General features: G+C 72.7%; 47 protein-coding genes and 4 pseudogenes (1 of these 51 cut by a window edge). 27 read left to right on the top strand and 24 right to left on the bottom strand.

The window, feature by feature from the left end:
• From ACIQ8B_RS29715 to ACIQ8B_RS29695, 5 genes are all read right to left on the bottom strand, one after another.
• Positions 1 to 312 carry the 5' portion of an ABC transporter ATP-binding protein gene (locus ACIQ8B_RS29715; RefSeq protein ID WP_403551042.1) on the bottom strand. Its footprint begins 444 nt before the window's first position, so the window shows 312 of its 756 coding nt (coding positions 1–312); it begins with the start codon at positions 310 to 312; its stop codon lies beyond the left edge, outside the window.
• Positions 309 to 1,358 (bottom strand): iron chelate uptake ABC transporter family permease subunit, encoded by a 1,050-nt coding sequence (locus tag ACIQ8B_RS29710; protein WP_403551040.1) that lies wholly within the window; start codon positions 1,356 to 1,358, stop codon positions 309 to 311. The genes ACIQ8B_RS29715 and ACIQ8B_RS29710 overlap by 4 nt, the downstream gene beginning before the upstream one ends.
• Position 1,359: 1 nt before the next feature.
• Positions 1,360 to 2,391 carry an ABC transporter permease gene (locus tag ACIQ8B_RS29705; RefSeq protein ID WP_403551038.1) on the bottom strand — a complete coding sequence of 344 codons (1,032 nt, stop codon included), beginning with the start codon at positions 2,389 to 2,391 and terminating at the stop codon, positions 1,360 to 1,362.
• Between the two features lie 131 nt (positions 2,392 to 2,522).
• Positions 2,523 to 3,533 (bottom strand): siderophore ABC transporter substrate-binding protein, encoded by a 1,011-nt coding sequence (locus ACIQ8B_RS29700; RefSeq protein ID WP_403551036.1) that lies wholly within the window; start codon positions 3,531 to 3,533, stop codon positions 2,523 to 2,525.
• A 579-nt stretch (positions 3,534 to 4,112) separates the two neighbouring features.
• Entirely contained in the window at positions 4,113 to 4,982 is an 870-nt protein-coding gene (locus ACIQ8B_RS29695) for an alpha/beta fold hydrolase (RefSeq protein WP_403551034.1), read from the bottom strand.
• Positions 4,983 to 5,901: 919 nt separating this feature from the next.
• On the opposite strand from ACIQ8B_RS29695, the gene ACIQ8B_RS29690 reads away from it, so the two are divergent.
• From ACIQ8B_RS29690 to ACIQ8B_RS29675, 4 genes are all read left to right on the top strand, one after another.
• On the top strand, positions 5,902 to 6,657 hold the full coding sequence (locus tag ACIQ8B_RS29690) for a (5-formylfuran-3-yl)methyl phosphate synthase (protein WP_106410893.1): 756 nt from the start codon (positions 5,902 to 5,904) through the stop codon (positions 6,655 to 6,657).
• An 8-nt stretch (positions 6,658 to 6,665) separates the two neighbouring features.
• The gene (locus ACIQ8B_RS29685) at positions 6,666 to 8,069 is read left to right on the top strand and encodes an aldehyde dehydrogenase family protein (protein ID WP_403551032.1); all 1,404 of its coding nucleotides are present in this window, start codon (positions 6,666 to 6,668) and stop codon (positions 8,067 to 8,069) included.
• A gap of 3 nt (positions 8,070 to 8,072) precedes the next feature.
• Positions 8,073 to 9,179, top strand: a complete 1,107-nt coding sequence (locus ACIQ8B_RS29680) for an NAD(P)-dependent alcohol dehydrogenase (RefSeq protein WP_403551030.1) — start codon at positions 8,073 to 8,075, stop codon at positions 9,177 to 9,179.
• A 79-nt stretch (positions 9,180 to 9,258) separates the two neighbouring features.
• Positions 9,259 to 10,164, top strand: coding sequence for a class I SAM-dependent methyltransferase (locus ACIQ8B_RS29675; RefSeq protein WP_403551028.1), 906 nt, complete (start codon positions 9,259 to 9,261; stop codon positions 10,162 to 10,164).
• A gap of 78 nt (positions 10,165 to 10,242) precedes the next feature.
• Here ACIQ8B_RS29675 and ACIQ8B_RS29670 read toward each other — a convergent pair whose 3' ends face one another.
• Positions 10,243 to 10,776: an EF-hand domain-containing protein gene (locus ACIQ8B_RS29670; RefSeq protein WP_403551026.1), complete on the bottom strand. Its 534-nt coding sequence runs from the start codon at positions 10,774 to 10,776 to the stop codon at positions 10,243 to 10,245.
• A gap of 854 nt (positions 10,777 to 11,630) precedes the next feature.
• Entirely contained in the window at positions 11,631 to 11,966 is a 336-nt protein-coding gene (locus ACIQ8B_RS29665; RefSeq protein WP_403551024.1) for an ArsR/SmtB family transcription factor, read from the bottom strand.
• Between the two features lie 172 nt (positions 11,967 to 12,138).
• Between ACIQ8B_RS29665 and ACIQ8B_RS29660 the strand changes: the two genes are divergently transcribed.
• Complete coding sequence (locus ACIQ8B_RS29660) at positions 12,139 to 13,281, top strand: FAD-dependent monooxygenase (RefSeq protein ID WP_403551022.1); 1,143 nt, start codon at positions 12,139 to 12,141, stop codon at positions 13,279 to 13,281.
• Between the two features lie 558 nt (positions 13,282 to 13,839).
• Here ACIQ8B_RS29660 and ACIQ8B_RS29655 read toward each other — a convergent pair.
• The 4 genes from ACIQ8B_RS29655 to ACIQ8B_RS29640 form a co-directional block, all read right to left on the bottom strand.
• Positions 13,840 to 15,429 (bottom strand): alpha/beta hydrolase, encoded by a 1,590-nt coding sequence (locus ACIQ8B_RS29655; protein ID WP_403551020.1) that lies wholly within the window; start codon positions 15,427 to 15,429, stop codon positions 13,840 to 13,842.
• Between the two features lie 52 nt (positions 15,430 to 15,481).
• Entirely contained in the window at positions 15,482 to 15,793 is a 312-nt protein-coding gene (locus tag ACIQ8B_RS29650) for a hypothetical protein (protein ID WP_403551019.1), read from the bottom strand.
• Positions 15,794 to 16,165: 372 nt separating this feature from the next.
• Positions 16,166 to 16,513: a VOC family protein gene (locus ACIQ8B_RS29645; protein ID WP_403551016.1), complete on the bottom strand. Its 348-nt coding sequence runs from the start codon at positions 16,511 to 16,513 to the stop codon at positions 16,166 to 16,168.
• A 90-nt stretch (positions 16,514 to 16,603) separates the two neighbouring features.
• Positions 16,604 to 18,010 (bottom strand): NAD(P)-binding domain-containing protein, encoded by a 1,407-nt coding sequence (locus ACIQ8B_RS29640; protein ID WP_403551014.1) that lies wholly within the window; start codon positions 18,008 to 18,010, stop codon positions 16,604 to 16,606.
• Between the two features lie 293 nt (positions 18,011 to 18,303).
• Here ACIQ8B_RS29640 and ACIQ8B_RS29635 point away from each other — a divergent pair, with 293 nt between their 5' ends.
• Complete coding sequence (locus ACIQ8B_RS29635) at positions 18,304 to 18,678, top strand: ArsR/SmtB family transcription factor (RefSeq protein WP_403551012.1); 375 nt, start codon at positions 18,304 to 18,306, stop codon at positions 18,676 to 18,678.
• 304 nt (positions 18,679 to 18,982) lie between these two features.
• On the opposite strand, the gene ACIQ8B_RS29630 is transcribed toward ACIQ8B_RS29635, so the two are convergent.
• From ACIQ8B_RS29630 to ACIQ8B_RS29620, 3 genes are read right to left on the bottom strand one after another with little or no spacing between them, the layout of a single operon-like run.
• Positions 18,983 to 20,044, bottom strand: coding sequence for an ArsO family NAD(P)H-dependent flavin-containing monooxygenase (locus ACIQ8B_RS29630; protein ID WP_403551010.1), 1,062 nt, complete (start codon positions 20,042 to 20,044; stop codon positions 18,983 to 18,985).
• Entirely contained in the window at positions 20,041 to 21,159 is a 1,119-nt protein-coding gene (arsB, locus tag ACIQ8B_RS29625; protein ID WP_403551008.1) for an ACR3 family arsenite efflux transporter, read from the bottom strand. The genes ACIQ8B_RS29630 and arsB overlap by 4 nt, the downstream gene beginning before the upstream one ends.
• Entirely contained in the window at positions 21,156 to 21,464 is a 309-nt protein-coding gene (locus ACIQ8B_RS29620) for an ArsR/SmtB family transcription factor (protein ID WP_403551006.1), read from the bottom strand. The genes arsB and ACIQ8B_RS29620 overlap by 4 nt, the downstream gene beginning before the upstream one ends.
• Before the next feature lie 101 nt (positions 21,465 to 21,565).
• On the opposite strand from ACIQ8B_RS29620, the gene ACIQ8B_RS29615 reads away from it, so the two are divergent.
• Positions 21,566 to 21,988: an arsenate reductase ArsC gene (locus ACIQ8B_RS29615; RefSeq protein ID WP_403551004.1), complete on the top strand. Its 423-nt coding sequence runs from the start codon at positions 21,566 to 21,568 to the stop codon at positions 21,986 to 21,988.
• A gap of 539 nt (positions 21,989 to 22,527) precedes the next feature.
• Here ACIQ8B_RS29615 and ACIQ8B_RS29610 read toward each other — a convergent pair.
• Positions 22,528 to 23,259 carry a hypothetical protein gene (locus tag ACIQ8B_RS29610; RefSeq protein ID WP_403551002.1) on the bottom strand — a complete coding sequence of 244 codons (732 nt, stop codon included), beginning with the start codon at positions 23,257 to 23,259 and terminating at the stop codon, positions 22,528 to 22,530.
• 163 nt (positions 23,260 to 23,422) lie between these two features.
• Between ACIQ8B_RS29610 and ACIQ8B_RS29605 the strand changes: the two genes are divergently transcribed.
• From ACIQ8B_RS29605 to vph, 3 genes and pseudogenes are all read left to right on the top strand, one after another.
• A complete protein-coding gene (locus ACIQ8B_RS29605; RefSeq protein ID WP_403551000.1) occupies positions 23,423 to 24,139 on the top strand; it encodes a hypothetical protein in 717 nt (238 codons plus the stop codon).
• 152 nt (positions 24,140 to 24,291) lie between these two features.
• Positions 24,292 to 25,005: pseudogene (locus tag ACIQ8B_RS29600) on the top strand (helix-turn-helix domain-containing protein).
• 52 nt (positions 25,006 to 25,057) lie between these two features.
• Positions 25,058 to 25,922 (top strand): annotated as a pseudogene (gene vph, locus ACIQ8B_RS29595) (viomycin phosphotransferase).
• A 422-nt stretch (positions 25,923 to 26,344) separates the two neighbouring features.
• Here the strand turns inward: vph and ACIQ8B_RS29590 are convergent.
• From ACIQ8B_RS29590 to ACIQ8B_RS29580, 3 genes are all read right to left on the bottom strand, one after another.
• Positions 26,345 to 26,641 (bottom strand): hypothetical protein, encoded by a 297-nt coding sequence (locus tag ACIQ8B_RS29590; protein ID WP_290003762.1) that lies wholly within the window; start codon positions 26,639 to 26,641, stop codon positions 26,345 to 26,347.
• A gap of 491 nt (positions 26,642 to 27,132) precedes the next feature.
• The gene (locus tag ACIQ8B_RS29585; protein WP_403550997.1) at positions 27,133 to 28,458 is read right to left on the bottom strand and encodes a hypothetical protein; all 1,326 of its coding nucleotides are present in this window, start codon (positions 28,456 to 28,458) and stop codon (positions 27,133 to 27,135) included.
• Complete coding sequence (locus tag ACIQ8B_RS29580; RefSeq protein ID WP_403550995.1) at positions 28,455 to 31,328, bottom strand: DEAD/DEAH box helicase; 2,874 nt, start codon at positions 31,326 to 31,328, stop codon at positions 28,455 to 28,457. Before ACIQ8B_RS29580 ends, ACIQ8B_RS29585 begins: the two co-directional genes overlap by 4 nt.
• A 396-nt stretch (positions 31,329 to 31,724) precedes the next feature.
• On the opposite strand from ACIQ8B_RS29580, the gene ACIQ8B_RS29575 reads away from it, so the two are divergent.
• The 4 genes from ACIQ8B_RS29575 to ACIQ8B_RS29560 all read left to right on the top strand — a co-directional run bounded on the left by ACIQ8B_RS29575 (position 31,725) and on the right by ACIQ8B_RS29560 (position 36,057).
• Complete coding sequence (locus tag ACIQ8B_RS29575) at positions 31,725 to 32,684, top strand: ankyrin repeat domain-containing protein (protein ID WP_403550993.1); 960 nt, start codon at positions 31,725 to 31,727, stop codon at positions 32,682 to 32,684.
• A gap of 103 nt (positions 32,685 to 32,787) precedes the next feature.
• Positions 32,788 to 33,075, top strand: a complete 288-nt coding sequence (locus ACIQ8B_RS29570; protein WP_403550991.1) for a hypothetical protein — start codon at positions 32,788 to 32,790, stop codon at positions 33,073 to 33,075.
• A gap of 478 nt (positions 33,076 to 33,553) precedes the next feature.
• The gene (locus ACIQ8B_RS29565; protein WP_403550989.1) at positions 33,554 to 35,011 is read left to right on the top strand and encodes a Gfo/Idh/MocA family protein; all 1,458 of its coding nucleotides are present in this window, start codon (positions 33,554 to 33,556) and stop codon (positions 35,009 to 35,011) included.
• Between the two features lie 38 nt (positions 35,012 to 35,049).
• On the top strand, positions 35,050 to 36,057 hold the full coding sequence (locus tag ACIQ8B_RS29560) for an NEW3 domain-containing protein (protein WP_403550987.1): 1,008 nt from the start codon (positions 35,050 to 35,052) through the stop codon (positions 36,055 to 36,057).
• 9 nt (positions 36,058 to 36,066) lie between these two features.
• Here the strand turns inward: ACIQ8B_RS29560 and ACIQ8B_RS29555 are convergent, their stop codons facing one another.
• The gene (locus ACIQ8B_RS29555) at positions 36,067 to 36,879 is read right to left on the bottom strand and encodes a DeoR/GlpR family DNA-binding transcription regulator (protein ID WP_403550985.1); all 813 of its coding nucleotides are present in this window, start codon (positions 36,877 to 36,879) and stop codon (positions 36,067 to 36,069) included.
• Between the two features lie 290 nt (positions 36,880 to 37,169).
• Between ACIQ8B_RS29555 and ACIQ8B_RS29550 the strand changes: the two genes are divergently transcribed.
• The 7 genes and pseudogenes from ACIQ8B_RS29550 to ACIQ8B_RS29520 all read left to right on the top strand — a co-directional run bounded on the left by ACIQ8B_RS29550 (position 37,170) and on the right by ACIQ8B_RS29520 (position 42,992).
• A complete protein-coding gene (locus tag ACIQ8B_RS29550) occupies positions 37,170 to 37,571 on the top strand; it encodes a hypothetical protein (RefSeq protein WP_403550983.1) in 402 nt (133 codons plus the stop codon).
• Positions 37,517 to 37,781 (top strand): annotated as a pseudogene (locus tag ACIQ8B_RS29545) (carbohydrate ABC transporter permease); the annotation flags it as partial. The gene ACIQ8B_RS29550 and the pseudogene ACIQ8B_RS29545, both read left to right, overlap by 55 nt.
• On the top strand, positions 37,781 to 38,689 hold the full coding sequence (locus ACIQ8B_RS29540) for a carbohydrate ABC transporter permease (protein ID WP_403550981.1): 909 nt from the start codon (positions 37,781 to 37,783) through the stop codon (positions 38,687 to 38,689). The pseudogene ACIQ8B_RS29545 and the gene ACIQ8B_RS29540, both read left to right, overlap by 1 nt.
• A 53-nt stretch (positions 38,690 to 38,742) precedes the next feature.
• Positions 38,743 to 39,693: an SIS domain-containing protein gene (locus tag ACIQ8B_RS29535; protein ID WP_403550979.1), complete on the top strand. Its 951-nt coding sequence runs from the start codon at positions 38,743 to 38,745 to the stop codon at positions 39,691 to 39,693.
• A 39-nt stretch (positions 39,694 to 39,732) separates the two neighbouring features.
• The gene (locus ACIQ8B_RS29530; RefSeq protein ID WP_403550977.1) at positions 39,733 to 40,668 is read left to right on the top strand and encodes a 1-phosphofructokinase family hexose kinase; all 936 of its coding nucleotides are present in this window, start codon (positions 39,733 to 39,735) and stop codon (positions 40,666 to 40,668) included.
• Complete coding sequence (locus ACIQ8B_RS29525; RefSeq protein WP_403550975.1) at positions 40,649 to 41,491, top strand: ketose-bisphosphate aldolase; 843 nt, start codon at positions 40,649 to 40,651, stop codon at positions 41,489 to 41,491. Before ACIQ8B_RS29530 ends, ACIQ8B_RS29525 begins: the two co-directional genes overlap by 20 nt.
• A 256-nt stretch (positions 41,492 to 41,747) precedes the next feature.
• Positions 41,748 to 42,992, top strand: coding sequence for an MFS transporter (locus ACIQ8B_RS29520; protein WP_106410923.1), 1,245 nt, complete (start codon positions 41,748 to 41,750; stop codon positions 42,990 to 42,992).
• Between the two features lie 301 nt (positions 42,993 to 43,293).
• Here ACIQ8B_RS29520 and ACIQ8B_RS29515 read toward each other — a convergent pair whose 3' ends face one another.
• A complete protein-coding gene (locus ACIQ8B_RS29515) occupies positions 43,294 to 45,411 on the bottom strand; it encodes an MMPL family transporter (protein WP_403550973.1) in 2,118 nt (705 codons plus the stop codon).
• 75 nt (positions 45,412 to 45,486) lie between these two features.
• Here ACIQ8B_RS29515 and ACIQ8B_RS29510 point away from each other — a divergent pair, with 75 nt between their 5' ends.
• Positions 45,487 to 45,984, top strand: a complete 498-nt coding sequence (locus tag ACIQ8B_RS29510) for a MarR family winged helix-turn-helix transcriptional regulator (protein ID WP_290003792.1) — start codon at positions 45,487 to 45,489, stop codon at positions 45,982 to 45,984.
• 320 nt (positions 45,985 to 46,304) lie between these two features.
• Here the strand turns inward: ACIQ8B_RS29510 and ACIQ8B_RS29505 are convergent, their stop codons facing one another.
• A complete protein-coding gene (locus ACIQ8B_RS29505; RefSeq protein ID WP_403550970.1) occupies positions 46,305 to 47,114 on the bottom strand; it encodes an SGNH/GDSL hydrolase family protein in 810 nt (269 codons plus the stop codon).
• On the bottom strand, positions 47,101 to 47,670 hold the full coding sequence (locus ACIQ8B_RS29500; RefSeq protein WP_403550968.1) for a PadR family transcriptional regulator: 570 nt from the start codon (positions 47,668 to 47,670) through the stop codon (positions 47,101 to 47,103). The genes ACIQ8B_RS29505 and ACIQ8B_RS29500 overlap by 14 nt, the downstream gene beginning before the upstream one ends.
• 107 nt (positions 47,671 to 47,777) lie before the next feature.
• Here ACIQ8B_RS29500 and ACIQ8B_RS29495 point away from each other — a divergent pair, with 107 nt between their 5' ends.
• Together ACIQ8B_RS29495 and ACIQ8B_RS29490 are read left to right on the top strand one after the other, a co-directional pair.
• Complete coding sequence (locus ACIQ8B_RS29495) at positions 47,778 to 48,266, top strand: nuclear transport factor 2 family protein (RefSeq protein ID WP_403550966.1); 489 nt, start codon at positions 47,778 to 47,780, stop codon at positions 48,264 to 48,266.
• Between the two features lie 24 nt (positions 48,267 to 48,290).
• Complete coding sequence (locus tag ACIQ8B_RS29490) at positions 48,291 to 49,028, top strand: helix-turn-helix domain-containing protein (protein ID WP_403550964.1); 738 nt, start codon at positions 48,291 to 48,293, stop codon at positions 49,026 to 49,028.
• Here the strand turns inward: ACIQ8B_RS29490 and ACIQ8B_RS29485 are convergent.
• Positions 48,983 to 49,561: a dihydrofolate reductase family protein gene (locus tag ACIQ8B_RS29485; protein ID WP_403550962.1), complete on the bottom strand. Its 579-nt coding sequence runs from the start codon at positions 49,559 to 49,561 to the stop codon at positions 48,983 to 48,985. The two genes, ACIQ8B_RS29490 and ACIQ8B_RS29485, sit on opposite strands and share 46 nt — an antisense overlap.
• A 92-nt stretch (positions 49,562 to 49,653) precedes the next feature.
• Positions 49,654 to 51,201: a fused MFS/spermidine synthase gene (locus ACIQ8B_RS29480; protein ID WP_403550960.1), complete on the bottom strand. Its 1,548-nt coding sequence runs from the start codon at positions 51,199 to 51,201 to the stop codon at positions 49,654 to 49,656.
• Positions 51,202 to 51,330: 129 nt separating this feature from the next.
• Here ACIQ8B_RS29480 and ACIQ8B_RS29475 point away from each other — a divergent pair, with 129 nt between their 5' ends.
• The 3 genes and pseudogenes from ACIQ8B_RS29475 to ACIQ8B_RS29465 form a co-directional block, all read left to right on the top strand.
• Positions 51,331 to 52,023, top strand: coding sequence for a 2-phosphosulfolactate phosphatase (locus ACIQ8B_RS29475; RefSeq protein WP_403550958.1), 693 nt, complete (start codon positions 51,331 to 51,333; stop codon positions 52,021 to 52,023).
• A 143-nt stretch (positions 52,024 to 52,166) separates the two neighbouring features.
• Positions 52,167 to 55,454, top strand: coding sequence for a GH92 family glycosyl hydrolase (locus ACIQ8B_RS29470; protein ID WP_403550956.1), 3,288 nt, complete (start codon positions 52,167 to 52,169; stop codon positions 55,452 to 55,454).
• 501 nt (positions 55,455 to 55,955) lie between these two features.
• Positions 55,956 to 56,245: pseudogene (locus ACIQ8B_RS29465) on the top strand (hypothetical protein); the annotation flags it as partial.

The following is a 56,245-nucleotide window of genomic DNA, read 5'->3' as shown; positions in this document are numbered from 1 at the left end:
GGAGTGGGGGAAGCGTCCGAATCCGACGAGCTGGCGCACGGTGAGACGGGTGACGAAGTGGTTCTCCTGGCGCAGGATCGAGACGATCCTGGCGAGGTCCTTCGAGTCCGTGGCGGCGATGTCGTAGCCGGCGATCTCGATCGACCCCGAGTCGATGCCCAGGAGCCGGCCGATCATGGTCAGCAGTGTCGACTTGCCGGCGCCGTTGGGGCCGACGAGGGCGGTGAGCCCGCCGGCGGGGAGGGTGAGGTCGACGGGCCCGATCGCGACGTCGCCGGTGTAGCGCTTGACGACCTGCGTGAGGGTGATCACAACCGTCCCTTTCTCAGGAGGTGGACGAGGAAGAACGTGCCGCCGACGATCTCGATGACGACGCCGACCGAGCCGGCCGCGTAGAAGACGTTCTTCAGGACGAAGTAGGCGCCGCCCAGGACGACGATGCCGGTGAGCCAGGCGACGGGGAACACGCAGCGGTGGTCGTGGGTGTCGGCGAGCTGGTAGGCGAGCATCGCGACGAGGAACCCGAAGAACGTCATCGGGCCGGTGAGCGAGGTGGAGACGGCCATCAGCACCGAGATGAGCAGCAGCACGGCGATCGTCTCGCGCCGGTGGTTCACGCCGAGGTTGAGGGAGGCCTCGCGGCCCAGTGCGAGGACGTTCAGGCGGCGGCTCCCGGCCCACAGCGTCCCGCCGGCGACCGCGGCGAGCGGGACCGAGACGGCGAGGTGACTCGCGTCGGCGTTGGCGACGCTGCCGATCAGACGGGCGGTGAGCACGTCGAACTCGGTGGGGGTCAGCATCCGCTGCATGAAGGCCGACAGCGCCCCGAGACCGCCGCCGAGGACGATCCCGACCAGGAGCATGAGCTGGAGGTTGCCGTACCTGCCCGACAGCAGCCATCCGTAGAGCAGGGCGGCGAAGCCGACCATGAGGACGACCTGCAGGACGAACTGCCACACGCCCTGCACGAGGGTGACGCCGGCGACGCCGAGGAAGAACACCGCGCCGGTCTGGATCACCCGGTAGAGGGACTCGAACCCCATGATCGAGGGGGTGATGATGCGGTTGTTCGTGACGGTCTGGAACGCGACCGTGGCCAGCGCCTGGCAGAACGCGACGAGGATGACGACGACGACGTTCGTCGCCCTCAGCTCGGCGATGCGCCAGAAGCCGGCACTGCCGAAGGGCATCGGGTTGTCCCAGGCGAGGTTGCCGAGGACGACGAGCACGCTGAGGACGGCCAGTGCGGTCAGGACGACCAGGTAGCGGCGGCGTGCCCGCGCGGTGGGCAGGGCGCCGGAGCGGCGGACCGGGCGGGGGGAGGCCGGGGCGGCTGGGGCGGCTGGGGCGGAAGTCATCTCAGGCACGGCGGTGCCGCCTCAGCAGGAGGGAGATGAACACGACCGAGCCGAAGACCGCCAGGATCAGGGCGACCGGCACCTCGAAGGGCATGACGACGACGCGGCCGATGATGTCGCAGACGGTGACCGTCGCGATGCCCGTCAGGCACACCCAGGGCAGGTTCGACCGGAGGTCGTCGCCGCGGAACAGGGAGACGATGTTAGGCACGATGAGTCCGAGGAAGGGCAGGTTGCCGACGACGACGGTGACGATGCCGGTGGCGGCGGCGATGAGTCCGGTGCCCAGCAGCACGATCCTGTTGTAGTTCAGGCCGACGTTGGTGGCGATGTCCTGGCCGAGACCCGCCAGGGTGAAGCGGTCGGCGGCGACGAAGACCGCCACGACGACGATCGCGACCGCCCACAGCGGTTCGTACTGGCCGCGCAGCACCGAGGTGAACGAGCCGAGGAACCACACGCCCATGCTCTGCAGCATGTCCGTGGAGAGCGCGATGTAGGAGGAGACGGCGCCGACGACGGCGCCGAGCATCATGCCCACGACGGGGACGATGACCGAGGAGCGCAGCGTCACCCGGCGCAGGAACAGGAAGAAGATCATCGTTCCGGTGAAGGCGGCGGCCACCGCGGCGCACATCTTCACCAGCAGGGGCGCCTCGGGCGCCAGGATCATGACCAGGAGCAGTCCGAGTCCGGCCCACTCCGTCGTGCCGGTGGTGGTCGGCTCCACGAAGCGGTTCTGCGTGAGCTGCTGCATCACCAGGCCCGACATCGCCATCGCGGCTCCCGCGAGCACGAGCGCGATGGTCCTGGGAATGCGGGTGAGGGTGAACATCTCGGCTCCGTCCCGCGCCCCGAAGATGTCGTAGACACCGACGAAGAGGGACAGGACGACGAGCCCCGTGGTGACGGCGAGGCCGATCAGCAGCGGCCAGGTGAACAGGCGGGCCCGGGGGGTGCGCGCGGGGGCGGGCCCGGCGGCGCCGTGGGACGGACGCCCGACTGTCGGGGCGCCGGTGGGTGGGTGGGACATTGCCGGTGTGCTCTCGGTCGAGGACGGGTGGTCCGCGCGGCGCCGGTGGTGTCACCCCGCCGCGACGGGCCCGCGGGCCGGGCCGGTGCTCCCGGCCCGGCCCGCGGGCTCGACAGGTCGTGCCCGAACGGTCAGGCGCTCGCCTCGAGCTTGTCGGCGAGGTCGTCGAAGAAGGCGGTGTAGGTCTGGATGCCCTCGTTCACGTAGGTGAGCTGCGGGAAGTACACGATGTTGTCGTTCTTGACGGCGGGAACGTTCCGCAGCGCCTCGGAGTCCTTCAGCAGTTCGTTCGACGGGACGTAGGTCCCGGACGTGTCGGCGCTGACGGCCGCGTCGCGGTCGAGCACGATCATCAGGTCGGGCTTCGCCGCGGCGATCGCCTCGACGGAGATGTCGTCACCCTGGTGGTCGGTGGAGCCCTCGGCCTCGATCGCGGGCGTCAGCCCGAGGATGTCGAAGACCGGGCCCACCGTACGGCCGGTGCCCGGCGCCGCGTAGTTGATCTCGCCGCCCGACGTGACCACGCCGATCACGCCGTCCTCCGGGTCGTAGGCCTTCTTGGCCCGCGCGATCGCGGCGTCGAATTCCTCGACCAGCTTCTGCGCCTCCTTCTCGTGCCCGAAGATCTTCCCCAGGCCCTTCACCTGCCGCTTCAGCTCCTCGTCGAAGGGCTTCCCCTCCCGCGGGTCCAGCTCGACGACCGTCGCGTCGGGGGCGAGCTTCTCGATGTCCTCGCGGTACGAGGCGAAGCGCTGCCCGTTGATGACCAGGTCGGGCTCGACCGCGACGATCGCCTCGAGGTCGGGTTCGTTGTGCGTCCCGAGGTTCACGATCGACTCGTCGGTCTTGTAGGGGTTGTCCTTCGCGATCAGGTCGACCGGCGCGGCGGCCAGCTTCACGCCCCACTCGGACAGGGTCTGGAACGTGCGGTTGTCGGTCGCCACGACGCTCTTCGCCGGCAGCCGGACCTTCTGCGTCCCGTGGTTGTCCTCGATCTCGACCGACGTCGCGGCGTCCTTCTTCGCGACGGCGTCGGCCGAGCCCTTCCCGCCGGATTCACCGCCCGCGCATCCGGCGAGACCGAAGGTCAGAGCGGTCGATGCCGCGGTGGCGGCGAGGAGGTGGCGGCGGCGCGTAAGCATGCTCTGTCGGCTCCATTGCAACGGGCGGCGTCGGTGCACGGCACCGACGGGCAGGATCGACGTGGGCATTCCCGCACGGAAGAGCCGCACGCCGAGGTTAACTTAGGCTTACCTTACCTACATCGTGATCCAAGCGGTACCCGAGGTTCCGTTTATGGCCGGCACGGGGCGAGCGCGGTGGATCCGGAGGTGGAGTCACCCGAAACGCCGGTGACCGGCGAGGGGCCGTGCGGTGCGGGACGATCGGCGGCCGGCGCCTCCAGGGCGCCCGGCGGAACGGCGGCACGACGACGAGCGCGCCGACGAACACGGCCGTGAGGACCGTGCCGCCCCCGGCCCTGGCCGCCGGCCTGCCGTGCGGTGCCGCAAAGGGCCCTGCTCGCTCCGCCGGAGCCCGCACGGTTCGGACGCGGCGGCTCGAGCAGAAGCCGGTGATGTGCCCGTCGCTGTGGTGTTCGGCCGCTCCCCGTCGGTGTGTCAGGAAGAACGAGAGGGCGGGTCAGGGCCTGTTCGGACATCGGCTCCCTCTCGCCGCGGGGCCGAGTTCACCCGGGCGGGGCCTCCCCCGCTCCGGGTGTCCTACGCGGCGCCGTCGAGGACTTGGCGCAGGCGCAGCGCGAACTCGTCCGGCATCCCCGGATGCCCGAACTCCCCGCCGCAGAAGCCGCCGTGATGGCTCGGGAACACGACCGCCTTCTGCCCGAGGAGTTCGGCGGCCGCGACGGAGGTGCGTGCCGTCAGCAGGTTCTCGGACTCCTCACCCACCGCGATCACCACGCGGGTCGGCGCGGCGGTGATCGCGTCGGCGTCCGGCCGGTAGCCGCTGACCGCCCACGACCGGTCGGACAGCAGCGGGTCGTCGCGTGAGCCGTCGTCCTCCGTGGGCATCCCGAACGCGGCGGGATCGGCCGCGGGCTGTGCGAAGTACGCGTCGGTGAACTCGCCCACCCACGAGGTCATGGCCACGAACGCGGCCATCCCGGCCCCCCACCCCCGCTTCTCGTACGCCTCCCGGACCCCGGCCCGCGCCCGCACGGCTGCGGGACCGTCCGGTGTCAGGGTGATGAGCGGCGGCTCGTGCGCCACCAGCGTGGTTATGTCCGAGGGGTACTTCTCGACCACCGCGAGCGCGGTGACCGCTCCGCCGCTGCTGGCGAACATCTCGACGGGCCCGGCCCCGAGCGCCCCGATGACGGCGTGCACGTCGTCGGCCTGGGTCCGCGGTGTGTGGTCGGTTCGTCCGTCCTTGCGGACACTGCGACCGAGGCCGCGCGGGTCATAGGTGACCACGGTCCGCTCGGGGAAGCGCGCGGCGAGCGCGGCGAAGCCGGAAGCGTCCATGGGCTGCCCGATCATCATCAAGGGCGGTCGTCCGTCACTGGTCGGCAACGGCCCCCGCACGTCGTAGACGAGGTCCGCGCCGGCTGTCTCAAGCGTGTGAGTTCTCATACCCCTTCAGACCGGTCCCGCCGCGGAAACTCATCGGTGCGGCCCGCGTCAGGCGGCGTCACCGGCGGTGTGGCGCCCGGCTCCTCCGCGCCTTCGCCCAGGCCGTCGCCGGCGCCGCAGTCGTGGATCACCTCGGGCAGGGCGTTCGCGGGGACGAGGACCGGCAGCGGCGGAGCGACGCCGTGCCAGGGACCGCGGACGGGCCGGCGGGTCGCGGTGCCGTCCCGGATCCCGCTGTGACCGACGGGTCCCGCGCCCGTTGCCCGTCTCCTCCTCCGCCGTCGCCGGCGGTCCTGGCGGCGCCGGCCTCGTGTCCTGCGCCACCGACGACACCGAAACCGGCCTCGGCGACGTCTGCGGCCGGGACGACGGTGACGTCGCCGACGGTGGCGGGCTGACCGTGGACGGCGGTCACCGGAGCACGGCCCCCGAACGGCCAGGCGTTCCAGCAGCCTCACGCGGATGCGCGCGGACGGCAGGTCGAAGTCCGGCGCGGGACCGGGTGCGCCGTCGCGCTCGCCGTCGGTCATGACGTGGCTCCGGGTGGAGCAGTTCGGCGGTGCCGAGCGTGTGGGCGGCGAGGGCGGCGAGGGCGGCAGGGCGTCGGCATCGCCGTCTTCCGGGGTGAGGGACGCACCTGACGACATTTCATGCGCCCGCCCCGCGGGGCACCACGGACGGTCCCGGTGAGCGACGGTCGGGCCGGCGAGGTGGAGGCGCCCGCGGAACCGGACCACGCCGCACGCCCGTTCGCTCCGGTGTGCACGGCGCGCTGAGCCTGCCCCCGCTCACTCAGTAAATACTCCGTGCGCCCTTTCTGGTGCGAAGGGCGACGGAAATGATGAGCGCACCACACAGGAACCAGACGATCCGCGGCCCCCGGGCATCCACCGGGCGGGCCCGCGGCGAAGGAGGCCAGGTGTTGCTTCTCATCTCCCCGGACGGTGTCGAGGAAGCACTCGACTGCGCCAAGGCGGCGGAGCACCTCGACATCGTCGACGTCAAGAAGCCCGACGAGGGCTCTCTCGGCGCGAACTTCCCCTGGGTCATCAGGGAGATACGCGAAGCGGTCCCGGCGGACAAGCCGGTGTCCGCGACCGTGGGAGATGTCCCCTACAAGCCCGGCACGGTGGCCCAGGCCGCGCTCGGCGCGGTCGTCTCCGGAGCCACGTACATCAAGGTCGGTCTCTACGGATGCACAACCCCTGACCAGGGCATCGACGTCATGCGCGCCGTCGTCCGGGCGGTGAAGGAGCACAACCCGGACGCACTCGTCGTCGCCTCGGGCTATGCCGACGCCCACCGGATCGGCTGCGTCAATCCGCTCGCGGTGCCCGACATCGCGGCCCGCTCCGGCGCCGACGCGGCCATGCTGGACACCGCGGTGAAGGACGGGACGCGGTTGTTCGACCATGTTCCGCCGGACGTCTGCGCCGAGTTCGTCCGGCTGGCCCACGCGTCCGGCCGGCTCGCGGCCCTCGCGGGCAGTGTCCGTCAGGACGACCTCGGCGAGCTGACCCGCATCGGTACGGACATCGTGGGCGTGCGGGGCGCGGTCTGCGAGGGCGGTGACCGCAACGCCGGGAGGATCCAGCCGCACCTGGTGGCCGCCTTCCGGGCGGAGATGGACCGGTACGACCGGGAGCGCACCGCCGGCCTTCCCGCAGCGCGCTGAACGCCGCCATGCCGACCACCGAGCCCGAACGCGTGCCCGATACCGGGGCGGCCCGCTTCGCGGTCGTCGACCCGGCCACCGGGGAAGCGTTCGACGAGGCCCCCGATCAGCAGCCGGACGAGCTGGACGCCGTGATCGACCGGGCGCACCGGGCCTGGAGCGTCTGGCGGGCCGACCCCGCCGCGCGCACCACCGCGTTGCGCGCGGCGGCCGACGCGGTGGAGGCGGCCGGCGAGGACCTCGCCCGGTCGCTCACCCGGGAACAGGGCAAGCCCCTGGCCGAGTCGTACGCGGAGGTCGCCCGCACGGCGGCCCGCCTGCGCTACTTCGCGGACCTCGCCCCCCGGACCCGGCCGATCGACGACGGCCGGCCGGTGCGCAGCGAGATCCGGTGGCGGTCGCTCGGGCCCATCGCCGCGATCGTGCCGTGGAACTTCCCTCTGCAGCTCGCGGCGGCGAAGTTCGCGCCCGCTCTGGCGGCCGGCAACACCGTCGTCCTCAAACCCTCTCCGTTCACCCCGCTGGCCACCCGGATGCTGGGGTCCGTCCTCGCCGCCGTCCTGCCCGAGGACGTCCTGACCGTCGTCACCGGCCGCGAACCCCTCGGTGCCCGCCTCGTGTCCCATCCGGGCATCCGCCACGTCACCTTCACCGGATCGGTGTCCACCGGACGGGCGGTCGCCCGGGCGGCGGCGGCCTCGCTCGCCCGGGTGACGCTGGAGCTGGGCGGCAACGACGCGGCCGTCCTGCTCGACGACGTCGACGTGGAGCGGATCGCCGACCGGCTCTTCTGGGCGGCGTTCCGCAACTGCGGACAGGTCTGCATGGCGGTCAAACGCCTCTACGTCCCCGCCCGGCTGCACGCCGACGTCGTCGAGGCCCTCGCCCAGCGGGCGAAGACCGTCGCCGTCGGCCCCGGCCTGGACCCCGCGACCGAGCTGGGCCCGGTCAACAACGCCCCGCAGCTGGCCCGCGTCGAGCAGCTCACACGGCGGGCCCTGGCGGACGGCGCGCGAGCCGCGGCGGGCGGCCGCCGGCAGGACGGACCGGGCTACTTCTTCGCTCCCACCGTCCTCGTCGACGTGCCGCCCGACAGCCCGGTGGTGACCGGGGAACAGTTCGGACCGGTGCTGCCGGTGCTGCCGTACCGGAGCCTGGACGAAGCCGTCGACGCGGCCAACGGCACCGGCTTCGGACTGGGCGGCTCCGTGTGGGGCACCGACCCCGACCGCGCCGAGGCGGTGGCCGAGCGGCTCGACTGCGGCACCGCCTGGGTCAACCACCACGCGGAACTGTCCCTGGCCCAGCCTTTCGCAGGCGTCAAGGACAGCGGCGTCGGTGTCGCGGGCGGGCCGTGGGGGCTGTACGGCAACCTCCAGCCGTTCGTCGTCCACCGCCCGCTGGAGGCGTGACCCATGAGGTTCCAGGCAGCCGTGCTCCGCTCGTACGACGCCCCGTTCACGGTGGAGGAGGTGGTTCTGCGGACGGAGCCGGCCGCCGGCGAGGTCCTGGTCGAGATCGCGGGCACCGGGATGTGCCGGACCGATCTCGCGGTCCGGCGATCGGCCGGCCGGAGCCCGGTGCCCGCCGTCCTCGGCCACGAGGGCGCCGGGGTCGTGGTCCGCACGGGCGGCGGCCCGGACACCGGGATCGGCGTCGGTGACCACGTCGTGCTCAGCTTCGACTCCTGCGGACACTGCCCGACCTGCCGCGGTGCGGCCCCCGCCTACTGCGACTCCTTCGCCTCCCTCAACCTCTTCGGGGGACGCGAGGAGGAGCCGCCCCGGCTCACCGACGCGTCCGGCAACGCGTTGGCACCCCGGTGGTTCGGGCAGTCCTCGTTCGCCGGGTACGCCCTCGTCTCCGCTCGCAACGCCGTACGGGTCGACCCCGCACTGCCGCTCGAACTGCTCGGCCCCCTCGGCTGCGGCTCCCTCACCGGCGCCGGAGCCGTGTTGAACACCTTCGGCGCGGGACCCGGCGACACCCTCGTCGTCCTCGGCGCGGGTGCCGTCGGCCTGACCGCGGTGATGGCGGCGACCGCCGCGGGCGCACCGACCGTGGCCGTCGACCGGCTTCCCGAGAGGCTCGCCGCGGCCGAGCGGTTCGGCGCGATGCCGCTGCCCGCCGCCTCACCCGACCTGTCCGAGCGGATCCGGCGGCTGACCGACGGCGGCGCCCGCTACGCGCTGGACACCACCGCCTCGCCCCCGCTCATCAACCAGGCGCTCCACGCACTGCGTCCCACCGGCACCCTCGGCCTGGTGGCGCGCCTCCACAGCCCGCTCACCCTCGAACCGGGCACCCTCGACCGCGGCCGCAGCGTGCGCCACATCTGCGAAGGGGACGCCGTGCCCGCGGTGTTGATCCCCCGGCTGATCGGACTGTGGCGGGCCGGACGCTTCCCTTTCGACCAGTTGATCCGCACCTATCCCCTGTCCGACATCAACGAGGCCGAACGCGACTGCGACGCGGGCCGTACGGTCAAACCCGTCCTGCTCCCGGACAGGGCGAGCCGATGACCGCGGCCCGCGGCGCCGGGCGCCCACTCACCCCGTCCCTTGACATCCGGCAGTTCCCACTCCCGCCGACGGAGGCAGCATGGCAGGCACGACACCCCGGCACACGGACGCGGAAGGCGTGGACGGAGGAGTGGGCCTGACCGCCCTCCTGGTCGCCGCGTCCCGGGCCATCGAAACCCACCGCCACGACAGTCTGGCCCAGGACGCCTACGCCGAGCACTTCGTGCGCGCGGCCCCTGCCTGCACCCACTGGCCGCTGCGCATCGAGGAGGTTCCGGACGGGGACGACAACCCGCTGTGGGGGAGGTTCGCCCGCTACTTCGGCCTGCGGACGAGGGTGCTCGACGACTTCGTCCTCCGGTCGGCCGGTGCGGGCGCCCGCCAAGTGGTCCTGCTAGGAGCGGGGTTGGACACCCGCGCCTTCCGTCTGGACCTGCCGTCCGACTGCGTCGTCTTCGAGATCGACAGGGCGGGCGTGCTGGCGTTCAAGGAACGGGTGCTCACGGGGCTGCCGGCCGCTCCCGAGGTGAAGCGCGTCCCCGTGCCGGTCGACCTGCGGGAGGACTGGGCCGGCGCGCTCACCGCCGTCGGCTTCGACCCGGCCGCACCCAGCGTCTGGCTGGCCGAGGGGCTCCTCTTCTACCTGCCGGGCCCCGCCGAGACGTACCTCGTCGACACGGTGGACCGGCTGACCGCCGCAGGCAGTGCTCTGGCCTTCGAGGCCAAGCTGGAGAAGGACCTCCTGGCGTACCGTGACAGCCCGATCTACACGGCGACGCGCCGGCTGATCGGCATCGACCTGCTCCACCTCTTCGACAAGGGACCACGCCCCGACTCCGCGGGCGCCCTGACGGCCAGGGACTGGTCCACCTCGATGCACACGCCCTTCGAGTTCACCAGGCGGCACGGGCGTGGTCCCCTTCCCGAGCCCAACGACGCGCTGGAGGGGAACCGCTGGGTGTTCGCGCACAAGCTCGCGCCCTGACGCCCGGGCACTGACGACGCGGACGTCCGGCCAGGGGCTGTACCGGCCGTCGGCGGCACAGCCCCCTGGCGGGCAGGGTCAGACGGCGCGGGCCGGCACCAGCCGGTCGCCCGGGATCCCGGCCTTGTCCGGCGCGTAGTAGTCCTTGATGCCGGCGGCCCACGTGGCCACGGTGATGCGGTCGTCGGCGTCCGGACCGAAGGCGTCGAAGAGGGCGTGGATGTTCGCCTCCTCGAAGCCGATCGCCTTCATCAGCGACACGAACAGGGGGCGCTCGATCAGGCCGTCCCCGTCGGGGTCGCCGAGCGCGGAGAGAGCCTCGGCGAACTCGGCGACCGTGGGTCCGAAGCGCTCGGGGTCCAGTACGAAGGGACGGAACTCCTCCACGGAGATGACACCGTCGCCGTTGGCGTCCAGTTCCGCGGCCAGCGTCGTCCAGTAGCGGCGGAACGCGGCTCTGATGGCGTCCTTGGCACCGGCGTCCGAAGCGGCCGCCGCTTCCAGAACACGGCCTGTCATCAGGTCGAAGTCGTCGGAGTCGAGGACTCCGTTGCCGTTGGCGTCGAAGAGGGAGAAGACCAGCTCGACCCGCTTGGCGGCTTCATCTCGCATGTGCGTCACCTGTCTTCCACGACCCGACCACTTCGGGCCTGCATCCGTGACCCATGGAACCGCCGGGAGGAGCCGCAGGATCCCGATCTTCGCTTTTGGTGCCGGGGGAACTGCTGAATGAGCGGGTGTGACACGTTTGACACCACACCTGTGACGACCAGAGTGTTCCGACCGATCCCGTTGATCAGCTCATATGACCTGACGCTTCGGTGCGGAAGGAGGCAGCCGACGCCCGGATCCGGCAACTGCCGACCCTGGTCCGCGAGTTCCGCGGCAACCGAACCCACGGACTGGAGGAACACGCCCGCCACGCCGGGCACAGCCCCTCCGGGGTGCGCGCCGCCCACGGTGAGACAGAGATCAGGCAAGTCACCGCACAGATCGGCCGGGAGGCGAACCACCCCCGTCGCGCGCCACCGGAACCACCCGGCGACCGCGGGGCGGGCAACGCCGTTGACCCCGCCGTCCAGTGAGCACCGCGCATCGTGAAGTTGCTGGTCACGGGGCTGGTGTGTGCGAGGTCCGGGATGCTCGCGCCGGTCGTGGGCGGATGGCTTCGGCGAAGACCGTCGGTCACCGGGAACCTTCGCGGTTCGTGAGGACGAGCAGGGACCTGACCAGGTCGGAACGAGGGTGGACAAGACTCACGGACCCGCGGGTTCGCGTTCGACCTGCTGGGGCGGTGGAGCGTGTCCGGGAGTCGTTCGCGCCAGGTCAGCGCGCGGAAGTGCTCGGCACCGATCCCGTTGTGCCCGCGTTGTGCTCGGCTGCCTGCGAGCCGGGCGCGAGCTGGATCCGGCCGGGCTCGCGGCCCAGGGCCGGCTCGGGCTCCCCTCCGGTGTGCTCCGCCGTGCTCAGCGAGGAGCGGTACCGCCCGGGGGCTCCGCTTCCAGGAGCGCGAGCAGTCCGGGGAACCTCTTCTCGACGTCCGCGCGTCGCAGTCGGACGCCCTTGCGGTTGCCGTAGTCGATCTCCTCGATGAGACCTGCCTCGCGCAGGACCCGGAAGTGGTGGGTCTGGGTCTGCTTCGAGATCGGAAGGTCGAACGAGTTGCAGCCCCGCTCGTTGTCGCTGCGGTCGGCGGCCAACTGCGCCATCACCGAACGACGGTGCTCGTCGGCGAGGGCGCGGAACACCGCACCCAGATCGAGCGCGTCGGCCTCCGGGCCGACCAGGTTCATCCCAGCCACGCGGCACCCCTTTCAGGTACGACTTGAATCGTACCTGAAGGATGTGCTCCACTGAGGTACGAAATTTTTCGTACCTCAGTCCGGTGGCGCTGCTCCGTGCCGCCGCGCCCTGAGACCACGTCCCCGGCACTCGCCGGGGACGTGGTCATCGACACCCCGAGAGGTCATCGTCATGAAGAAGCCCGAGGTACTGATAGTCGGTGCCGGAATCGCAGGGCCCGCACTCGCGTACTGGCTCTCCCGGAACGGCTACCGGCCGACGGTCGTCGAACATGCCCGGCAGTTGCGCTCCGGTGGTAGCGCGATCGTCGTGAAGGGGCCCGCTGTCCCGGTCGCCGACCGCATGGGTATCCTCCCGCAGCTCCGCGGGCTCGCCACCCGCAATCGGTCACTGACCCTGCTCGACCCCGACGGCAGGCGAATCCTGCGGCTCCCGCTCACCTCGGACGAAGCGCCGACGGTCGAGGTGACACGAGCCGACCTGTCCGAGGTGCTCCACCGGTCGGCGCAGACCGAGGCCGAGTTCTTGTTCGACGAGACGGTCACCTCTCTCGACCAGGACGGAGGCGGGGTCGACGTCACCTTCCGACGGTCCGCGCCACGGCGCTTCGACCTGGTAGTCGGTGCCGACGGGATCCACTCCACCGTACGGCGCCTGGTCTTCGGACCCGAGCGGCAGTTCACGAGCGACCTGGGCCTGTACGGCGCGACCGTGCCGCTGGGACCTGACGCCGTTGAAGACCCGAGCGAGATGACGATGCTGACCGTGCCGAACCGGATGCTGGTCGTCCACCCCTCGCGGACCACTCCGCTCGCGATCTTCACCTTCCGGGCCGCGCAGCGAGCGCCCCACGACCGCAAGAACATCGCCCTTCACAAGCAGACCGTGGCCGACGCCTATGCCGACGTGCGGTGGCGGGCACCGGAACTCGTGGCGGCGTTCCTCGACCACCCAGCTCCGTTCTTCGACCCCCTGACCACCATCCGGGTGCCCTCGTGGTCCCGCGGACGGATCGTGCTGCTCGGGGACGCGGCGGCGGCGACAGCCCTGCTGGGTGACGGGTCCAGCATGGCGATGGCGGGCGCGTACGCCCTCGCAGAAGAGCTCGCCGCCCATCCCGGTGATCACACCCGCGCCTTCGCCGCCTACGAGTCGCGGCTCCGCCGTGAGGTGGGTCCGCGGCAGCGACGCGTCGGCCTGCTCTCCAGGCTCATGGTGCCCCGCACCCGGCCGGGTCTCGCGGTGCGCAACGCGGTGGGCCGCGCGGTCGGTCGCACGAACCGGATCGCCTCTCGCGAAGCCGCGAACCGGTAGACCGGGTCCGCACCGGCCGCTCACCGGCCGGTGCGGAGTTCCGCGGCAGCTCTCAGCCGGCCGTCGACGCCATGTCCGACGAGCCCGGCTCGGCGTGGCAGGTCATCGTCGATGCGGCAGGTCGGCTGCTGTGGACCTCACCCACCGTTCCCCCGCTCCGCCTGGACCTCCGCCAGCCGGCAGCAGAACCCGGCGAGGGCCCCGTCCGGCAAGTCAGCGGTAGTGCTGTCCGGCCGGTCCGACCCGCACCCGTGCTCGTGTCCCACCACACTGGGTCGTGAAGCGGTCTGCTGCGCCCGCCACCGTGGCCGGTCCGGGCCTGCTCCTCCGGCCGCTGCATTGCGGGCCTCCGGGTGACCGCGAACCCCGGGCGGAGGGCCGGCGGAGGGCCCGCCCGCCCCGGGGCCTTCGAACGCTCAGGCCACTTGCCGTCCTCGGAGGAGTCCGAGCGCTTCGACTCCACCGTCCCCGCCTTGCTCACCGGGTGGGGCGTCGGTGAGGGCGAGCTGTTCACCGGCGCGGCGGACCCGGCGGCCGGGTCCGCCGCGCCGGACCCTGTCACGAGCAGACGGTGCCGTTCTTCGGAACCGTTCCGTCCAGCAGGTACTCGTCGACCAGGCCGGTCAGGCAGTCGTTGACGCCGTAGGTGCCATGGCCCTCGCCCTTCACGGTGACGTGGACGCCCACTCCGTCGCCCAGTTGGTCCGCCATCTTCTTGGCGCCCTCGTAAGGAGTGGCAGGGTCGCCGGTGTTGCCGATGACCAGGACGGGATCCGCACCGTCGGCCGACACGTCGACGGTGGAGGCGTGGCCGTCCACAGGCCAGTCGGTGCACTGGAGCAGCCCCCAGGCCAGCCATGCGCCGAACACCGGTGACGTCTTACGGAACTCGGGCAGGTGGCGGCGCACGTCCTTGACGGTGAAACGGTCCTTGTAGTCGGCGCAGTTCACCGCTGTGTTGGCGGAGTTGATGTTGGCGTATCCGTCGTCGTCGACACGCTGGCTGTAGCTGTCGGCCAGCAGGAGCAGCATGGTGCCGTCACCGTCCATGGCCGCTGCCAGCCCGCCCCGGAGCAGCATCCAGCCCTCCTGGTCGTAGAGGGCTGCGGCGATCCCGTTGAGCGCCTGACTCTGGGAGAGGGTACGTCCGAACTCCGTGGGCAGGGGGTCGTCGTCCAGGCGCTCGAGCAGCGCGATGATGTCCTTCTCGCCCTGTTTCGGGTCCGTTCCTTCGAAGAAGCACGAGTCCTGTCGCGCGCAGTCCTCGAGGAAGTTGCGCAGGGCACGCTGGAAGCCCTCGCTCTGGCCGAGCGCGCCGGCCAGGACGTCCTCGGTGGGGTCGACGACGGCGTCGAGGACCAGCCGCCCGACGTTCTCGGGGAAGAGGTGCGCGTAGACGCCGCCGAGCTGCGTTCCGTAGGAGACGCCGAAGTAGTTCAGTTTCCCGTCACCGAGGACACGGCGCATCAGGTCGAGGTCGCGTGCGGCCTCCTGCGTGCCGACGTGGTCCAGCACCGCGCCGGACCTGCTTTCGCATGCCTGGGCGAACGCACGTACCCCACGGGCGTGGGCCTTCTCCTCCGCGGCGTCGTCCGGGGTGGAGTCCGAGGCCAGCCAGGCGTCCATGTCCTTCGCGTCCAGGCACTGCACACCGGCGCTGTCGCCGATCCCGCGGGGGTCGAACCCCACCAGGTCGTAGCGCTCGTGCAGCTCCATGTAGTCGTCGCCGGCGACGAGGGGGAGGGTCGTCACCCCGGAATCACCGGGGCCGCCGAAGTTGAAGAGCAGGGAGCCGAGGCGTCCGCCACCGGAGTCCGGGGCCGCCTTCGCGCGGATGAGGGCCAGGTCGATGGTCTCGCCGTCGGGATGTGCGTAGTCCAGCGGTGCCTTCATGGTGCCGCACTGCCACGTCGTTCCGTCCGGGAGCTTCTCAGGCTTGTCGCCGCCGCCCTGGGCGACGGAAGGGGCGGAGCACGCACGCCACTTCAGTTCCTGCTCGAGGAGCGCGGCGGGCACCGGGGGCGTTGCAGCCGTGGTGTCGGGCTCGGGATCGGCCCCGGGGTCGCAGGCCGTGACCGCGGTGGCCGCCAGCACGGCGAGTGATGCCAGGGCGACGGCGAACCGGGGCGTGCGGTGGTGTGCGGGCATGCTGGTGTCGGTCTCCAGGTCGTTGACGGGTGAGGAAGGGGGGTGCGGACGCTCAGACGTCGAGGTTCTGGCGGTCGGCGGTCCGGTCGGCGGGTGCGCCTCGCAAGGACCCGAGCCCCTTGAGAGCGGACGTGACGAGCACGCAGCACAGAAGGCCGACGCTGAGCAGGAAGGTCCACTCGGCCCACACGGCGGCGCCCTCTGCCGGCTCCAGTGCCTCGAACAGCGCCGCGCCCACGGGGTAGGAGAGGGCGCACACCAGGACGAGCTGCCAGAAGGCCAGTGTCTTGAGGGGTTTCAACCATGCGGTCAGGGCAGCGGCCGGAACGGCGAGCAACGCGACGAAGACTTCCCTGCGGTCCATGTCCTGATCATTTCGCGCGGGATGCGCCGCACCCTGGTCCACCAGGAGGAATGCCATCTAGTCCGCAAGACATAGGACGGTGAGCGAACTTGTGTACCGGCCAGGCGGAACCGACACCGTGTCCCGCCACCGGCGGGCGTCTCCGTCTCACCCGCACGGATGAGTACGGCACGGACGCGGCGCTCGCCGCACGCCGGCATCCCGGCGGACCACTGTCCCGGCACGCGGTGGAGGGCGGGATCAACCGGCTCAAGAGACACCGGGCGGTGGCCACCCGCTACGGAAACTCACCGTCCGTCACGAGGCGACTGTGCTCGTCGCGGCCGTCAACGAATGGCTGTGACCCACACTTCCCTGGAGCCGGGAGGACCATCAACGGTGTTCCAGCACGTTGACCACCCGGCCGTTGGGGTCACGGACGAAGAACCGGCGTACCCCCCACTCCTCGTCCCGCAGGGGATGGACGATCTCCGCGCCACTCTCCCGCATGGTCGCGTAGGCCGCGTCCACGTCATCCACTTCGACGCTCACGTCGGGGGTGACCGGTGCGCTCTCGTCACTGGCCATGAAGCTGATCTGCGCCGTCGGACTGGACGGAGACGCGAGCGTCATGATCCAGCCGTGGTTCATGACCTCCTCGAATCCGAGCAGGCCGTAGAACTCCCGGCTCTCCTGCGCAGCCTCCGACTGGACATGGGGTACGACACGGCGAACGGCCATCGATGACTCCCAAGCGGTAGCAGGTCGGTGTCGAGGCTCTCCAGGAGTACTACGCCACACCAACCGCCGCACGCACCTTCGCTCCACACCCTAGCCGCAGCAGCCGCCCGTCGGCGCCTCCTCGGCACCAGCCGCCCCGGCTGCTGCGGTGGGGGTGCTGAGCCGGACGAGCTGCGGTGCGGGCGTACAGCAGCCGCCACCGTCGCCCTCCGCGGCGCCGGGGGTGTCGAACAGGCCGGCGCCGCCGCAGACTCCGGTTTCGGGCAGGGTGAGTTCCACGCGGTCGGCGGCTTCGAGGTCGCCGGCGATCGCGGCGGCGACGGAGCGGACCTGTTCGTGGCCGGTCATCGCGAGGAACGTGGGGGCGCGGCCGTAGGACTTCATGCCGACCAGGTAGACGCCCTTCTCGGGATGGGCGAGTTCGCGGTGGCCGTGCGGGTGGACGGTTCCGCAGGAATGCTGGTTGGGGTCGATCAGCGGGGCCAGGGCGACGGGGGCCTGGAGGCGCTCGTCCAGGTTCAGGCGCAGCTCGTCGAGGAAGGACAGGTCCGGGCGGAAGCCGGTCAGGACGATCACTTCGTCGACCGGGTCCAGGTGGCGGCCGTCCTCGCCGACGAGGATCAGGCGGCCGTCGTCCGCCCGTCCGATCACCTCGGTGCGGAAGCCGGTGACCGCGTCCGCGTGGCCTTCGTCCACGGCGGCCTTCGCCGCCAGGCCCAGGGCGCCGCGTGCCGGAAGCTGGTCGGCCTCTCCCCCGCCGAAGGTGGAGCCGGAGATGCCTCGACGCAGGATCCACACGCCCTTGGTGCCCGCGCCGTCGTCGGACCTGGCGAGGTCGGCGAGGTGGGCGAGGGCGGTGAAGGCGGAGGCGCCGGAGCCGATGACGGCGGTGCGCCTGCCCGCGTAACGGGCGCGGACGGCTGGGTTCTTCAGGTCCGGGACGCGGTAGGTGATCCGGTCCGCGGCCGCCTTCTCGCCCAGGGCGGGCAGGCCGCTGCCGCCGGCCGGGGACGGCGTGGCCCAGGTGCCGGAGGCGTCGATGACGGCGCGTGCGTACACGCGTTCCTCGTGGCCGTCGGCGTGGGTGACGTGCACGGCGAACGGCTGGTTCTCGCGGTCGGCGTCCACGATCCGGTCCCGGCCGGCACGGGAGACGCCGGTGACCCGGGCGCCGTAGCGGACGCGGTCGCCGAGGACGTCGGCGAGTGGCTGCAAGTAGAGGCCGGCCCAGTCACCGCCCGAGGGGTAGGCGGCCGGGTCCGGCCTCGTCCAGCCGGCGGAGGCGAGGAGCTTCTCGGCGGCGGGGTCGACGACTTCACCCCACGTGGAGAACAGCCGTACATGCGACCACTCGCGGACCAAGGCGCCGGCCGTGGACCCTGCTTCGAGGACCCGGGGCTCGATGCCCTGGTCGAGCAGGTGGGCGGCGGCGGCCAGACCCGTGGGGCCTGCTCCGATCACGATGACGGGCAGTTCGGCGGTGGCGGGCGCGTTCACGGCGACTCCTCGCGTGTTTCGACGTCTGTCGATGGCTTGCGCGGCCCAGCATGACACCTGCATCGATAGGCGTCAACATAGACATCCATCGAATTCAACGGGTGGATCACGGGACGCGTCGACGGTGCCGCGATCGGCGGCGGCCGGCCCGGCCCACCACCGCCGGCACGCCGCTGCGGCGCGGGCCGGGACGCGGACCGTGCGGTCGGCCCGATGCCTGGCCGCCTGCCTCGCGCGCCGGTGGCGGGCCCGGCGACCTCCCGCACTGGTTCGACGTATGTCAACATAGACGCATGTCGAATGCCAAGGTGCTGCCGTTGCTCGATCCCGCCGATGGCCAGGTGTCGCCGTGCTGTCCGCCGCTCACCGAGCGCCCGATGACCGCCGAAGAGGCGGAGACGGCCGCCCGGATGTTCAAGGCGCTCGGCGACCCGGTCCGGCTGCGGCTGTTCTCCGCCGTGGCATCGCACGAGGGCGGCGAGGCGTGCGTGTGCGACATCTCCGACGTCGGCGTCTCCCAGCCCACGGTGTCCCACCATCTGAAGAAGCTCAAGGAGGCCGGTCTGCTCACCTCCGAGCGGCGTGGCACCTGGGTCTACTACCGGGTGGAGCCGTCCGTACTGGCCGCCATGGGCCGACTGCTGGTGGGGCCGTCGGCTGCCGCATGACCGCAGGCCGGCGCCCGCCGGGGCGTCCGGGGACGGGGTCGGCGGCGCGCAGCCGCCAGGAGCGGCGGCGGACGAGGCCGGCGGTTGTCATCCGGGCGGGACGGAGGCGGCCGAGAAGCGGCTGAGCCCGCCTCCGGCCCTGCCGGGAGCGCGTCGGGATCGCCGTCCGGGGCGACGCCGCCGCGGACGGCTTCGCCCTCGACGGCAGATGCATGCGCGCGGCCGGGAGCGGTGCACCTGAAACCGCCCGCGGTCCGGCAGCACGTCCCCTTCTGATTCCCGGCGAGACCGGTCCCTGCGGCGCCTACGTGAGAAGGCCGGCGATGTCGCGGGCGGCGTCCCGGGCGGTGCGGCCGACGCCGATGAGCGTGGCCGACGCCGGGCCGGTCCAGTCGCCGTAGCCGAGCAGGTGCAGCCGTGGCTCGCCCAGGGTGCGGGTGCCGTCGGTGGGGACGCGGCCGCGCGGCCCGCGCAGGTCCAGCGGCGCGAGGTGGGACAGAGCGGGACGGAAGCCGGTGCACCAGATGACCGCGTCCGCGCCGGCCTGGCTGCCGTCGGCCCACCGGACACCGTCGGCGGTGAGCCGGGCGAACATCGGCCTCGCGGACAGGAGTCCTGCGTCGCGGGCGGCGCGGACCGGCGGTACGGCCACGATGTCGCCGAGCGAGGCCACCCCGCCGGTGTCGCCGCGGCCCGCGTCCAGGGCGCGACGGCGGGCGGTGGCGACGTCGAACAGGGCTCGGCCGTCGATGTCGTCCGGCAGGAACCGCGGCGGGCGCCGCGTCACCCAGGTCGTCTCGACGCGTCCGTCCAAGGCGAGGTCGGCTGCGATCTGGGCACCGGAATTGCCGCCCCCGACCACGAGGACCCGCTTTCCTCCGAAGCCGGCCGGGGAACGGTAATTCACCGTGTGCAGTTGCCGCCCGGCGAAGACGGACCGGCCGGGGACGGCGGGGAGGAAGGGACGCGACCACGTGCCGGTCGCGCTGATCACCGCCCGGGCCCGCCATGTCCCGGCCTCCGACTCGGCCAGGAGCCCGCCGCCGTCGCGGCGTACGGCCCGCACGCGGGCGCCGTGCCGGACGGGCAGGTCGTAGCGCTTCTCGTAGTCGGTGAGGTAGTCCACCACGTGCCCGGCGTCCGGGTACGTCTCACCGGGCTGGGCGGGCATGAGCCGTCCGGGCAGCGAGGAGTGCCCGGCCGGGGAGAACAGGTGCAGGGAGTCCCACATGTGCCGCCAGGACCCGCCGGGCGCGGCGCCGGCGTCCAGGATCACGAAGTCGAGGCCCTGGCGGCGCAGGTGGTAGCCGGCGGCGAGTCCTGCCTGGCCGCCGCCGACCACCACCACGTCCGTGTGCTGGGTCACGGGGCTGTCGTCACCGCGTCGGCGGCGAACTTCCCGCGCCAGGCGAGCGCGACGTGGACCAGGCCGATCAGCACCGGGACTTCGATGAGCGGGCCGACGACGCCGGACAGGGCCTGACCGGAGGTGACGCCGAAGGTGGCGACGGCGACCGCGATGGCCAGCTCGAAGTTGTTGCCCGCCGCGGTGAAGGCGAGGGTCACGGTGCGGTCGTAGGCCAGGCCCAGGCCCTTGCCGAGGAGGAAGGCGCCGAAGAACATGACCGCGAAGTACACCAGCAGCGGCAGCGCGATCCGGGCCACGTCCAGCGGCTGGGAGGTGATGGTCCTCCCTTGCAGGGCGAAGAGGATGACGATCGTGAACAGCAGCCCGTACAGCGCCCACGGGCCGATCCTCGGCAGGAACGTCGCCTCGTAGCCGGTACGGCCCAGCTTCTGCTCGCCGATGCGGCGGGTCAGGAAGCCGGCCAGCAGCGGGATGCCGAGGAAGACGACGACGTTCAGCGCGATGTGCCACACGGACACGTCCAGGCCCTGGCCGTCGCCGAGGTTCATCCAGCGCGGCAGGAGGTCGAGGTAGAACCAGCCCAGCAGCCCGAACGCGAGGACCTGGAAGACCGAGTTCAGTGCGACCAGGACGGCCGCGGCCTCGCGGTCGCCGCAGGCGAGGTCGTTCCAGATGATGACCATGGCGATGCAGCGGGCCAGACCGACGACGATCAGGCCGGTGCGGTACTCGGGCAGGTCCGGAAGGAAGGTCCACGCCAGGGCGAACATCACCGCGGGGCCGACGATCCAGTTGATGACCAGCGAGGAGACCATCAGCTTCTTGTCGCCGGTCACGCGGTCGAGCCGGTCGTAGCGGACCTTGGCCAGGACCGGGTACATCATCACGAGCAGGCCGAGCGCGATCGGCAGGGAGATCCCGCCGATCTCGATCTTCGCGAGCGCGTCGTTCATCCCCGGGACCAGGCGGCCCAGGCCCAGGCCGACGGCCATGGCGAGCAGGATCCACACCGCGAGGTAGCGGTCGAGGGTGGAGAGCTTCTTGACGATCGAGTCGTCCCCGGCCGCGTCGGCGCCTCGGGCGCGTGCGGTGGCGGGCTCGGCGGGGGTCACGGACAGGCCCTCTTGTTCTCGGCGGCGGTGCGGGCCGAGGCGGCGAGTCCGGCGAACTGCTCGGACAGACCGGCCAGGACCTCGGGCTTGAGCTTGTAGTAGACGAAGCGGCCACACGGCTCGGTCTCCACGATCCCGGCCTCGCGCAACACCTTCATGTGGTTGGACAGGTTGGTCTGCCTGGCTCCGGTCTCCTCCACCAGGTGCGTCGTACAGAGCGTCTCGCGCGCCAGCAGGGTGACGATCTTCAGGCGGAGCGGATCGCCCAGCACCCGGATCACCTCAGGATCGACTGAAGTCAGCATGCGCTGATACTCTCACATCACTGCTCGCTGATATCAGCGGAAGCTGACGTCATTGGCGGCGGTGGGCGGTATCCGTCCTGCGACGAGAGAGAACGATCACCATGGCCGACAAGCCGTCCGTCCTGTTCGTCTGCGTCCACAACGCGGGCCGCTCCCAGATGGCCGCAGCGTGGCTGACCCACCTGGCCGGTGACCGCGTCGAGGTCCGCTCCGCCGGCTCCGACCCCGGCGACCGCGTCAACCCGGCCGCCGTCGCGGCCATGGCCGAGGTCGGCATCGACATCTCCGCCCAGACGCCGAAGGCGCTCACCGCCGACGCGGTCCGTGAGTCGGACGTCTGCATCACGATGGGGTGCGGCGACACCTGCCCGGTGTTCCCCGGCAAACGCTACCTCGACTGGAAGCTCGACGACCCGGCCGGGCAGGGTGTCGACGCCGTCCGCCCGATCCGCGATGAGATCAAGGCCCTCGTGGAGGACCTGATCGCCGAGATCGCCCCGGCGGCGCCGGAGGGTACGGCGTGAGCGACGACGTCATCACCCACTTCGACGCCGTCGGCCGTTCGATCCGGAGCCGAACCGCGATGAAGCCTCGGGGGCGTGAGGCTGCGGACGACGGGACGGGGCCGGCGCCTCGGCAGGGGAAACAAGGGGCTCGCCCCGGGTTTGACCGACGCGCGAACACCGCCGCGTCGGGACGCGTGCCCGGTGTCGGCCGCACTCCCCGGCCTCTCCCCTGGCGACGTGCCGTCTCACGGCTCCCCCTGCCGGACCGCCCCTGGTTCGCGGGGCACTGGAGCCAACAGCAGCAGCACGCAGAGAGGTTTCGGCCGTGCCGACGAAGCCACGACGACACTGGGCCGCACATCCGCCGGAGAACCGGCAGGGGCGCCGACATGAGCCATTCGGGATTCCGACGGGCCGGCTACGGCTGCGCCCGGTGGGCCGCAGTCCGGTGGTGGGTGCTGAAGCCCGGCCTGCTGCGGACCGCCCAGGACTGGTGAGGCTGCCGGGCCCGACGAGCCCGGCGCGGCTCGTCACCGGGGCGGCCCGCTGGTCCCCCGTCAGACGGGTGGGCGCCTGTGCGTCGCCTCGCGCGCTTCGGTGAGGGCTCGCTGCCTGACGCTGCCGCCGAACAACTGCATCGTGACGGCGGCCAGGACGTCGTCCTCGCCGATGGTCCGCCTGTCCCCCTCGCGGGCGGAAGCGACCCGCAGGGGATCCTCGGAGGAGGGAGGCGGGGCCGGTTCGCCCGGCATCGTCAGGGTGACCGTCCCGAAACGTCGGACTCCGCCCTCGCTGACGACCGTGGCCGCGTCCCGGGCGAGGCGCATCAGAAACACGCTCGCGATGCCGTTCAGTTCGCGGACCATCGCCGGTACGGCCCTGACCTGCTGACGCCGCAGCAGCCTCCTGACCCCCGCCTCGCACCTGTGCGCGCCGGCCACCGCGCTCAGCTCGGGCTCGCCCGACCTGCCGTCCCTGCGAGACGGCACGACGGCACCCCCGGCGTCGTGCACGGCACCGTTCAGGCGCCGGAACGTCGGGCTGTGGGCGTACCATTCGTCCGCCACATCCACCTCCACGTTCCGGTCGATCGCCGAAACAAGGTGCCGGGGAAGGAGCACCCTCCGGCCCTCCTCCGACGCCGCTTCCCTCGCGCCGTCGATGATCTCCGTCAGCAATGTGCTCGTCACCGACGCCGCAGCTCGCACCGCGGGGCGAGACACGTGCATCCACGTCACGTCTCTGAAGGCGGCCTTCACGACAGCGGGACTGAACGGCGGGACATCCATGCCTGGGACGATCTCACGACTGCCGTGCCCACGGCGGCCGTTGCACGGTCCGGGACCGTCGGGGCGCTTTCCTCGCTCACCGGAAAGGTGCGAGGACCAGGCAGGGGCTCACAGCCGAGAAAACGGGGTGCGCGGTTGCGCTCCTGCGACCGATCATGGGCGTGTGGCCCGGCATCCGACGATCAGCACGTTGACTCTGCAGCACAGGATTCCGGACGACTGGGCGGCGGATCCCTGGGCCGAGGTGCGTCCTCTGGTCGACGGCGTGGACGTCCTGAGGGCAGTGCACCCGGAAGGTCTCGCCCCCAGCTGCGCGTACTGGAGGGGGCCGGCCGAGAGCTGGCCGCTGGCAGTCGCACAAGAACCCCGGCGGGTCATGATCTCCGAGCCGACCTGCACAGCCGGCTGTTGCGGTGCCCTGTACGTCACCATCCGCCGCGAGGGCGATCATGTGCTCTGGGAGTCCTGGGAGAACACCGGCGGCACCGCAGCGGTGCCGCCGGAACACCGCTTCGACAGCGCCCAGTACGAAGCCGAGCTGGCGCGGGCGGCCTCGGACCGCAGTTGGGAGGAGCCGGTCGACACCGTCGCCCGGCTGCTCGAGGAGAGGCTCGTGGACAGCGGTTGGTTCGAGCGCTGGGGCTGCGTCCTCACGAGCGTCTCGCCACGACGCGAGGAGCCCGGTCTTCCCGAGGAACTCACCAGCCCCGAGGGGGTGGATGTCCACTTCCACCAAGCCGGTGGGCCCGGCGAACGTATGGACCGGTACCAGTACGAGTTGATCGTGACCGGCGACCACCCGGTGGAGGAGCAGGTACGGCGGCTGGCTGCGCAGATCATGGCGGACGACCCGCGGAAAACCGCCGGTGTGAGTCACTGAGGGCCGGGACGACCGTCGGCGACGACGTGGGCCGGCCTTTGGAGGGAGGGCTCCGTGTTGAGCAACGGGTGCTCCGGCTGGAAAGGTTCGCCGGGTCGGCAGTTGGAGCGGTCGGACGGGTGGTGACGTCCGTTCCGATCGCTGGAGGTGTGGTGGCCGAGCCCGTGCGGGTGCGCGGACCGACCGATCAGGAAGGGCAGGGGCTGCAGCAGGTCGTGCGTCGGGACAGTACCGGTTCGGTGCGCTGTCGCCGGGCGTCGATGCTGCCTGCGTCCGTCGGCGGGAACCGTGTCCCTGTGATCGGCCCAGCTGGTCCTGGCCGACGAGGACACGGCGCGGGAGGTGATCCACCGGTTCGACGAGAGCGGCCTGGCCTGCCTGGACCCTCGACGGGCGGGAGGTCGTCCCCGCCCCGCTCCGGCGCCGCGGCATCACCTTCCAGCGCACCAGAACCTGGAAGGAGTCCCCGGCCCCGGACGCGAGGCCAAGCTGGACCGCATCGAGGAGGTGCTGGACCGCTTCCCGGACGGGGTTTTCGCCTCCGGCGGGTTCGGGCCGCTGGGTATCCGGCCCATCGCGGGCTCCTGCTGGGCGGAGCAGGGCAAGGTGGCTGTGCCTCACCCCGGCCCACGCATCCTGGGCCGACCCGACCGAAGCTCACTTCGGCCCGCTGCGGCAGTTCACCCTGGCCGACTCCGACCACCGCGGCCACCCCGCGCAGACCCGGACCTGCACGCCTGCCTGCGCCGGCGCAGCGCCCACGCCCGCCGCCCCGACGTACTCGCCGCCCGGCGCAAGGAACGCGCCCGCATCCGCAGCGAGAAGGCATTCGCCGGTGAGGACGCCCGCTCGCCGACGCGGCCTGACAGCACTTCGTGCGCATCGCCTCCGACCCGGCGAAGGATCCAGAGGACACTCGTGAGCATCCGTACGACGCACCGCGCTCTGCTGAGCCGTCTGCTGCCTGACGACAAACCGGACGACCTTGCCGTACGTCAGGGGCAATTCCACACCGTGGTCATCGGCTCAGACCGCGTCGTGTGCCTGCCTCGCACCCGGGCGGCAGCCGCCCGGCTGCCCCGGCGAGCGGCTGCACTACACGCACTCGCCGGCCTCGACCTCGGCTTCCGCACACCTGAACCGCTGCTCCAGGGCGGCACCGACGGCACCGACGAGGCGCCGTTCCTGGTACTCGACCGCATTCCCGGGGAACCGCTGGAGACCGACGCCCTCAACGATGCCCGAGTGGCCGACACCGTGGCGGCGCAGTACGCCACACTGCTGTCCGCTCTGGCCCGTGCCGGCACCGACGAGACGGTACGGGCGGTTCTCCCCCAGGCAGCGGAAGACCACTGGCGGCGGTTCGCGGAGGACGTGCGCGCGGAGCTGTTCCCGCTCATGTCCGGCAACGGACGCGTACAGGCCGAGCGGGAGCTCACAGCACTCGACAGCCTTCCCCATCTCACCCAGGCAGTGGTCCCATGGCGACCTCGGTGCCGGAAACGTCCTGTGGGAGTGGACGCACGGCCTGCCGCACCCCTCCGGGGTACTCGACTGGGACGACGTCACACTCGGCGACCCGGCCGAGGACCTCGCAGCCATCGGCGCCGGCCACGGCCCCGAGGTCCTGGACCGGGTGCTCACCCTGGGCACCTGGTCGGACCACGGACTCCTCACTCGCATCGCGACGATCCGCGGCACATTCGCCCTGCAGCAAGCCCTCTGCGCAATCCGCGACGGCGACGAGGAAGAACTCGCGGACGGCCTGGCCGGCTACCGCTGAGTCACACCGGCACATCCGCTTCATCGAGCACTCCACACCGACAGCAACCCGGTGAACCTGTGCGGTCACGGCACCAGCGAAGCACAGGAAGGGTTGTGCGAGTTCGCCGCGCCGCATCCACGGAGCGGCCGACCAGACGCTGGCCGGCGGTTTCCAGCCGGCCGCGGAGCAGTCGCTGCTCCTCCGGCCGGGCCGGCCCACACGGTGACCCGCGAGCGCCTGGTGCCCTTCAGGGCGGACGCTCGTCATTCCGCCCCTGTCGGCGCGCCTGGCCATCCCCGTTCGGGACGCAGCACGACCTCGCTGCCTATGGGGGTGAACCCGCAGCTGATGCGCGGCGGAGCCGTCACGGGTGGCTCCGCCGCGCCGGACGTCACGTCCCAGGACTCGGGGTTCGGGCCCCCGACCAGGAGTCGCAGCGCTCAGGCAGGGGCGTGACGGCGGGTGTTCGAGACCGGGGACTGGGCGGCACGGCGCACCGGTCGGTCAGCGGGCGGGACGGCGAGGCGCCGTAGAGCAACGCTCGCCGTGACGAACAACGCGGCGAAGACGGCCAGGAGAAGGACACAGACCCACAACTGTCGCTCCCCGGACGCCTGCCAGGCGGTCAACGCGGCCGAGCCGGCCCACAACACCATCGCTGCGGCGTAGAAGGACCGGATGCGGCGGAGCTGCCGCACGGCCCGCATGATCTGCGTACGTTCACTCTTCGGTGCCATGCGCCCCCGTCTACCCCCGAATCGCACGCTCACCGGACGGGTTCGGCGGTACGGCGGGCACCTGGTTCCCGCCCGGTCCCGTCCCGGGGCTGACTTCACGGGCGGTGCGGGTCAGCGGCGAAGACGATGATCGGGCACGAGGCCTGAAGTGCAGGCATGCGTCGCAGACGGACCGCTTCCCGGCCGGAGCGCGCGTGAGGAAGGGACCGACCGGCGTGACCGCCCGCTGACCGGGTTCACCAGCCTTGTCGGAAGTGATTCCGCCCGCGGCTCGACCCCGCCGACCGGCAGCCGATCCGCCGTGCCTACGGACGAAGCCGGTCATGGCCACCGCTCCCCCGCCCCGCATCGCCGGACCGGGCCGTCCCGTCTGCGAGGACACCCCTCTTCCCCGCTCCGCCGGGACGTCCCGGCCGCTCGACGGCGCCGTCCACGGCCTGCTCTTCACCGGACTGCCTGACTCCGCCACCGGCGGGCAGTTCGAGACCGTGTCAGGGCAGGCCGTCACCAGCGTTTTCGCCGGCTGCCGGGCCGGTCAGGTCGGCGAGCGCCTCGGCGGGGCCGGCGGACGGTGGGCCGGCTGGCCACCATCGGTCGTCGCGGCGGCGGTAGGGGTACCAGCGGCCGTCGCGGCCCAGACGGAGCTGCAGGTCGCGGCCGGTGAGCGTCCAGTGGTTGCCGTCGACGTCGATCGGGGGGAGTTCCTCCGCCTCCCAGGCCGTGGTGAGCGCCGTGCGGGCGCGGGCGGCCTGCTGTCCGGGCGGGGTCCAGGAGTGTTCCAGGGTCTCCAGTGCGGCCCGGCCGCCGGTGCGCCACGCGGCCGCGGCGCGGTCGAGGTCCTCGCCGGGGCGGCCGCAGCCCTCGCGGAGCCGCTGCACGGCGCGTGGGTCGGGGTGGGTGGCGGCCAGGCGCACCGTGTCCTGCCAGAGGTCGAGCGGTTCCGGTGGTGCGGCGCCGAACCCGTGGACGTGGGCGAGGAGTTCGCGGGCGTGCAGGGCCGCGTCCGCGGCGAGCCGGTCCAGCGGGTCGGCCTCGATGCCGGTCAGCGGTTCCTCGGGAGCGGTGGGTGGTTCGGGCAGCGGGGGGAGGGCGGGCAGTGCGGTGGTGGGGCGGGAGTAGGCGGCGCGCTGCGCGGCGTACGCGTCGGGGTCCGGGGTGCCGGCTGTCGCCTCCGGCCGGCTCCCGCCCTCCTCTGTCTCCCCCGGCTCGCCGTCCTCGTCGTCACCTGCCAACGCCCTCAGCAGCACCGCCGACTTGAGTTCCTCCACCGCCTCCTGCTCGCCGCGGCCGCGGATCAGGACCAGCAGCCAGGGGTCGGTGTCCAGCAGCCAGGACAGCTGGTAGGCGAGTGCGGTGGCGTGCGGGCAGGGGTGGTCGAGGGCGTCGCAGTCGCAGTCGGCGTCGAGGTCGCCGTAGCCGGGCAGCATGCGGACCCGGGCGTCCTCGACGGCCTCCAGCAGGTCCTCCGGGAGGTCGCCGGCCAGCAGCGCCCCGGTCTCGGCGGGCCGGCCGGCGGTCTTCTCCCAGAGGAGGTCCCACTCGTCGTCGTCCAGGACGGTCAGCGTCAGCTGCGTGCGGTACGTCTCCTCACCGCCGTGGATCTCGGCCGCCACCCGGCCGGTACTGACCGTGATCGGGCCGATGCGGCCGGTCCGGGCCAGGGAACGCCCCTTCTTCAGGGGGCCTTCCTCCGGCCAGACGTCCTCCATGGCCTCGACCCACGCCGTGGCCCAGAAGGACTGGCCGCGGGCGCGGCCGCCCCGGCGTGCCGCGAAGGCGGGGAAGCCCCGTGCGCCGCTGCCCTGTGCCTCGCTCATGCCGTGCTCCTCAGTTCCACCAGGTTGGCCAGCTCGTCGTTGGTCAGCTCGGTCAGCGCCTGCTCGCCGGAGCCGAGGACGGAGTCGGCGAGTTCCTGCTTCGCTTCCAGCAGGGCGGCGATGCGGTCCTCGACGGTGCCCTCGGCGATCAGCCGGTGCACCTGCACCGGCCTGGTCTGGCCGATGCGGTGGGCGCGGTCGGTGGCCTGGGCCTCGACGGCCGGGTTCCACCAGCGGTCGTAGTGCACGACGTGGTCGGCGCGGGTGAGGTTCAGGCCGGTGCCGGCCGCCTTCAGTGACAGCAGGAAGACGGGGAACTCACCGTCCTGGAACCGCCGTACCAGCTCCTCCCGCTTGGCGACCGGTGTGCCGCCGTGCAGCAGGGCGGCGGCGGTGCCGCGCTCGCGCAGATGGCGCTCGAGCAGGCGGCCCATGGTCACGTACTGGGTGAAGACCAGGGCCGCGCCGCCCTCGGCGGTGATGGTGGCGAGGAGTTCGTCGAGCAGTTCCAGCTTCCCGGAGCGGCCCGCGAGCGCCGCGTCCGCCCCCTCCTTGAGGAATTGCGCGGGGTGGTTGCAGATCTGCTTGAGGCCGGTGAGCAGCTTCAGCACCAGGCCGCTGCGGGCGATGCCGCCCGCGCCGGCCCGGATCTCGCCCATCACCGTCTCGACCTGCTCGCGGTAGAGGGTTTCCTGCTCGGCGGTGAGCGCGACCGGCCGGTCCGTCTCGGTCTTCGGCGGCAGTTCGGGCGCGATGCCCGGGTCGGTCTTGCGGCGGCGCAGCAGGAACGGCCGTACCAGTTCCGACAGGAGGCGGGCGGTGCGCTGCCCCCCGTCCCCGTCCCCGTCCGCGGCGAGGACGCGTTCGGCCTCGATGGGTGCGATCCAGCGCTTGCGGAACCTGCCGTGGGTGCCCAGGAGTCCGGGCGTGGTCCAGTCGAGGACCGCCCACAGTTCGGAGAGGTTGTTCTCCACGGGGGTGCCGGTGAGTGCGATGCGGGCGCGGGCGCCGATCAGCCGCAGCGCCTTGGCGGTGGAGGAGTGGGGGTTCTTCACGTGCTGGGCCTCGTCGGCGACGACCAGGCCCCAGGCGTGCGCGCCGAGCCGGCCGGCGTCCAGGCGCATGGTGCCGTACGTGGTGAGGACGAAGCCCTCGTCGGCGCCGTCGAGGGTGCGGCCGGGGCCGTGGTAGCGGCGCACCGGGGTGCCCGGGGCGAAGCGGCCGACCTCGCGTTCCCAGTTGCCCAGCAGGGAGGCGGGGCAGACGACCAGGGTGGGGCCGCGGTCCTCGGGGCGTTCCTGGCGCAGCAGGTGCAGCGAGATCAGCTGGATCGTCTTGCCCAGGCCCATGTCGTCGGCGAGGCAGCCGCCGAGGCCGAGGGAGGTCATGCGGTCCATCCAGCGCAGGCCGCGCAGCTGGTAGTCGCGCAGGGTGGCGGTCAGGCGGGCGGGCTGCGCCACCGGTCCGTCGCCGCCGTCGGGATCGGCGAGGGCACGGCGCAGGGCGTCCAGCCACGCGCTGGGCGCCACCCGTGCCCGCTCCCCGCCGATGTCGGTGTGGCCGGTCAGGGCGACGGCGAGCGCCTCGATCGCGGTGAGTGGCGGCAGCCGGCGTTCGCGGGCCTTGCGGGCGACGCCGGCGTCGACGAGGATCCAGCGGCCGCGCAGCCGGACCACGGCCCCGCCTTCGGCGACGGCCGCCACCTCCTCGGCGGTGAGGGGTTCACCGTCCAGTTCGATGCGCCAGCGCAGGTCGACGGTGCCGTCGCCGCCGAAGAACGAACGCAGGTCGGCGGGCGGCACCCGATCGGCGCCGGCCACCGCGCGGGCCGTGAGCGCCCCGGTGGCCGTCTCGGGCCAGGTGACGTCGATGCCGTGCCCGGCCAGCCGTCCCGCGGCCCCGCCCAGCAGGTCCCGCAGTTCCTCGTCGGTCAGGTCCAGGGCGGTGGGTACGGGCAGCAGCCGTCCCAACGGCTCCCACACGCTCGCGGCACGGCGGACGGCGAGCACCATGTCGGCCTGGGCGCCCGGTCCGAGGGCGTGATCGGCGCGGGCGAACAGTTCGTCGGCGTCCAGGGCCAGGGTGGGGTCGGCCAGGCTGTGGGCGCGGGGCACCAGGCGGGGGCGGGGCGGTTCCGCGTCACCAGGGGTGCCGGGGGCGTCGGTGAGTTCGACGCGCAGGGACATGCGTACGCCCGAGTCGAGTCCGGCGGAGATCTCCTCCGCCCAGGCGCGCAGTTGCGGTACGTGCTGGGGTTCGGTCGCGGCGAACGCCGCACGGCCTGTGGCGAGTTCGGCGGCGGGAGTGCGCGGGAGGGTGTCGGCGACGGCGTCGAGGAACGCCCGCACCGATGCCGTCGGGGCGGTACCGGGCACGGCGACGGCCTCGCCGGGGGCGGCGTCGGCGAGTTCCCGGACGCGGGCGATGTCGTCGGCGTCGAACGGGCCGGCCCGCCAGGTGTCGTAGCCGGCCGGGGACACGCCGGGGAGCAGGCGTTCGCGGGCGATCAGGTGCAGGGCGAGGGCGGCGACCGCTCCCCAGAAGACGGCGGCGCGGTGCGGTGGGGTCCCGTCGCCGCCGGTGAGGCCGTCGCCGGTGGTCGTGGCTGTGGCCGTGCGGCGGGCGTGGAGGAGGGCGGGCAGGGCGTGGGCCGGGGTCAGGCGCAGTACGGGCACGGTCCGGACGGTGAATCCGTCGCCGTCCGGGACCACGAGGTCCGCCTCGCCCGCTTCGCCGCCCGGCGCCCGGGGCGGTGTGCCGCCGGCCGGGTCCCAGAAGGCGACCCGGCCCGTGCGGGCGGGGTCCCCCGGTTCGAACACGGCCGCACAGCGCGCCAGCGGCGCGGCCTGCCGCGGTGTCATCCACTCCATGCGTCCCGACACTCTCTCCCCATGCCTTGGTCTCAGCCCCGTCCGCCGTGCGCGGCGCGCGCGACGGGAGGTGGCGGATGCGTGTGCGACTCCGCCGATAATCTCTCACCCCCGGTGTACGCGGTGGGACGAACGAGCGGACCGGTACCGAGGTGCGGGCCGTCGACGGGGTGTGGCCGGTCCTGCCCGCTCGTCGACGAGGAACGCCGTGCACGGCTGCGGGAGGGGTGCGTGTGCTCCGTCGCTCCCTGCGGCCGATACGACTCCGACGAGTCCGGTGTCCCGGCACGGGAAAAGGGGCAGGCGGGTGCGTCTGACGACCGGGCGCCGGCCGGTTGTCGGTCCCCTGTGCCAGCGTGGGGTGCGTGAGCGTGGGCCGTGTCCGAAGGAGGTCGCGTGTCGGGGAGGAATGACGGCTGGGCCGGTCCGGGGTGGGACTGGACCGATGTCGACGTGGTGAGGCGGCGGTTGGACGCCGGGGCGGATCCGGAGAGATGGGGCGGCGGAGGGCGGCCCTTGCACCGCGCGGCTGTGCTCGGGTCGCCGGAGGTCGTCGCGGAGCTGGCCGGGCGGGTCGCGGACGTGGACGCCCTGGAGGACGGGGTGACGGCGCTGTGGGAGGCCGTGGTGCACCACAAGCCGGAGAACGCCCGGGCGTTGGCTGCCGCCGGGGCCGATCCCTGGCGGCCCGCGCTCGCGGGCTGGTCGCCGGGGCGGCTCAGCCTTGCCGGGCCTACGCCCGACCTGTTTCCCGTGCCCGACGAGGTGCGCCTGACCGATGCCGAGCGGGCGGCCGCCGAGGAAGCACACCGGCTCACCGCCGCCCTGGGCACCTTTCACTACGACGGCACGGGGCTTGCCTGCGTCGCCGGGATCGATGCCGCCGAAGCGGTGCGGCGGCTCGAGGCGACGCCGGCGGCCGGTGACGTCGTCGACCTGCTGCTGGACGATCCGTACTCCTACGACATGGACGAGAGTCTGCGGATCGTCGGCGTGACGACCGTTCCCGGCGGCTGCGTCGTCACACAGCCCTGGGGGTACGCGCCGGACATGACGGGGGTTCTCCGTCGGTTGTCCGAGGGCACGGTGTGCTACGGGATGTACGCCAATCCGAAGAGCGGAAACCAGGGCCGCATCGCTCGCGACGGCGTGATCGAGGCGTCCGACCTGCACCCCGGCGGAGGGCCGCGGCGGGGTGACACGACGGAGGAGGTGCTGACCGCCTGCCTGTACCTCCACCACGCCGTGGCCTACTCCTGCGCCTACGCCGGACTGCGGCTCACCGACCGCCGTGCCGTCGTGGGACCGGCCGACGTGTGGGTCGAACTGCCGCGTCGCCACTTCCGGAGGAGCTGAAGCGGGAACGGGTGCGGCGGTGCCGGGGGAAGGGTGACGAGGCAGCCACGAGTACGGGTCCGGGCCGGAGGGGTGGCGTTGACCGGAGGCGGGGACGGCGCACGTGGAGCAGGTCGGGTTCGGGGAGGCCGCCGCTCGTGGGGTGCGCGCGGCCGACGCCCTCCCCCGTGACGTCGTCTACGCCGGTTTCTCGCTCGGGGTGACGGCCGCGCAGCAGCTGGCGCGGACGCGGGGCGGGGCGCGGGGCGCGCTGCTGGTGCACGCCTGCCTCCCGGTGTCCGAGTTCGGTGCGGCCTGGCCGGACGGTGTGGCGGTGCAGGTGCACGCGATGGAGGACGATCCGTTCCTCACCGAGGACGCCGACGCCGCCCGTGCGCTGGTCGCCGGCTGACGCGACGCGGAGCTGTTCCTGTATCCGGGGGATCGGCATCTGTTCGCGGATCGCTCGCTCACGTCCTACGAACCGGGGGGCCGCCGGGCTTTTCACTCAGCGGGCGATCGAGTTCCCCGGTTCGGTCGGGGACGCGCACCGGCGCTGAGCGGTCGGGGTGCTCCCAGGAGGCCCGTCGCCCGCACCCACGCCGTCATCATCGCCATCGCCATCACCACCGTGAGCGTCTGGAGGCACTCAGGGGCTGTTCGACGTCCCCGCATCGCACCTCGCCGTTCGCACCCCTCGCGCCCGTCCGGATCGACGGGACGGTGCACCGGCAGCCGGGCTGACAGCGAAGCGCGTGAGCGCGAGCAGTTTGCGCGTTCCTGCTCGAAGTGGCGACTCTCTGAGCAACTATTGACATGTCTCCGTCGCCCCCGCCAGAGTCATTGCCGCCAGTGATGCTTGGTTCGCCGGATCGAAGGAGCGTTCACTCATGCCCGAACTCCCCGCAGTCTCCCGTCGGTTGCTCCTGGGCGGCGCCCTGGCCACCGGTGCTGCGGCTGCCGGCGCCGCGGTCGCCGGTGCGGCGCACGCTGCGCCGGCGGCCGGGGCCGTCGGTGCACACGCGCCGCTGCCGGTGCGCACTCCCCCGCGCCGTCGCGGCCAGCGCTCGATGATCGACGTGCCGTTCGACGTCCATGGGACCGTCCGCGTGGGGGTCATCGGTCTCGGCAACCGCGGGTCGGGGATGGCGGAGGGCTGGGCGGCCGTTCCCGGATGCCGGGTGACCGCTGTCTGCGACATCCGCGCCAACCGTGCCGCGTCCGTGGCGAACCGGCTCGTCGCCCTGGGCAGGCCCCGCCCCGCCGAGCACGGCGGCTCCGCGGACGCCTACGCGCAGATGCTGAAGCGGGACGACATCGACCTCGTGTACATCGCCACGCCCTGGGAGTTCCACCACCAGCAGGGCAAGGCAGCCTTGGAGGCCGGCAAGCACGCCATCGTCGAGCTGCCCGTCGCCACCGAGCTGGACGAGTTGTGGGACCTCGTCGACACCTCCGAGCGCACCCGCCGTCATCTGATGCTGGCGGAGAACTGCTCCTACGGCCGCAACGAGCTGGCCCTGCTGAAGATGGCGCACGACGGACTGTTCGGCGACGTCACCAACGGCCACGGGGGCTACCTGCACGATCTGCGCGAGCTGCTGTTCTCCGACACGTACTACACCGACTCCTGGCGCCGGTTGTGGCACACGCGCAGCACCGCGTCGTTCTATCCGATGCACGGCCTGGCGCCGATCGCCGCCGCGATGGACATCAACCGCGGTGACCGCATGACCGTGCTGCGGGCGACCGCCACCGAGCCGAAGGGGCTCGCCGACTACCGGGAGCGTTTCATCGACCGGTCCCATCCCTCGTGGAAGGAGACCTACATCAACGGCGACCTCGTCACCTGTCTGATCGACACCGCCGAGGGGCGGGTGATCCGGGCGGAGCACGACGTCAGTTCGCCGCGGCCGTACAGCAGGATCAACAGTCTGGCGGGCAGCCGCGGGGTCTTCGAGGACTATGCGGGCACGTCGGCGACCGGGGGCCGGATCTACGTCGAGCCGGACCACGGCGGGCACTCCTGGCGCGCCTTCGACGCCTACCGCAAGGAGTTCGACCACTGGCTGTGGAGGACGATCGGCGACGACGCCGCGAACAACGGCGGGCACGGCGGCATGGACTACATCCTGCAGTGGCGCACCGTGCAGGTGATGCGGGCCGGCCTGGTGCCGGACATCGACGTCTACGACTCCGCCGCCTGGTGCGCGCCGGTGCCGCTGAGCGTCACGTCCCTTGCCGCCGGGGGCCGTCCGGTGGCGTACCCGGACTTCACCCGCGGTTCCTGGGTCAACCTCCGCATGGGTCTGGACTCCCGTGAGTCGGCCATGCCTCCCGTCGCGTGAGCGGCGTTCCGGACCACTCGACCGAAGGAGTGTGACGCATGAAGGCGACCCGTCGGGTCAGTCCCCTCAGAGCGCTGAGAGCCGTGGCGGTGGCGGCCTCCCTGGCGCTCGTCGCGGCGTCCGCCGCCACCGCCGCCGAGCCTCCGGCGGACGCGCCGGCCGCGCGGACCGAGGTGTCCGTCTCGCCCGTCGACCTGGACGGTCCGGCGATCTCGACCGTCACGGTGACCGTGGAGAACGCCGGGCCGCAGCGGATGCGGTCGCTAAAGGTGGCGTTCGCGGGGCCCGTCGGCTGGGCGGTGCAGCCGTCCGTCGCCGCCGTGTCCGGCTCGCTCGCCGCGGGCGCGTCCGCCGAGGCGGCGTTCCGTGTCCGGGTGCCGGAGAAACGGCCCGGGTTCGTGCTGCGCACGTTCACCGCCACGGCGACCTACAGCGGTGGGGACGGGGCCGGTTCGGCGACCGGGACCCGTACCGAGGTCGTCGGCAGTCCGCTGCCCGGTCTCGCCGCCGCCTACGACAACGTGGGCGTCACCGACGAGGGTGACACGGCGCCCGGCGACTACGACGGGGAGGGCAACAGCTTCTCCGCGCAGAAGCTGGCCGCCGTCGGGCTGACGCCCGGCGCCACCGTCCGCGCCCTCGGTGCGGAACTCACCTGGCCCGAGGCGGAACCGGGCACCCCGGGCAACGTCTCGTCCGCCGGCCAGGCGATCACCCTGACCGGTCAGGGCAGCAGGCTCGTGTTCCTCGGGTCGGGCGTCGGCAGCGCGGCCACCGGCACGGCCACCGTCCACTACACCGACGGCACCAGCAGCCGCGGCCGGTTCGGGTTCCCCAACTGGTCGTTCGACCCGGCCGATGCGCACGGTGCGACCCTGGTGGCGTCCGCCGACGGCCGCAACCGGCCGGACGGGTACGGCAACGCGGGGATCGCCTACCGGATCTTCGCCCACTCCGTGCCGCTGGACGCGTCGAAGCAGGTGGCGTTCGTGGTGCTGCCGTCCAACGGGAACGTCCACGTCTTCGCCATGGCCGTCGCCCCGTAGGGGCCGGCGTCAGACGGCGTGGACCTTGATGCCCGCCTCGCCGAGGCGGGCGGCGGTCTCGGCGGGCAGGCCGGAGTCGGTCACCAGCACGTCGACGCGGTCCAGTCCGCAGATCCGGGCGAAGGCGCGCCGGCCCATCTTGGAGGAGTCGGTGACCACGATGACGCGGCGCGCCCGTTCGGCGAACAGCCGGCTGACGCTGGCCTCGTCCTCCTGGTGGGTCATCAGCCCCAGCCGCGGGTCCACGCCGTCGACTCCGAGGACCGCGACATCGAGGACGACCTCGTTGAGGACGCCCACGGTGAGCGGTCCGACGAGTTCGTACGTCTGCGGGCGGGCGACGCCGCCGGTGACGACGATCTTCACCTGGGGGCGGACCGCGAGTTCGCCGGCGATGTTGAGGGCGTTGGTGACGACCGTGTACGCGGGCGCCGACGTCTCGGCCGGCTCGCGCCGCCCCCGTCCCTCGCGGTTGCCGCCCGCCCGCAGGGCCAGGGCACGGGCCACCTCGGTGGTGGTGGTGCCGCCGTTGAGGCCCACCACGTCGCCGTCGGCGATCATCCCGGCGACGGCGGTCGCGATGCGCTGCTTCTCGGGGGCGCGCCGGGAGGACTTGTAGCGCAGGGGCAGTTCGTAGGAGACGCCGTGCGCGATGGCGCCGCCGCGGGTGCGGACCAGCATCTGCTGCTCGGCGAGCTCGTCGAGGTCGCGGCGGATGGTCGCAGGGGAGACGTCGAGTGCGCAGGCCGCGTCGTCGACGTCGATCCTGCCCTCGCCGGCCAGCAGTTCCAGCAGCTTGCTCCACCGCTCGTGCTTGGACATGTGTCGGACTCCCTCGGCCTCGGTACTGCGCTCCGGACACGGTAAGGGACACGCCGGACGGCGGTGCCTCAGGGAAACACCGTGCGTGATCCTGCTCGAAAGATTGTCACTCTGCGCACATCGGCGCAGTCCGGCTGTCCGCCTTTGGCAACGGTCGGATAACGGCGTATGGACCTGACCCGCGGTTCGCCTGAATACTACCCGACACGACAGATGCTCATTGCTGCTCGTAAAGCTCATTTATTAAGCATGTGCACGCATCGCTCGTGAAGACAAGGCGGTAGACGGCAGTGAAGAAGAGAATGCTCGTCCTCTCGGCGGCCTGTGCGGCCGGTGCCCTGGTCCTGACCGCGTGCGGCGGCGGTGGCTCCGGGGAGTCCGGGGACGGAACCGTGACCCTGAAGCTCGTCGCGGCCGATTACGGCGACAAGGTGTCCAACAGCTCCACCGTCTACTGGGAGGACGTGGCACGGCGCTTCGAGGCCGCCGACCCGGACATCAAGGTCGACGTGCCGGACGTCCTGCAGACCGGCGGCTACGCCGACAAGGTCGCCGACGGCCTCCTCCACAAGGCCGAGGAGGTGCTGTCCCCCGCCACCCGTGACAACCTGGTCGACGCGTTCGCCGAGACGGGCGAGTCACGCTGCCGCTGCTGCGGCCGGCGTTCCTGGTCGGCGTGGTCATCAACCTGATCAACGTCTTCAACTCGTTCCCCCGTGATCTGGGGCATGACCCGGGGCGGCCCGGACAGCGACACGGCGACCACCACGGTGTTCATGTACCAGCTCAAGAGCTCCGACATCGGGGAGTCCGCGGCCATGTCGGTCGTCAACTTCGCCTTGGTCGTCGTGATGGTGGCGGCCTTCCTCAAGGTCAGCCGCTGGAACCAGGAGGAGGCGTGATGGCCCAGCAGACGGTCCCTGCCGCTGTCGGCGGCCCCGGATCCGGACGCTCGCGCGGGAACAAGGCGCGCCGCCCGGTTCGTCCCCCGCGCGCGCTGCGGCCCCGCACGGTGGTCGTCGCCGCCGTCGCCTGGCTGATCGCCGCCGTGTTCCTGCTGCCGTACCTGCAGATGGTGATCACCGCGCTGCGGCCCGCCTCGGAACTGCGCGACGCCGGCTACCTGCCCGACCACTTCGCCTGGTCCAACTTCATCGACGTGTGGCGGGAGTCGAACCTCGGCAGCAACCTGCGCGTCACCCTCCTCGTGGCCGGCGGCTCCACGCTGCTGGTGCTGCTCGTCGCCATTCCGGCCGCGTACTGCACGGCCCGCGTCAGGTACCGCGGGCGCAAGGCGTTCCTGCTGCTCGTGCCGGTCACCCAGATGTTCCAGCCGACCTCGCTGCTGGTGGGCCTCTACCGCGAGTTCCACCAACTGGGCATGCTCAACTCGGTGTGGACCCTGGTGCTGTGCAACGCCGCGTTCGACCTGGCGTTCGCGATCTGGATCCTCACCGCCTATTTCTCCGCCATACCCGTGCAGTCGGAGGAGGCAGCGATGATCGACGGACTCGGCCGGGGCGGCGCGCTGCTCCGGGTGACGCTGCCGTTGGCCCTGCCCGGTGTGGTCACCGCGGTCATCTTCACCTTCATCGCCGCGTGGAACGAGTTCGTCATGGGACTGACCCTGTCCACCGTCCCGGAGAGCCAGCCCCTGACCGTCGGCATCAACAGCTTCATCGGCAACTACACCGTGCAGTGGAACTACCTGTTCGCCGCGTCCGTGATCGCGATCGTGCCCGTCGTGGTGCTCTTCGTCTTCATCGAACGCCATGTGGTGTCCGGTCTGACCGCCGGCGCGGTGAAGTAGCCGGCCGGCCGCGCCGTGTCCCCCCTCCCCCGTTCCTGAAGGAGCACATCGCCTTGTCCGCCATCAGTTCGTCCCGCACCTCGGCCGAGATCGCCTCCCAGCCCACCGTGTGGCGTCAGGCCGCCGCGTCCCTGCCGCGCCAGGCCGGGGCCCTGCCGAAGCGGGGCGAGCGCGTCGCCGTCGTCGGCTGCGGCACCTCCTGGTTCATGGCCCAGTCCTACGCGGTCCTGCGCGAGACCGGCGGCCACGGGGAGACCGACGCCTTCGCCGCCTCGGAGTTCCCCGCCGGCCGGCGGTACGACCGGATCCTCGCCATCACCCGGTCCGGCACCACCACCGAGGTGCTCGACCTGCTGCACCGGCTCAAGGGCACCGTGACCACCGGCGCCGTCACCGCCGACCCGGACACTCCGGTCATGCGGGCGGCCGACGCCGTCGCCGTCCTGGACTTCGCGGACGAGGAGTCCGTGGTCCAGACCCGGTTCGCCACCGCCAACCTGGCGCTGCTGCGCGCCCATCTGGAGTCGGAGGACGCCCTGCCCCCGGACGTCCTGCCGCTGGAGGCGGCCGTCCGGGACGCCGAGCGGGCCGTGGACGTGACGCTCGACGGGATCGTGCTCGGTGCGGAGCAGTTCACGTTCCTCGGCACGGGCTGGACGTGCGGGCTGGCGCTGGAGGCCGCGCTGAAGATGCGGGAGGCTGCGGGCGCCTGGACGGAGGCGTACCCGGCGATGGAGTACCGCCACGGCCCGATCAGCATCACCGGCCCCGGGCGCGTGACGTGGGCGTTCGGCCGGCTTCCGGAGGGACTGGCCGACGACGTCGACCGGGTCGGCGGCGCCCTGGTCGCGGACTCCACCGGCACGGCCGGAAGCCTGGACCCGCTCGCCGATCTGATCCGCGCCCAGCGCCTGGCCGTGGCCTGCGCGGAGGCACGCGGGTACGACCCGGACCGGCCCCGCAACCTCACGCGGTCCGTCGTCCTGCAGGACGGTCGTGCCTGAGCCGGCGGGCGCCTGCCCCTGGGCGGAGGGCCGGCGACCGTGATCCTCACCGTCACCCTGAACGTCGCCCTCGACGTCACCTACGGCGTCGACAGCCTGCGCCCCCGCACCTCGCACCGGGTCGGGTCCGTCCACCGGCGGGCCGGGGGCAAGGGCGTCAACGTGGCCCGGGTGCTCGCCGGGCGGGGGCGTGACGTCGCCGTCACCGGGCTGGTCGGCGGTCCCACGGGCGCGCTGGTGCGCGAGGACCTGCGCGCGGTGCCCGGGCTGCGTGACGAACTCGTCCCCGTCGCGGGCGACTCGCGGCAGACCGTGACCGTCGTGTCCGGTGACGACGGGGACGCCACCGTGTTCAACGAGCAGGGCCCGCAGGTGAGTCCGCGGGAGTGGCGGATGTTCGCCGAGCGCTTCGCGGTGCTGGTGCGCGAGGCGTCGGTGGTCACGCTCTGCGGCAGTCTGCCCCCGGGGCTGCCCGAGGACGCGTACGCCCGCCTGGTGCGCACCGCCGCCGGGAGGGGGGCGCTGACCGTGCTGGACACCAGTGGCGCCCCGCTGCTCGACGCGCTCGGCGCACGGCCCGACGTCGTCAAGCCCAACGCGGCCGAGCTCCTGGCGGCCACCGGGTCCGAGGACGCCGGGGCGGGCGCCGAGCGGCTGCGCGCCCTCGGCGCACGGTCCGTCGTGGTGTCCTCAGGACCCGGCGGACTCCTGGCCGTCACACCCGACGGCCGCCGGCGGGCCGTGCCGCCCGAGCGGCTGGCCGGCAATCCCACCGGGGCGGGCGACGCCTGTGTCGCCGCGCTCGCGGCGGGGCTCGCCGACGGCGCGGGCTGGCCGGCCGTCCTGCGCGAGGCGGTGGCCCTGTCGGCCGCCGCCGTCGTCCGCCCCGTGGCCGGCGAGGTCGACGCCGCCGCCTACGAACGTCTCCGTACCACCGTGCCCGTGGAGGACCTCCATGCCCCTCAGCCCCACTGACGACATCGTCGGCCCCGCCTCCCGCGCCGGCGTCGGTGCCGGGGCGTTCAACGTGGTGCAGCTCGAGCACGCCGAGGCGATCGTCGGCGGCGCGGAGGCCGCGGGCCGCCCGGTGATCCTGCAGATCAGCGAGAACACCGCCCGCTACCACGGCGGCCTCGAGCCGATCGGGCTGGCGGCCCTCGCCGTCGCGCGCGGCGCGCTGACCCCCGTCGCCGTGCACCTCGACCACGCGAAGTCCGTGGACCTCGTGCACGAGGCCGTACGGCTCGGCTTCTCGTCCGTGATGTTCGACGCCTCCACGCTCCCTTACAAGGAGAACCTGCGGGTGACCCGTGAGGTCGCCGAGTACTGCCACGCCCGGGGCGTGTGGGTGGAGGCGGAACTGGGAGAGGTCGGCGGGAAGGACGGGGCACACGCGCCGGGGGTGCGGACCGACCCCGCACAGGCGCGGGACTTCGTCGCCGCCACGGGGGTCGACGCGCTGGCCGTGGCGGTGGGCAGCTCGCATGCCATGACCACCCGCGACGCCGTGCTGGACTTCTCCCTCATCTCGGCACTGCGCGACGCGGTGAGCGTGCCTCTGGTGCTGCACGGCTCGTCGGGCGTGGCGGACGCGGAGCTGGCGCGGGCGGTGCGGGCCGGCATGACGAAGGTCAACGTCTCCACCCACCTGAACAAGCGGTTCACGCGGGCCGCGCGGACGTATCTGGACGCGCATCCGTCGGCCGTGGACCCGCGCCGGTACCTCGGTCCGGCGCGGGACGCCGTCGCGGAGGCGGTGACGCGTCTGCTGGAGGTGCTGCACGGTGAGCCCGACTGAGCCGCGGCGGGTCGTCGCGCGCCGCGCGCCGCAGGGGTGGGACAGGCACGGGGGTCCGGCGTTGTGACCGCCCGGTTCCACCACCCGTAGGGGGATCTGGCAGGCTGGTGCACGCGGCAACCACGCGCGGACGACGAGGACCGGCGCCGGACCGCCCCTACCGACCAGGCACCGCTGCCACCGGACGATGACCGGTGGCGCGGTGCCCAGCGGTGCGCGCCCTCACCCGGCTCCTATTCGGAAGGTTCCCCTCCGCATGCCCTTGGCCCTGTTCGCCCTGGCCGTCGTCGCGTTCGGCATCGGCACGACCGAGTTCGTCACCATGGGTCTCCTCCCCCAGATCGCCGACGGCCTGGCGGTGTCCGTGCCGGCCGCGGGCAACCTCGTCTCCGCCTACGCGCTGGGCGTGGTGATCGGCGCGCCGCTGCTGACCGCGATCGGTGCGCGGGTGCCGCACAAGCGGCTGCTGCTGATGCTCACGGGCGTGTTCGTCGTCGGGAACGTGGCCTCGGCGCTCGCGCCGAACTACGGGCTGCTGTTCGCGGCGCGCGTCCTGGCGGGGCTGCCCCACGGGGCGCTGTTCGGCGTCGGCGCGGTCGTCGCCTCCAAGCTGGTCGCGCCGGACCGGGCGGCCCGTGCGGTGTCGATGATGTTCCTCGGTCTCACGGTCGCCAACATCGTCGGCGTCCCCGCCGGGACGGCACTCGGGCAGCAGTTCGGCTGGCGGTTCGCGTACGCGGCGGTGGCCGTCATCGGCGTCCTCGCCCTCGCGGCGCTGGTGCGGCTCGTCCCGCACCAGCCGCGGGGCGAGCAGGCGGGAGTCGTGCACGAACTGCGCGCGATGAAGAACAAGCAGGTGCTGCTCGGGCTGGTCACGGCGGTCGTCGGGTTCGGCGGCTTCTTCGCCATGTACAGCTACCTCGTGCCGATGCTGACCAACCTCACCGGGATCGCGGACTCGTCCACGACTGTGGTCCTCGCGCTGTTCGGCGTCGGCATGACGCTCGGCACGCTCGTCGCGGGACCGCTCACCGACCGGGCGCTGCGCCCCACCCTGTACGGCGGGTTCGCGCTGCTCGCGGCGGCGCTGGTGACGCTGCACTTCGTCATCGGGCACCTGGTGCCGGCGCTCGTCGTCATCACGATCACGGGCGGTCTGAGCTCGCTGATCACCACACCGGTGCAGATGCTGCTGATGACCAAGGCGCAGGACGCTCCGACGATGGCGGCCGCGTCCAACCACTCCGCCTTCAACCTCGCGAACGCGGGCGGCGCCTGGCTGGGCGGCCTGGTCATCGCGGCGGGCTGGGGCTGGTCCTCGCCCACGCTGGTCGGCGCCGCCCTGGCGGTCATCGGTCTCGCCCTCGCCGCGACGGGCGGCTACCTGGACCGGGACAGCCGCGCGTCCAAGGTCGTGCTCGCCTCCACGGGCGGGGGCGCCGAACGGGCTCCGGGGCGGGAGGCGCCCGCTGCCGCCTGCGGCAAGGATCCGTCCGCGTGACGCGACAGGACCGGACGCGACAGGCCGTCGACCGCTGAGTCAGCGGTCGACGGCCCGTCGTGCGTCCAGGGGCCGGTCGCCCGTGCGCACGACGTGCTCCACGAGCCGGAACGCCTCGGCGAGGGGCACGGCGTTCTCGTTCCGGTAGCGGTCGTGCCGGCCGCCGGCGAGGCTGCTTCCGGCGGCGCCGTGCCGGCCCCGCCGCCCTCGGTCGCCCCTGCCCCGGTCACGCCCAGGACGCTCTCGCGGCACGGGAAGGGGGCGGGCAGCCACCTGGCCGCCCGCCCCCTCGCCGGTCACGTCACGTGCGTTCGGGGGCCGCCGTGTCCTTGTTCTCCGGGGACGTCGGGCGGGACAGCGCGCCCGGCCACCAGGCCTTCGGGCCGATGTCGATCACCAGGGCCGGGACCAGCAGGGACCGGACGACGAGGGTGTCGAGGAGGACGCCGAAGGCGACGATGAAGGCGATCTGGACCAGGAAGGCCAGGGGGATCACCATCAGCGCGGCGAAGGTCGCGGCGAGCACCACGCCGGCCGAGGTGATGACGCCGCCGGTGGTGGTCAGACCGCGCAGCACGCCCTGGCGGGTGCCGTGCGACAGGGCCTCCTCGCGGACCCGGGACATCAGGAAGATGTTGTAGTCGACGCCCAGGGCGACCAGGAACACGAAGCCGTACAGCGGGACCGACGCGTCCGTTCCGCTGAAGCCGAAGAGGTGCTGGAAGACCAGCGCGGAGACGCCGAGGGTGGCCAGGAAGTTGAGCCCCACGGTCGCCACCAGCAGCACCGGCACGATCACGGACCGCAGCAGCAGGACGAGGATCAGCAGGATCACGACGAGCACGATCGGCACGATCAGCGCGCGGTCGTCGGAGGCGGTCTGCTGGGTGTCGACCTGCTGGGCGGTGTAGCCGCCGACGAGGGCGTCGGCGCCCGGGATGCCGTGCAGGTTGTCCCGCAGCCGTTCGACGGTCTGCTTCGCGGCGTCGCTGTCGGCGGCGGCCTCCAGCGTGGCGTCGACGCGCACCCGCCCGTCGACGATCTTGGGTTCCCCGCCGCCGGGCCGTCCGGAGGCGGAGACGGGGGCGGCGGAGGCCACTCCCTCGGTCTCGTTCGCGGCGGCCGTGACCTCGTCGAGCCGGTCGGCGTCGGCGAGGATGACGGCCGGGTTGCCGGACCCGCCGGGGAAGTGCTCGCCGAGCGTCTTCTGCGCGGCGACGGACGGCGCGTCGTTGACGAAGATCTCGTCGAGCGGGGTGCCCTTGGCGGACAGGGACGGGGAGAAGGCCGCGAAGACGGCCAGGACCAGCACGGTCACCGCCCACACGCGGCGCGGCTTGCGGTCGACGGTCGCGGCGACGCGGCGCCACACGCTGTGCCCCTCGACGGTGGCGTCCGACTCCTTGGGCTTGGCGGGCCAGTACGCGCTGCGGCCCAGCAGGGCGAGGGCGGCCGGCAGGAAGGTGAGCGCGGACAGCACGGAGCAGACGATGCCGATGGCGCCGACCGGGCCGAGGGCGCGGTTGTTGGTGAGGTCGCTGACGAGCAGCGTCAGCAGACCGAGGGCGACGGTGGCGGCACTGGCGGTGATGGCGCCGAGGGACCGGCGTACGGCGGCGAGCGCGGCGGCGAACCGGTCGCCGCGCACGGCGAGTTCTTCGCGGAAGCGGGCGGCGAGGAGCAGGGCGTAGTCGGTGGCCGCGCCGATCACGAGGATGGACAGGATGCCCTGCACCTGGCCGTCGACGCGCACCACGTCGTGGTCGGCGAGGACGTAGACGATGGCGCAGGCCAGGCCGAGCGCGAAGACGGAGCCGAGGATGATGACGAAGGGCAGCAGGACACTGCGGTAGACCAGCAGGAGGATCAGCAGCACGGCGGCGAGGGCCACTCCGAGCAGCAGGCCGTCGATGCCGGCGAACGCGTCGGACAGGTCCACCTGGCTGGCCGCGGGGCCCGCCACCTCGGCCGTGGTGCCGTCGACGGCGCCCGCGGCCTCGCGCACCTCGTCGACGACGTCGGCCAGCCCGTCACCGAGGCCGGGCTCCACCTGCACCACGGACTGCAGGGCCTTGCCGTCCTCGGAGGGGAAGGCGGGCGAGGGCCCGCCGACGACGCCGGGCTCACCGGCGAGCCCGGCGACCGCGCGGGTGGCGGCCGAGCGCTGGGCGTCGGTGATCCGTCCGCCGTCCGCGGTCCACACGACGATCGCGGGCAGCGTCTCCTGCTGGTCGAACGCCTCGCGCTCGTCGAGCACCCGCGTGGACTCGGCGCTCCGGGGCAGGAAGGAGGCCTGGTCGTTGGTGGCCACCTCGCCCAGCTTGCCCGCGTACGGGCCGAGCGTCCCGCCCACGCCGAGCCAGACGATCAACAGAGCGAGCGGTACGAGCCACCGGGCCCGCCGTGGTGCGGTTGTCATGTGGGTTCCTATGACGCGAGAGGTTGTGTCAACGGTCGACTATGTCAATCATCGAGTGATCTTATACTGGTCGCTATGAGCGGCTCACAGACCCCAGCGCCTCCTCCGCCCGAGGAGTGCCCGACCGGGCTGCAGTCATTCGCGGTGCAACTGCGCCGGATGACCGGCGAGTTCAACCGCATCGTCCAGGAGTTCGCTCAGGCGCACGGTCTGCACCACACCGACATGCTCGCCCTGATAGCGATCCTCGACGGCGGCGGGCCCGACGCACCCATGACACCCGGCCGTCTGCGCAAACAGCTCAACCTCACCTCCGGCGCGATGACAGCATGCCTGGACCGCCTGGAGCGGGCGGGGCACATTCGGCGTGTCCGGGCGGTCGACGACCGCCGTGTGGTGCATCTGGAGTACGCGGACCGGGCCAAGAGCCTGGCGCGGGAGTACTTCCAGCCGCTCGCGCGCAGCACCGACACGGCGCGCGGGCGTTTCACGACCGAGGAACTGCGCGTGGTCGTCCGCTTCCTCGCCGAGCTGAACCACGAGCTCGCGCTGCTGCGCGGACGCGCGGACTGACCCACCGAGCGGCGGACGGCCGGATCAGGGCACAGGAAAGGGAGTTGTGGCTCATCTGCTGATGGGCGGGAGCTGGGCGGGGCCGATGAGCAGGATGCCGCCACGGACGGCACAGGAAGGCGGGCACACCTTCACGTTCCTCACCCGCGGCCTGCACCACTGCCTGCGTACGGCCGCCGAGGCCCCCCGCTCGGGGCGCGCGACGTGATCACGAGGGACCGGCACCGGCGGTTCCGGCCGGCCCGCGGCACCCGTTCACGAGGGCGCCGGTCGGCACGGCCGCGTCCGCCGCGAGCACATGAGGTCCCGTGTGCCGCCGGTCAGCCGTCCGTCACAGGGCGGCGGTCGTCCAGTACCGGGTGGAGGAGCGGGCGCTTGGCCGTGCGGCCGTCACCGGACGAGCGGCCCCGCAGGCGGCGGAGCAGCCACGGACCCAAGGAGCCGGTCAGCCAGCGGAGTCCGGTGCCGACGGCGCGCAAGCCGGTGGGCAGGGCCTGCGGCGGGAGGGGGTGGGTCCAGGTGTCGTCGCCGCCGGGCAGCCGCAGGGCGTGGGCGAGGGCGGCGGCGATGCGCTCGTGGCCCGGGGGGGGGCCGGCGTGGAGGCGGTCGGGGCTCCACAGCCGGGGGTCGCCCGCGACCGGATGGAGGGCCGCTTCCGCGACGACGACTCCGTGCCGGCGTGCGGTGCGGCGTATGCCCTCGTTGAGGGCCGTGACGCGCGGGATCAGGGGCCGTGCGACGGGACAGACGCGGGAGAGGTCCGGGACGGTGACCGTGGCGACCCGGGCGCCCTGCTCCGTGAGCGCCCCGAACATGGCGTCCAGGTGAGCGCAGACCTCGTCGGCGTCGAAGCGGGGTCTCAGCAGGTCGTTGACGCCGGCGACGACGGTGGCGAGGTCGGGCCGCAGCGCGAGGGCGGGCGGCAGCTGCTCGGTGTGGATCTGGGCGGCGAGGCGGCCCCGCACCGCCAGGTTGGCGTACCGGAGGGCGGGCTCGTGCCGGGCCAGGTGCTCGGCGAGGCGGTCGGCGAAGCCGCGCAGGCCGGTGACGTCGTCGCCGTCGCCGACGCCCTCGGTCCGGCTGTCGCCGAGAGCGACGTGGCGGAGGCAGGCCGTCTCAGTTCCGGGCACGGCTGTGCCGCCTCTCCTCCAGTACGGCAACGGTCCGCAGGCACCAGTCGCGGTTCTCCTGCTCGAAGGCCACGCCGCGCAGACAGGTCAGGTAGGGGCCGATGCGGTCGCCGTGACGGAGGAAGTCCTCCTCGCTGCGGTCGCCGCGCAGACGCCGGAGCAGCGCCTCGAACAGCTCGATACGGGCGCGGGCGATCTCGGCGCGTTCGGCGAGCCGGCCGACGAGGGTGGCGGTGTCGACGCTGTCGGCCGCCTGGACCTTGACCATGAGGTCGTCGCGGACGAAGGCGGGCTTGGCGGAGGCGGCGGTGAAGGCTTCCAGCTCGGCGAGTCCTGCGTCGGTGACGTGGAACAGCCGCTTGTTGGGGCGGCTCTCCTGCACCACCTCCCGGCCCGCGACGAGGCCCTGCTGCTCCAGCCGGGCGAGCTCGGCGTACAGCTGCTGCGGCTGGGCGTACCAGAAGTTGGCCACGCCGGCGTCGAACGCCTTGGCCAGCTGATAGCCGCTGAGCTCGCCGTCGAGCAGCGCCGCCAGCACGGCGTGCCTGAGTGCCATGCGATCCCTTCCGCCTGCCGCTGCCTCGCCTCTGTCGCCTTGCGGGCCGCCCATGATAGTCATCTTTCTGACTACTCACATCCATGACTACCTGAGGTGGTGGCGCCGTGGACACCGCGGACCGTTTCCGTGCAGCCGTCGACGCTCGCGATCCGGCTGCGCTGGAGGAGCTGTTCACCGACGACATCCGCCTGTACAGCCCCGTGAAATTCACGCCGTTCGAGGGCAGGGCGACGGTCATGGGGCTCTTCGGCGTCCTGCTGCGGACCTTCGAGGACTTCCGGTACGTCGGTGAGTGCACGGGTGCGGCGCAGACCGGCGCGGAGGGGGTGACGTCGCCGTCGGCCGTGCTGGTCTTCCGGGCGACCGTGGGCGGAAAGGAGATCCACGGGATCGATCTGCTGCACTTCGACGAGAACGGGTTGATCAAGGAGTTCACCGTGATGGTGCGGCCTCGCTCCGCGGTGGAGGCATTGGGGGAGGCTGTGCTGAAGGGGTTGGTGGCGGAAGGGCTCGCCCAGCGACCGGGCCCGGGCAGCGCGCCGGAGTCGGGTTCGTCGTGGCCGGTCGCGCGGTTCCCCGCGTCCCCGGACTGACGCCTGCCGGCGTATTCTGCGGGCGTGGGGCTGCGGTTCGAGACGCGTCGGTCCGACTCTCCGTGGGTCGACACCTTGTGGACGTGCACCAGCGGGCGTGTCACCAGCATGACGTCCGTCGCCGGGGCGCGGCTGGGGCTGGTCTTCTGGCAGCAGGACGGGACGGCGTACGCGGCGGTCACGGGACCCGAGACCCGGGCCGGGTCGGCGCCCGTGCCGGAGGGGGCCGTTTTCACGGGGATCGATTTCGCCGTGGGCACCTCGCTGCGGATGGCGCCGGCGGCGGAGCTGATCGACGGCGGGGTCGCGCTCCCCGACACCTCGCGCCGGACGTTCCGGCTGGACGGGACGCGCTGGGAGACCCCGGGTCCCGACGATGCCGAGGCCCTGGTGGAGCGGCTGGTGCGGGCCGGGGTGCTCGGCCGCGATCCGCTCGTCGCCGACGTGCTCCGCGGCCACCGTCCCGCCGTCTCGCAGCGGACCGTCGAGCGGCGCTTCCGGGCCGCGACCGGGCTCACGCGGGGTGCCGTACGGCAGATCGAGCGGGCGCGCACGGCGGCGCGGCTGCTGGCCGCCGGCGAGCCGGCCGCCGGCGTCACCGCCAAGCTGGACTACTTCGACGAGCCGCACTTGGCCCGGGCCTTGCGGACGTACGTCGGACGCACCGCGCGGCAGCTGCGTGAGGGCACCGGAGGGGCGATCGCGCTCGACGTCGATCAGCGCCTGACGTCGTGGACGAGCTTGACGATGCCGTTGGAGTAGGTCTCCGACTCCCGGAGGGCCAGCACCTGCTTGTCCCGGTCGGCGCGGCCGAACAGGCTCTTCCCTGCGCCGAGCAGCACGGGGAACATCAGCAGGTTGTACTGGTCGATCAGGCCGGCGTCGGACAGGCGCCGGGCCAGTTCCGCACTGCCGTGGATGAAGATCGCGCCGCCCTCGCCCTCCTTCAGCGCGGCGACGTCCTCGGTGGAGCGGAGCACCGTGATCGGGCCCCAGTCGTCGACCAGGGCGTTCCCGGACAGCGTCGACGACACCACGTACTTCGGCAGGTCGCGGTAGGCGGCGTGGTCCTCCGAGCCGGGCCAGACCGGCGCGAACGCCTCGTAGCTGCGGCGGCCGAACATCAGCGCCGTCGTGTCGGCCAGCTCCTCGCCCTTCAGCGACCAGGCCTCCTCGACGAACTCCAGGTCCTTGAACACCCAGCCGCCGCTGCGGTGCTCCTCCCCCGGCCCGCCGCCGGGGGAGTCCACGACGCCGTCCAGGGACATGAACCCCGTGTACACCAGTTTCCGCATGCTGCGCCTCCTCCACAGACCCGCTGAGCTGTCGCGTCCACGCTAGAGGGAGGCGGGGGCGGCCGTCTTGGACGGAAACGACACGCGGGTGGTCAGCGGCGGCTCTGCGCGGCGTAGGGCTGGAGGAGCTGGTCGACGGGGGCGTAGTCGTCGGTGAGGACGGGGGCGTCGGCGGTCCAGGCGGTGAGGGTGTCGCCCGTGGCGGTCTTCCATCCGGTGCGGCGGGCGTCGAGCGCCTGCTGGACGGCGGCCAGGTCGACGGGGCGGTCGGAGGCGACGGCCACGAGATTGCCGCCCGCGGGTGTGCCGGTGCGGGCGAGGCCGATGTCGACGGGTTCGCCGAGGAGGGCGACGTGGTCGAACACCTCGCGAAGCGTGGCCAGTTCGGCCTTCGCGAAGGCCTGCTCGCCGTGGTCGATGAGATTGACGACGTAGAGGCCGTCCCGGGCGAGGACGCGCCGCACCTCCGTCAGCGCCTCGACCGTGGTGAGGTGCCACGGGACGCTGACGCCTCCGAAGGCGTCGCCGACGACGAGGTCGAGCGCGTCGGCGTCCAGACGCTTCAGCCCCAGTCTGCCGTCCTCGGTGCGGACGTCGATGCCGGGCTGCGGACGCAGACCGAGCCGCTCGCGGTCGATCCGTACGACGCCGTCGTCGATCTCGGACACCGCACTGCGCGTCCCGGGACGGGTGGCCGCGAGGTAGCGGGGCAGGGTGAGGCCGCCGCCGCCCAGGTGGTGAGCGGTGAGGGGCCTGCCCTCGGGGAAGGCGGCGTCGGCCACCGACGCGACGGCCTTGACGTAGGTGAACTCCAGGTGGGTCGGGTCGCCGGCGTCGACGTAGGAGTGCCGCACGCCGTCCAGCACGAGCGTGCGGCCGCCGTCGCGGGCGGGGTCGGCGACGACCTCGGCGCAGTGGTACCGCGTCTCGACGTCGCAGCCGCCCGGCGCGACGGAGGCGGCCAGGCCGCCCGCCGCCAGGGCGAGGGCGAGGGCGGGCGCGGCGCCGCTCCGGGCGCGCAGCCGCCAGGTGACCAGCACCGACGCGATCACCAGCAGGGCGCCGAGACCGAACAGGATGCCGCTGACCGGCAGTCTCGACAGGAGCACGAAGCCGGTCAGGACGGTGCCGACGATGGAGCCCACGGTGCCGACGCCCGACAGCCGGCCGACGACCGTGCCGGTCTCGGCGAGGCGGGTGAGCCGCACCTTGGTCACCAGCGGCGTCACCGCGGACAGCAGCGCGCCCGGCACCAGGATGGTCAGCGCCGCGACGAGGATCAGCAGCGGGCGCGCCCACTCCGCGATGCCGCGCAGCACGGCCGGGGTGAGGGCCACGACCGCGCCCGAGACGCCGAGCGCGGGTCCGATGAGCCGCAGCGGGTCGACCTGGTCGGCGACGCGCCCGCCCAGCCACGAGCCGAGCGCGATCGCCGTGAGGGCGATGCCGATCACCAGGGTGCTGGTCTCGAGCGTGAGGCCCAGGTACGGGGCCAGCAGGCGCAGGGCGACGATCTCGACGACCAGCACCGCGGCCGATGCCCCGAACACCAGGACGGCGGCGGCGCGGGGCCCCAGACCGGGGCGGCCGGCAGTGCCCTCGGCGACGGGCGGGGAAGACAGTCCGGTCACACACAGCATCCTTGCACGCGGGTGGTCACCGGCATGCCGTCTTTCGTCCCGCCGCCCGTGGATCACCGGTGCACCCGCGTCCGGGGCCGGCGTGGAAAGTCGCGTGCCCCGGCGCCCGCGGTGTCCCATCATGTCCGGATGGAGTCTCGCTTCCTCGGCATCGCCGAATTGACGGACGTACCGGACGTGGCCGTGGTGGTGGACGTCATGCGGGCGTACACGGTGGCCGCCTGGGCGTTCGCCCGGGGCGCCGAACGGGTCGTTCTCGCCGAGTCGTCGGAGGACGCGCTGGCGCTCAAGGCGCGGCGTCCCGACTGGCTGACCCTCAAGGACGGGCCGCCCGGACCCGGCTTCGACCTGGTCAACTCCCCTGCCCTGCTGCGCGGGACGCACCTCGCCGGGCGCACCGTCGTCCAGAAGACCACGGCGGGCACCGTCGGCGCCCTCGCCGTCAAGGACGCCTCCCTGGTGCTGTGCGCGAGCTTCGTGGTGGCGGGGGCGACGGCCGGGCTGTTGCGGGAGCGCGCCTGTGAGCGCGTCACGTTCGTGGTCACCGGAGGGGGTGGCCGCGCCGAGGAGGATCTGGCGTGCGCCGAGTACATCGCGCGGAGGGCCGGCGGGGGCGCCGTGGACGCCGGCCCGTACCTGCGGCGCGCCGACGCGTCGCGTTCCGCCGCCGAGTTGAGGCAGGGGGTGCGCGAAGGCTCCACCCCTGAAGACGTCGCGCTCTGCCTGGAGCCGGACCGGTTCCCGTTCGCGATGGTGGCGGGTGCGGAGGACTCGCTCATGGTGCTCCGGCGGGTCGCCCCGGTGGACCCGCCCTCGGCCTGACCGCCGGCACCGGACCGGCACGCCCTCCCGCCGCGCTGCTGAACAGCCGCTTGCGTCACGGGTATTGACAACGATGTCAGCACCGTGATCTAGTCCGCTTCCGCCAGCCAGGCACGACAGGCGAGGAACAGGAGACCGCTCCCATGCACCCACCCCTCCGCGGATGGCGCCACCGCGCCACGACGGTCCTCGCCGCCCTCGCCGTCGTCGGGGCCGGCCTGGCGCCCGCGCCGGCCCTCGCCCGGCCGTCGACGTCGTCCGGCGAGCGACTGACCTCCCTGGTCAACCCGTTCATCGGCACCCAGAACTTCGGCAACACCTTCCCCGGAGCCAGCGCGCCCTTCGGGATGGTGCAGGTGAGCCCGGACACCGGCGGGCAGGGCGGTTACGACTACCAGCAGGACAGGATCCACGGGTTCAGCCAGACCCACCTCTCCGGCGTCGGCTGCTCCGTCATGGGCGAGCTGCCGCTGATGCCGACCACCGGTGCGGTCGACACCGTGGATCCCGACGTGTACCGCTCGACCTACTCGCACGACGACGAGAAGGCCGAACCCGGTTACTACCGCGTCGGGTTGAAGACGTACGGCATCGACGCCGAGCTGACGGCCACCCCGCGCACCGGGTGGCAGCGCTACACCTTCCCCGCCACCGGCCGGGCCAACGTGCTGTTCAACACCGGCAAGGCCAACCAGCGGGTGTACAGCTCGGAGGTGCACGTCGTCGGGGACCGGACGGTCGAGGGCCGGGTCGAGGCGGGCAACTTCTGCGCGGGCAAGGACCGGCACACGGTCTACTTCACCGCCACCTTCGACCGGCCGTTCGCCTCGCACGGCACCTGGCGGGGCTCCACTCCCCGTCCGGGCGGGCGGGACGCGGCCGGTGAGGGCGGCAACGGCGCCTGGGTGACGTTCGACGCCGAGGACGACCGGGACGTCGTCGTCAAGGTCGGCCTGTCGTACACGGGCCTCGAGGGCGCCCGGAAGAACCTGGAGGCGGAGACGGCGGATTCCTACGACTTCGACGCCACGCGGGAGGCGCTGCGGGCCACCTGGGAGCGGCAGCTCGCCGCGGTGAAGGTCGAGGGCGGGCCGGAGGAACGGCGGCGCGCGTTCTACACGGCGCTCTATCACGCGCAGTTGCACCCGAACCTCGCCGGGGACGTCGACGGCCGGTACGCGGGCTTCGACGGGAAGGTGCACACGGCGTCCGGGTTCACGCCGTACCAGAACCTGTCGTTGTGGGACACCCACCGGCCGCAGAACCAGCTGCTGCAGATGCTGGAGCCGAGGGTGGCGCGGGACGTGGCGCTGTCGGTCGTCGCGATCGGGCGGGACGGCGGCTGGCTGCCGCGCTGGTCGCTCGCCAACAGCGAGACCAACATCATGACGGGCGACCCGGTGACCCCCTTCCTCGTCGAGGCGTGGTCCAAGGGGCTGCTCGCCGGACACGAGCAGGAGGCGTACGCGCTGCTGCGGAAGAACGCGCTGCGGACGCCGCCGGACGACTCGCCCTACAACGGGCGTGCGGGCATCGCCGCCTACCTGGAGCGCGGGTACGTGCCCAGCGGGCTCGAGCCGGGGAAGGACTGCCCGGACAAGGGCGGCGACAACGACTGCCGTCACCCGGCGTCGGCGACCCTGGAGTACGCGGCGGCGGACGCGTCGCTGGCGCTGATGGCCGAAGGGCTGGGCCGCACGGCGGACGCCCGGATGTTCGCGGCGCGCGGGCAGTGGTACCGGAACCTGTGGGACTCCTCCCTCCAGCAGTTCCGGCCCCGCACCACCGAGGGCACGTGGGTGACGCCGTACGACCCGGTCGAGGCGGGGCACCAGTTCCACGAGGGCGGCGCCTACCAGTACCAGTGGCTGGCGCCTCAGGACCCGGCCGGGCTGGTGGAGCTGATGGGCGGCAGGAAGAGGACGGAGCAGCGGCTCGACGCCTTCTTCGCCTACGACAAGCTGCTGAAGGACCCCGCCGGGACCGCCCGCCACGACTGGATCTCGGCGCCGTACGACTACTACGGCAAGCCGACCTACAACCCGAACAACGAGCCCGACCTGCACGCGCCGTACATGTATCTGTGGGCGGGCGCGCCGGCGAAGACGGCGACCGTGATCCGCGCGGCGATGACCCTGTTCACCGACGGGCCGGACGGCATGACCGGCAACGACGACCTGGGCACCATGTCGGCCTGGTACGTCTTCTCGTCCCTGGGCCTGTACCCGACGACGAACGGCGGCGGCTTCCTCGCCGTGTCGTCCCCGCAGTTCCCGTCGGCGGAGATCCGCATCGGCGCGTACGGGAAGCGGCAGGGCGGCACGCTGACCGTGAAGGCGCCGGGCGCGAGCGACACGCGGCGGTACGTGGAGCGGGCGGAGTTCGGCGGGAAGGACCTGCGCGCCACCTGGCTGGACTGGGACGCGGTCGCCGAGGGCGGGCGGCTCACCTTCGAGATGAGCGACGAGCCGTCGGCGTGGGGCACCGGCAAGGGCGCCGAGCCGCCGTCGGTGAACCGGGCGGCCGCCGACTCCCGCCGTCACCTCGACGCCTCGCTGCGCACGTCCGCCGACGTGGTGCCGGCGTCGGACGGCGCCCAGGACGTGCGGCTGCGGATGGACGTGCTGGGCCAGGCGCCCGGCGCGCTGCGGGTGGACGTCGGGGTCGAGGCGCCCCGCGGGTGGACGGCGAAGGCGTCCGGACCGTTCACACTGGCGTCGCACCGGCTGCCGGTGCAGCGGACCGCGACGGTGGACGTGCGCGTGCCGGCCGGGACCGCGCCGGGGACGTACACCCTGCGGATCACGGCGGGCGCCGGCGGGGTGAGGAAGGTGGAGCGGGTCGCCACCGTCGAGGTGCGTGAGGCCGCGCGCTGTGCCGGGGCGGCCGGTGAGCAGTGTGCCGTCGACCTCGGCCGGGAGCTGAACCACGACGGGACCGCGACCGTCGCCGCCCCCGACGAGGGCGACTTCGACGGCGCGGGGTGGAGCTACGACGGGGACCTGCTGCCCGGCGCGGGGCCGGTGGCGTGGGACGGCGTGACCTACGACGCCCCGGACCCGTCCGGCGCGGCCGCCAACTTCGTCGAGGCGCGCGGTCAGGCCCTCCTGCTGCCGGCCGGTTCGTACGGCACGCTGCGGCTGGTCGGCGCGTCCCACCACGGGCCGGTGACGACCGGCCTCACCGTCCGCTACACCGACGGCACCACCGCCGAACTGCCGGTCACCGTCGGCGACTGGGCGGGATCCGCGCCCGCGGGTGGCTCCGTGGCGCTGGAGATGCCGCACCGGATCAAGCGGGGGCAGGGCGTGGACGGCCCGCCGGTCCGCCTGTTCGCCGCGTCCGTGGCCCTCGACGCGTCGAAGACGGTGCGCTCGCTCGGTCTGCGGAACGACCCCCGGGTGCAGATCTACGCCCTCACGCTCGGGTAGCCCCCGCCCGAGGCCGGGCGTCCGTGTCACCGGTGACACGGACGCCCGGCTCGTCACGTCCCGCCCGGCGCCCGCGGTGGCGCGGTGCACGAACCCAGGCGTCGCGGCCCGCGGGCCTGGGCCGCGCGGGGCGGCGGATCGAGGTGGCCGCCGATGGGCGTCGGGAGCGGGAGCAGGACGGACGCGGTCTTCGGCGCCCATGAACCTCGTACGGCCACCGCTCCTTCCACGGGGACCCCGCTTCATGCTGCGGCCCGGACAGGGCGGTGCCGTGCCTGGAAGGCACCGCCCTGTCCGGGCCGCAGCACGCGGTCATTCTGCACAGCGCCCCCGCTTCGGCCATCCGCATGCGGCATCCGGGGCACGTCCGCGCCCGACGGGCGTGTGGCGTGGCGGGCACGGCCGGTCACGCTCAGCATGAGGAGGTGCCCTGCCGGACCCCGGGCACCCCGCCCGGTGCGGGGCGTCCGTGCGTCCGGCCCCTCGACGAGGAGCGTGCCCATGACCTTCAATCCCCTGGAGCAGCGGGGCATCCCGCTGGACCGTCAGCTGCGCAGCTGGCGTGAGCTGAACGTGGACCCGATCGACCCGGACCGCTGTGACCCGTACACCCGGTGCCGGATCATCACGATGAACGGGATCGAGGTGGAGGCGATCCTGTTCAGCCACCAGCTCGCCCGCCACACCGTCGACCCGGAGATCAAGCGTCAGCTGGCCCGGACCCGGTACATCGAGGCGCAGCAGCAGAAGGTCGTCAACTGGCTGCTCCCGGGTGTCTCCTCGGTGCTGGA

The organism is Streptomyces sp. NPDC096105, assembly GCF_044763335.1.
Taxonomy (GTDB): domain Bacteria; phylum Actinomycetota; class Actinomycetes; order Streptomycetales; family Streptomycetaceae; genus Streptomyces.
The sequence above is the reverse complement of the archived record's forward strand: the minus strand, read 5'-3'. Positions and strand labels throughout refer to the sequence as shown.

Bases quoted from the DNA above. Each gene is read 5' to 3' on its own strand.
- ACIQ8B_RS29710 (WP_403551040.1), bottom strand. From the start codon at position 1,358: ATGACTTCCGCCCCAGCCGCCCCAGCCGCCCCGGCCTCCCCCCGCCCG.
- ACIQ8B_RS29525 (WP_403550975.1), top strand. From the start codon at position 40,649: ATGCCCCTCAGCCCCACTGACGACATCGTCGGCCCCGCCTCCCGCGCC.
- ACIQ8B_RS29670 (WP_403551026.1), bottom strand. From the start codon at position 10,776: ATGCGAGATGAAGCCGCCAAGCGGGTCGAGCTGGTCTTCTCCCTCTTC.
- ACIQ8B_RS29610 (WP_403551002.1), bottom strand. From the start codon at position 23,259: ATGGATGTCCCGCCGTTCAGTCCCGCTGTCGTGAAGGCCGCCTTCAGA.
- ACIQ8B_RS29500 (WP_403550968.1), bottom strand. From the start codon at position 47,670: ATGGCACTCAGGCACGCCGTGCTGGCGGCGCTGCTCGACGGCGAGCTC.
- ACIQ8B_RS29620 (WP_403551006.1), bottom strand. From the start codon at position 21,464: ATGCTGACTTCAGTCGATCCTGAGGTGATCCGGGTGCTGGGCGATCCG.
- ACIQ8B_RS29675 (WP_403551028.1), top strand. From the start codon at position 9,259: ATGGCAGGCACGACACCCCGGCACACGGACGCGGAAGGCGTGGACGGA.
- ACIQ8B_RS29585 (WP_403550997.1), bottom strand. From the start codon at position 28,458: ATGAGCGAGGCACAGGGCAGCGGCGCACGGGGCTTCCCCGCCTTCGCG.
- ACIQ8B_RS29520 (WP_106410923.1), top strand. From the start codon at position 41,748: ATGCCCTTGGCCCTGTTCGCCCTGGCCGTCGTCGCGTTCGGCATCGGC.
- ACIQ8B_RS29650 (WP_403551019.1), bottom strand. From the start codon at position 15,793: ATGGACCGCAGGGAAGTCTTCGTCGCGTTGCTCGCCGTTCCGGCCGCT.
- ACIQ8B_RS29510 (WP_290003792.1), top strand. From the start codon at position 45,487: ATGAGCGGCTCACAGACCCCAGCGCCTCCTCCGCCCGAGGAGTGCCCG.
- ACIQ8B_RS29475 (WP_403550958.1), top strand. From the start codon at position 51,331: ATGGAGTCTCGCTTCCTCGGCATCGCCGAATTGACGGACGTACCGGAC.
- ACIQ8B_RS29515 (WP_403550973.1), bottom strand. From the start codon at position 45,411: ATGACAACCGCACCACGGCGGGCCCGGTGGCTCGTACCGCTCGCTCTG.
- ACIQ8B_RS29645 (WP_403551016.1), bottom strand. From the start codon at position 16,513: ATGGCCGTTCGCCGTGTCGTACCCCATGTCCAGTCGGAGGCTGCGCAG.
- ACIQ8B_RS29540 (WP_403550981.1), top strand. From the start codon at position 37,781: ATGGCCCAGCAGACGGTCCCTGCCGCTGTCGGCGGCCCCGGATCCGGA.
- ACIQ8B_RS29700 (WP_403551036.1), bottom strand. From the start codon at position 3,533: ATGCTTACGCGCCGCCGCCACCTCCTCGCCGCCACCGCGGCATCGACC.
- ACIQ8B_RS29615 (WP_403551004.1), top strand. From the start codon at position 21,566: ATGGCCGACAAGCCGTCCGTCCTGTTCGTCTGCGTCCACAACGCGGGC.
- ACIQ8B_RS29480 (WP_403550960.1), bottom strand. From the start codon at position 51,201: ATGCTGTGTGTGACCGGACTGTCTTCCCCGCCCGTCGCCGAGGGCACT.
- ACIQ8B_RS29565 (WP_403550989.1), top strand. From the start codon at position 33,554: ATGCCCGAACTCCCCGCAGTCTCCCGTCGGTTGCTCCTGGGCGGCGCC.
- ACIQ8B_RS29680 (WP_403551030.1), top strand. From the start codon at position 8,073: ATGAGGTTCCAGGCAGCCGTGCTCCGCTCGTACGACGCCCCGTTCACG.
- ACIQ8B_RS29695 (WP_403551034.1), bottom strand. From the start codon at position 4,982: ATGAGAACTCACACGCTTGAGACAGCCGGCGCGGACCTCGTCTACGAC.
- ACIQ8B_RS29470 (WP_403550956.1), top strand. From the start codon at position 52,167: ATGCACCCACCCCTCCGCGGATGGCGCCACCGCGCCACGACGGTCCTC.
- ACIQ8B_RS29555 (WP_403550985.1), bottom strand. From the start codon at position 36,879: ATGTCCAAGCACGAGCGGTGGAGCAAGCTGCTGGAACTGCTGGCCGGC.
- ACIQ8B_RS29590 (WP_290003762.1), bottom strand. From the start codon at position 26,641: ATGGCACCGAAGAGTGAACGTACGCAGATCATGCGGGCCGTGCGGCAG.
- ACIQ8B_RS29485 (WP_403550962.1), bottom strand. From the start codon at position 49,561: ATGCGGAAACTGGTGTACACGGGGTTCATGTCCCTGGACGGCGTCGTG.
- ACIQ8B_RS29580 (WP_403550995.1), bottom strand. From the start codon at position 31,328: ATGGAGTGGATGACACCGCGGCAGGCCGCGCCGCTGGCGCGCTGTGCG.
- ACIQ8B_RS29705 (WP_403551038.1), bottom strand. From the start codon at position 2,391: ATGTCCCACCCACCCACCGGCGCCCCGACAGTCGGGCGTCCGTCCCAC.
- ACIQ8B_RS29655 (WP_403551020.1), bottom strand. From the start codon at position 15,429: ATGCCCGCACACCACCGCACGCCCCGGTTCGCCGTCGCCCTGGCATCA.
- ACIQ8B_RS29635 (WP_403551012.1), top strand. From the start codon at position 18,304: ATGTCGAATGCCAAGGTGCTGCCGTTGCTCGATCCCGCCGATGGCCAG.
- ACIQ8B_RS29560 (WP_403550987.1), top strand. From the start codon at position 35,050: ATGAAGGCGACCCGTCGGGTCAGTCCCCTCAGAGCGCTGAGAGCCGTG.
- ACIQ8B_RS29660 (WP_403551022.1), top strand. From the start codon at position 12,139: ATGAAGAAGCCCGAGGTACTGATAGTCGGTGCCGGAATCGCAGGGCCC.
- ACIQ8B_RS29685 (WP_403551032.1), top strand. From the start codon at position 6,666: ATGCCGACCACCGAGCCCGAACGCGTGCCCGATACCGGGGCGGCCCGC.